Source organism: Alterluteimonas muca (genome assembly GCF_021191595.1).
Lineage (GTDB): Bacteria > Pseudomonadota > Gammaproteobacteria > Xanthomonadales > Xanthomonadaceae > Luteimonas > Luteimonas muca.
Window position 1 is genome coordinate 115343 of the sequence record NZ_JAIWPS010000006.1, and the last position, 57263, is coordinate 172605.

Below are 57263 nucleotides of genomic sequence, written 5' to 3' on the forward strand. Positions count from 1 at the left end.
GGTCCGCGACCTCATCGACCTCGCGCTGCAGCTCGAAGACCTCACCCGCAACGCCGGCAAGCACGCCGGCGGCGTGGTGATCGCGCCCTCGCCGCTGTCCGACTTCTGCCCGCTGTTCGCCGAACACGACGAGGGTGGGCGCGGTCGCAATCCGGTCACCCAGTTCGACAAGGACGACGTCGAAGCCGTGGGCCTGGTGAAGTTCGACTTCCTCGGCCTGCGCACGCTCACGATCATCGACTGGGCGGTGAAGGCGATCAACGCACGGCGTGCCACGGGTGGCGAGGCGCCGCTCGACATCGCCGCGCTGCCGCTCGACGACCGTGCGTCCTACGAACTGTTCGCGCGCGGCGACACGGTGGCGGTGTTCCAGTTCGAATCGCGTGGCATGCGCGAGCTGTTGAAGCGCGCCAAACCCGACACCTTCGAGGACATCATCGCGCTGGCCGCGCTGTTCCGCCCCGGCCCGCTGGGCTCGGGGATGGACCGCGACTGGGTCGACCGCAAGCACGGCAATGCCGAGGTCACCTATCCGCATCCGTTGCTGGAGCCGGTGCTCAAGCCGACCTACGGCGTGATCGTCTACCAGGAACAGGTGATGCAGATCGCCCAGGTCCTGGCGGGTTATTCGCTGGGTGGCGCCGACCTGCTGCGTCGCGCGATGGGCAAGAAGAAGCCCGAGGAGATGGCCAAGGAGCGCGCCAAGTTCGAGGCGGGGGCCGAGGAAAACGGCGTCGACCCCAAGGTCGCCACCGGCATCTTCGACCTGATGGAGAAGTTCGCCGAGTACGGCTTCAACAAGTCGCACTCCGCGGCGTATGCACTCGTCGCCTACCAGACCGCATGGCTGAAGGTGCATTACCCGGCCGAGTTCATGGCCGCGGTGCTGTCGTCGGACATGGACAACACCGACAAGGTCGTCGGCTTCCTCGACGAGGCGCGTGCGCTGAAACTCGAGGTGCTGCCGCCCGACGTCAATGCCTCGGCGTACATGTTCGAGGCGACCGACCCCGCCACCATCCGCTACGGCCTGGGCGCGGTGAAGGGCGTCGGGCGCGGCGCCTGCGAGGCGATCGCCGCGCAGCGCACCTCCGGCGGGCCCTTCGCGGACCTGCTCGATTTCTGCCGCCGCTGCGAAGGCGCGCGGCTCAACCGGCGCACGCTCGAAGCCCTCATCCAGGCCGGTGCACTGGATGCACTGGGCAGCAACCGTGCCTCGCTGATGCTGCAGCTGCCGGAGGTGCTCAAGGCCTGCGACCAGCTCGCCCGCGAGCGCGCCGCCGGCCAGGTGTCGCTGTTCGGCGGGCCGTCCGAATCCGCACCGATCCATATCGAGCTGCCGGAGACCAGCGAATGGCCGCTGGCGCAGCTGCTGGCCGGAGAGCGCGAGACCCTGGGGCTGTTCCTCAGTGGTCACCCGATGGACCCGTACCGCACCGAGCTGCGCGACCTGCTCGGCCACCACCTCGGCGAGCTGGATGCGGTGTGGGCGGCGCGGCCGGACTCCGGTCGTGGTGGCTGGCGCCCCGAGGTCAACACGATCGTCGCCGGCCTGGTGGTGGGCATGCGCAAGCGTGGCGACACCCAGGCCTTCGTGCAGCTGGAGGACGGCCACGGGCGGCTGGAATGCGCATTCTTCGCCGAAGCCTGGCAGGAGTTCGCCCCGCTGCTGACCCGCGACCGCATCCTGATCGTCGAGGGTGGCCTGCGCGAGGACGAGTTCAGCGGCGGCTTCGCGCTGCGCGCGCGCCGCGCCTGGGACTACCTGCAGCTGTGCCCGCAGATTGCGAAGCGCGTCGCGCTGCGGCTGGACCTGCGCATGCCCGGCCTGCTGCACGACGTCGAACGCCTGCTCGATGCACACCGCCCCGGCGAGACCCCGCTGCGCTACGACCTCACCGTGCCCGCGGGCGCGGCCGGCACCCTGGAGGTCAACGGCGCGCGCTCGGTGCGGGTGGATGCGGACCTGATCGGCGCGCTACGCGCGCGTGACGGCGTGCACGTGCGGGTGGCGATGTCGCGCCCATGGGCAGCGTCCTGATGCGCTGACCGGGCCTGGTTCACCGCCTCGGCATCGCGCGCCGCGTCGGAGGCGCTTTCGGTCATCGGGAACCGCAGCCAGTCACTCGTCCCGTCCGCGCGCGTCGTCCGCGCGCGCGGCGGCCCGATGCGGATCGAGCAGCGGCTGCACCCGCTCGCTCCAGAACCGGCGCACCGCCTGGGCGAGCGCCTCGCGTCCCGAATCGTTGACGATCACTTCGTCGGCGATTTCACGACGCTCCGCGTCCGTCGCCTGGGCGTCCACCCGCTCCCAGGCCTGCTTCCTGGACATGCCGCGCTCGCTGACCAGCCTCGCCACCCGCACCTCGGCAGGCGCCTCCACCACGAGCACGAGGTCGAGCCCGGCCCGTGGCTCGTCGGTTTCGGCCAGCAACGGCACGTCGGCCACTACCACCGCGTCGGGGCCGGCCTCCGCGGCGCAGCGCATGATCTCGGCGCGTACCCGCGGATGGATGATCCGGTTGAGCCTGGCCCGGGCGGTGTCGTTGCCGGACACGAGCTTGCCCAGGGCGTAGCGGTTCAGTTCCCCGTCTTCGGTGATGACGTCCTCGCCGAAGACCTCGGCGATTTCCCGCAGCGCCTGGCTGCCGGGCACGATGACGCGGCCGACCAGTTCGTCGGCACTGATCACCACCGCGCCCAGCGCACGGAAATCGCGGGCGGCGAGTGACCGGCCCGAGCCGATACCGCCGGTCAGCCCGATGGTCAGCAGCGCCGCGCCTTCCCGGGCCCGTCGCGACTGCCGCGTCTGTGGCTGGTAGGCGTCGTATTCCGGTTCGGTTCCAGGCTCGTACTCCGGCCGGATCACGTACTCGGCCATGTCGTGCTCGTCCTCCCGTGCGCGCCGCTGGTACTCCTCCACCGGCAGCACCTTCTTCCACTGGCGCGTGCGCATCGGCTTGACCGCACCGGCATCCTCGCGCAACGCCTGCACGAGCAACAGGCACAGGCCCACCACCAGCATCAGCACCGGGGCCCCGATGACGATGATGACCTCCTGCAATGCCGCGAGCCCGTGTTCGCCCGAGGTCACCAGGATCACGGTGCAGACCAGGCCCACCGACAGGGCCCAGATCACGCGCTGGCGTTTGGGCCCCACGTCTTCGTAACCGGAAGCCAGGTTGTCGAGCACCAGCGCCCCGGAGTCGAGGGACGTGATGAAAAAGATGGTGATCACCAGCAGCGCCAGCACCGCCGTGAACCCGAAGAACGGGAAGGACTGCAGGAACTGGAACAGCGCGGCTTCCACATTCCCGTTCGCCACGATGGTTTCGGTCAGGGTGCCGGCCGTCGCGGGCGCCCGTTCGATGCGGAAGGCACTGAAGCCGAAGGTGCCCATCCAGATGACCACGAAGGCCGTCGGCAGGCACAGCGATGCAAGGACGAAGGCCCGGATCGAGCGGCCGCGCGAAATGCGCGCGATGAACAGCCCGACGAAGGGCGACCAGGTGACGGTCCATGCGTAGTAGAAAACGGTCCAGTCGCCAGACCATCGCCCATTGCCGAAGGAATCGTTGAAGAAGGAAAGCATGGGCAGATGGGACACATACGCCCCCGCCGATTCCACGATGCCGCGGATGGTGTCCATGCTGGCGCCCCACATCAGCACGAACACCAGCAACGCGACCATCAGGACGATGTTCAGGTAGGAAAGCCGCTTGATGCCCTTGTCCAGGCCGGCCAGCGCCGAGACCAGTGCGAGCGCGGTGATGACGGCGATGATGCCGGCCTGCAGCCATCCGTTCATGGGAATGCCCATGACGTAGTTCATGCCGGCGTTGATCTGCATCGCGCCCAGGCCGACCGACACCGCCAGCCCGAAGACGGTCGCCACCACGCAGATGATGTCCACCGCCCTCCCCCACGGCCCGTGGATTCCCTCCCCGAGCAGCGGCTGCAGCGCTGACGACACGCGCGGGGGCAGCCGGCGCTTGTAGGTGAAGTAGCCGAAGCACAGCCCCGGAATCACCAGCAGGGCCCACATGTGGATGCCGAAATGGAAGTTGGCGATGGCCAGTGCCTGCAGGGCGGCTGTGTCGGTCCCCGGCACGGTCCCGTAGAGCGGCGGGTTGGCGTAGTGGCTCATGGGCTCCGCCACGCCCCAGAACATCAGAACGGCCCCCACCCCCGCCGCGAAAAGCATGCCGAACCAGGCCACACCGGAATATTCCGGCTCCGCATCGTCGTCACCGAGCTTCACCCGCCCGTAGCGGCTGGCCGCCAGCCCGAAAGCGAACACCACCAGTCCGGTCGTGCCGAGCGTATACAGCCAGCCGAGCTCGTAGCGCAGGTAGCCCGACACCACGCCGAAGCCGCTCTGCACGGGGCCCGGGAACAAGGACATCGCCGCGGCGAAGGCGAAGATGACCAGCACGGAGACGAAAAACGTCACCGGGCCGGTCCGCAGGCCGAGAAGATCATGCAGCCGGGTCAGCATCGGGCCCTCCATCGGGTCGGCAAAGGGTCCGGACCATCCGGCAGGCGGTACGCAGGGTGATGCGGTCGTCGATCTCGAAAAACCCCTGTTTGCGACCTCGTCGAGGCCGATACCCCGGCGGTACGGAGGCTGGCAACGGCACCAGAAGCCGCGTCACGTACGGGTGACGGTGTCTGCCCATCGCGGTGGTCGTTCGCATTGACGACACGCCGGGGTACGGTGCCGTGGCAGGCGGTCGGATAGACTCTCCCGATTGTTTCCGGGCCCCGGTATCAGATGAACCCGAACTACCTCGACTTCGAGCAGCCCATCGCCGACCTCGAAGCCAAGATCCAGGAACTGCGCCAGGCCAGTGCCGGCCCCGCGGTCAATGTGGACAGCGAAGTGCACGCACTGCAGGAAAAGCTGCGTCGGCGCACCGCACAGATCTTCCGCGACCTGACCCCATGGCAGGTCTCGCAGCTGGCCCGGCATCCTGCCCGGCCCTACACCCACGACTACATCCGCCATATCTGCGACGAGTTCCAGGAACTCGCCGGCGACCGCGCCTATGCCGACGACCTCGCCATCGTCGGCGGCCTGGGCCGCATCAACGGTCGCAGCGTGATGATCATCGGCCACCAGAAAGGCCGTGACACCAAGTCCAAGGTACGCCGCAACTTCGGCATGCCGCGCCCGGAGGGTTACCGCAAGGCGCTGCGGCTGATGAAGATGGCCGAGCGCTTCGGCCTGCCACTGCTGACCTTCATCGACACCCCGGGCGCCTATCCCGGCATCGGTGCCGAGGAACGCGGGCAGTCCGAAGCGATCGCCCGCAACCTGATGGAGATGGCGGAGCTGAAGACGCCGATCATCTGCACGGTGATCGGCGAAGGCGGCTCCGGCGGCGCGCTCGCCATCGGCGTCGGCGACCGCACGCTGATGTTCGAGTACAGCACCTATTCGGTGATCTCCCCCGAAGGCTGTGCATCGATCCTGTGGAAGGACGCCGGCAAGGCGCGCGACGCCGCCGAGCAACTGGGTCTGACCGCGCGCCGCCTGCACGGGCTGGGCCTGGTGGACAAGGTGATCCGCGAACCGATCGGCGGCGCGCACCGCAATCCGCGCCAGACCGCGATCCGCCTGAAGTCGGTGCTGCTCAACGAGCTCGACGCCCTCGAGGCGCTGCCGCTGCCCGACCTCCTGCAGCGCCGCTACGAGCGCCTGCGGGGCTACGGGGCGTACGAGGCGGCCTGAGGAGCGCCGCGCACGCCGGGAAAACGATCAGCACGACACGGAGGTTCGAAATGGCTGGCACCCTGCGCGCAAGCCGGACAACCGTGCGGCCTAAACTCGTTGTGCCACTCGTTGCGGCACTCTTCGTGTCGCCGGCCTTTGCAGGCGATCCGGTAACCCCACCTGGTGAGGCAACGATTTACCGGGAGGCCGCACTTGCAGACTGCGAACGCGTCGGTACCCGCCCGATGCTTCCCGGACTCGTCGATCTGGCCGTGCTTGGCGCGATCGATGAGATAAGCAACGTCGTGACCGGACCTGACGCTGTCGCGGCCGCGCAGCCGATCCTGGACCAGCTCGCCGAGCAGTTTGGTGACCTGGATGCACTCCCGTCGCTTGAATTGCAATTGCTGCTCGCGGTACTTGCTGAAGCCGCCGGCGATACGGCGCGACACGCTGACCGGCGCGCCTATGCAACGGCGTTGCTTGAGATGATGATCGAAGGACGCGACGGCGCGTCCCCTGCCCGCGCCTTCCGGACATGCCTGGCTTCCAACGAGTACGTGCTGGCCCGTCATGTGCTGGGCGTGCGCGAGGTGCGGCGCCAGTCGGTCGTGCAACACGATGGCCGTTCCTACGACCGGCTCGACGTACGCATGAACAATGGGCGGAAGCGGTCGTTCTACTTCGACGTCACCGATATTCTCCGCGCTGGGCCCTGCCAGAACCCCTGACGCCCCTCACCACGCCCGGGCGTACTGCACCGGCACCGGGAGATCGGCGCCCAGTTCGCGTGCGGCGTGTTGCGGGAAGTAGGGGTCGCGCAGCAGTTCGCGGCCCAGCAGTACGATGTCGGCCTCTCCGCTGGTCAGCACGTCCTCGGCCTGCGAGGCGCTGGTGATCAGCCCGACCGCACCGGTGGGAATGTCGCTGGCGCGGCGGATCTCACCCGCGAACGGCACCTGGTAGCCCGGGCCAACCTCGATCCGCTGCCAGGGCACCAGCCCGCCGCTGGACACATCGACCAGGTCGACGCCCACGTCGTGCAACTGGCTGCACAGCGCGATGCTCTGCCCGACATCCCAGCCGCCGTCGGCCCAGTCGGTGGCCGAGATCCTCAGCCACAGCGGCAGGCGCTCCGGCCACACCTCGCGCACCGCGGCGATCACTTCCAGCGTCAGCCGGATCCGCCGCTCGAAGCCCCCACCCCAGGCATCGTCGCGATGATTGGTCAGCGGCGAGAGGAACTGGTGCAGCAGGTAACCATGCGCGGCGTGGATCTCGACCAGCTCGAAGCCCGCATCCAGCGCGCGCCGCGCGGCGGCACGGAAGTCGTCGATGACCCTGCCGATGCCTGCGGCATCCATCGCTACGGGCTCCGGATAGCCGGCGTCGTACGCGCCCCCGGACGGCGCCACCACCTGCCAGCCACCGTCCTCCGGCCGGACTCCCAGGCGGCCCAACCATGGCACCTGCGTACTGGCCTTGCGGCCGGCGTGCGCGAGCTGCACCGCAGGCACCGCGCCCTGCGCGCGCACGAACGCCGCCATTGGCGCCCATGCCTGCGCCTGCGCGTCGTTCCACAGCCCGGTATCGGCCGGAGAGATGCGCCCCTCCGGCGACACCGCAGTGGCCTCGGCCATTACCACGCCCGCACCCCCGACCGCGCGGCTGCCCAGGTGGACGAGATGCCATGCATCCGGCACGCCGTCAGTGGCGCTGTACTGGCACATCGGCGAGACCGCGATGCGGTTGCGCATGACGATGGAACGTTGGGCGAGCGGTGCGAACAACCGGGTCATCGAGGACTCCCGCATGAGGACAGCGCACTCTAGGCGAAGCCGGTTGACCGCAAGGTGCGCATCGCGGATCGCAGCGTCGCGCGCGTGGCACCATGCGCGAATGTCCGCGTCCACCGTCGACCTGCCACTGTGGATCCCGCCTAGCGCCGCCGCGCCGGTCGTGGTCGGTTTCAGCGGCGGGCTCGATTCCACCGTGCTGCTGCACCGCCTTGCCGGCGATCCCGACGCGCGCGCGCGCGGCCTGCGTGCAGTGCATGTGCACCACGGCCTGCAGGCAGCCGCCGACGACTGGGCCGCGCATGCGCAGCACGTCTGCGCGGCGCTCGACGTACCGCTGGAGATCCACCGCGCCCACGTGCAGCCCGATGAGGGGCGCGGTCTCGAGGCGGCCGCGCGTAGCGCACGTTACGCCGCGTTCGCGGCGCAGCTGCAGCCCGGCGACATCCTCGCGCTGGCCCACCATCTGGATGACCAGGCGGAAACCTTCCTGCTGCGCGCGCTGCGGGCGTCCGGCGTGGAGGGGCTGGCGGCCATGCGCCCGTGGCGCGCACATGGCGCGGGCTGGCTGTGGCGCCCGTTGCTGGCGACGCCACGTGCGCACGTGTTGCAGGTCGCACGCACCCGTGGGCTGGCGTGGATCGAGGACACCAGCAATGCCGCGCTCGACCCCGACCGCAACTTCCTGCGCCATGCGGTGCTGCCCCGGCTGCGCGAACGCTGGCCGCATGCCACCGGAAGCCTCGCCCGCAGCGCGGGCATCGCGGCGCAGGCCTGCGACCTGTTGGCCGTTGACGATGCCGCAGCGATGGCCACTGCACGCGACGCTGTTCCAGCGGTGTTGCGCCTGGATGCCCTGCGCGGGCTGCCGTCGGCGCGCCGTGCCCGCGTGCTGCGGCACTGGATCGCGACGCTCGGGCTGCCGCCGCTGCCGGCCGAAGGCGTGGCGCAGATCGAACGGATGCTCGCCGGTGGTGCGCGCGATGGCGATGCCTGTTTCGACTACGCCGGCACGCGGGTGCAGCGCTGGCGCGACCTGTTGCACGCCGCGCCGCTGCAGACGCCGCTGTGCGCGGAGCTCGATCTCGAATGGGATGGCGCCGCGCCGCTGGCACTGCCCGATGGCGGCAGGCTGCAGCTCGAGGCCGGGGGCCCAACCCGCTTCGATGTGCCGTTGCGGGTGCATGCGCGCCGCGGCGGCGAGCGCATCCGGCTGCCCGGGCGGGACCATCACCACAGCCTGAAACAGATACTGCAGATGCTCGACGTGCCGCGCTGGGAACGCGCGCAGCTGCCGCTGCTGTCCACGCCTGGTGGCGAACTCCTCGCCGCCGGCGACCGCGTGGTAGCGGCCGCGCTGGACGCGTGGCTGCAGGCACGCAACGCACGCCTGCACTGGACGCCGCCGGCGCGCCGCTGACCCCCGTAGGCCAGCCCGCGGTCACGAAGCGGCGGCCGATTCGGCCTAGAATGCGCGCATGGCACGCAAGCAGACTTCCGACCCCGCCCTCCCCGCCGACGGCGCCGACAGCACCTCGCCGGTGAGCGATTTCGAGCAGTCGCTCGAACAGCTCGAAGCGCTGGTGGAGCGCATGGAGGACGGTGAACTCAGCCTCGAGGATTCACTGGCCGCCTACGAACGCGGCGTGGGCCTGTATCGCCGTTGCCAGCAGGCACTGGAACAGGCCGAACTGCGCGTGCGCCTGTTGAGCGACCCCGGCCAGCCCGGCAATGGCGAACCGTTTCCCGCCGCCGGCGACGATGTCTGAGACGCCCGCGGCCGTTTCCGGCCGTTTCGATGCCTGGCGCCAGCGTGCCGACGATGCCATCGGCAGCGCGCTGGACCCGCTTGCCGGTAGCGAGCCGCGCCTGCTGGCGTCGATGCGCCACGCCACCCTGCTCGGCGGCAAGCGCATGCGTCCGCTGCTGGTGTACGCCACCGGCACCGCGTTCGGCGTCGCCGAAGACGCACTGGACCCGGCGGCGGCCGCGGTCGAACTGATCCACGCCTATTCGCTGGTCCACGACGACCTGCCCTCGATGGACGACGACGCCCTGCGGCGCGGCCAGCCGACCGTGCACGTGGCGTTCGACGAGGGCACCGCGGTGCTGTGCGGCGATGCATTGCAGTCGCTGGCGTTCGCGGTGCTCGCCGATGCCCCGCAGCCCGCAGCCGCGCGGGTGGCGATGTTGCGCGAACTCGCGGTGGCGGCAGGTGCCGGCGGCATGTGTGGTGGCCAGGCGCGCGATCTCGCTGCGACCGGTAACGGCGTGCCCGATATCGATGCACTCGAACGCCTGCATGCGATGAAGACCGGCGCGCTGCTGCGTGCCGCGGTGCGGCTGGGTGCGCTTGCTGCGGATGTGGACGCGCAGACCGCCGCACGACTGGACACGTTTGCCGATGCGCTGGGGCTTGCCTTCCAGATCCGCGACGACCTGCTCGATGTCGAGTCCGACAGCAGCACCCTCGGCAAGACCGCCGGCAAGGATGCGGCGCAGGACAAGGCCACGTTCCCGGCGCTGATCGGCGTCGACGCCTCGCGCGCCCGCCTGCAGTCACTGGCGACGACGATGGACGCGGCGCTGGCCCCGTTCGGCGAGCGTGCGTCGGCGCTGGCGGCACTTGGCCACCACGCGATCACCCGCAGCCACTGACTGGCCCGCAGGGACGCCAGTTGCGTTCGCCCGGCGAGCCCGGTCAGTCCAGCAGGCGGATGGTCAGCGGATAGCGGTACTCCTCGCCGTTCCACGCCCTGACCGCGGCGATGATGCTGCACACCAGCCACATCAGCGCGATCGCGACGATCACCATCAGCAGCGCCAGACCGGCCGGCAGGGTCAGGATCACGCCCAGCCCCAGGGTCAGCACGGTCAACCCGACCAGCGCCGCGGCGATGCCGCAGGCCACCGCGGCATAGATCAGCATGCTGAGGTTGAAGTTGACCGCCTCGCGCGCGTGGCGCGCGATGAATGGCGAGTCGTCGCGCTTGAGCAGCCAGATCGCCCCGGCCCCGACCACCCCGGCAACGCCAACCAGCCAGCTGGTCATCAATGCCAGCACCAGGGCGGTGAGGTGCGCGGCCATGGCCCAGCCGCGCTCACTGGAGGTGGTGATGGATTGGACATGTGCCATGACGGTCTCCTGCCGGGCGCGGACATCGCGCCCCGGTAACCATCATGGGACCGCCTGCAACGCGGTCCAACCCAACCGACGACCTATGCGCGCAGGCGCGCGCTGCGTCATTTCACCAGGCGGATCGCGAACGGATAGCGGTACGCCACGCCGTCGTTTGCCTTGATCGCGGCGATGATGATGAAGACCAGCGACACCAGCGCGACGATCACCATCAGCGGCACGGTCAGCAGGAAGCCGATGCCGAAAGTGAAGATGCCGACCAGGAACAGCACCAGCATGATCGCGGCGACGGTGATGTTGAAATTCAGCGCTTCCTTCGCCTGGTCGCCGACGAACGGCATGGTCTCGCGCTTCATCAGCCAGATCACCAGCGGCCCGAGGAAGCAGCCCACGCCCCCTGCCCAGCCGGCGGTGACGAGCCCGCCCAGCAACGCGGACAGGTGGGCGAACATCGCCCATTGGCGCTGATCCGCGGCGATGCCGCTGGTGCTGACGGGCGTGGGTGCGTCGTGGTCGTACGGTGCGTTCATGTCGTTCCCCAGGCGCGCGGGTGCAGTGCCCGCGCGACGGCGCCAACCACGCGGGCGACGGAGAGGTGCTCCGTCCGACAGCCTAACGTCATTCGCCGCCGGCGACGGTCATCCGGTCCAGCAGGATCGGCCCGGTGCCGATATGCGAGCGCGGATCACGGTCGCTGCCGACCGCGCGGATGTCGCGGAACATGTCGCGCAGGTTGCCGGCGATGGTGATGCCGTCGACCGCGTGCACGATCACGCCGTTCTCCACCCAGAAGCCTGCCGCACCGCGCGAATAGTCGCCGGTCACGTTGTTGACGCCCTGGCCCATCAGCTCGGTGACCAGCAGGCCACGTTCCATGTCGCGCAGCATCGAGGCCAGGTTGCCGGCATTGGCGGCCACCTCGAGGTTGTGCACGCCGCCGGCATTGCCGGTGGTCACGAGGCCGAGCTTGCGCGCGGAATAGCTGCCGAGGACGTAGCGCTGCAGCACGCCGGCCTCGACCAGCGCCGACTCGCGCGTGGCCACGCCCTCGTCGTCGAATGACGTCGAGCGCAGGCCGCGGGGCAGGAACGGGCGCTCGTGGATTGCGAACCAGTCGGGGAACAACTGCTCACCGAGGCTGTCGAGCAGGAAGCTCGCACGCCGGTACAGCGCGCCGCCCGACACCGCACCCAGCAGATGGCCGACGAGCGAACGCGCCATCTCGGTCGAGAACAGCACCGGCATCGTGCCGGTCGGGATCGGCCGTGGATCCAGCCGCGCCAGCGCGCGCCGCGCGGCCTCGCGCCCCACTGCTGCAGGTGCCTGCAGGTCGTCGCGTGCGAGCGCGAACGTGTACCAGCCGTCGCGCTGCATGGCTTCGCCTTCGCCGGCGATCAGCGCACAACCGAGGCTGTGATGGGTTTCGCGGCTGCTGCCGATGAACCCGTGCGAGTTGGCATACACCGAGACCGCCGCGCCACTGCCCACCGAGGCACCGTCGGAATTGCCGATCCGGGGATCGGCATCGCGCCCGGCCTGCTCGCAGGCCAGTGCCAGTTCAACGGCTTCGTCCGCGTCCAGCGCCCAGGGGTGCCAGCTGTCGAACTCGCGCAGGGAGGTGGCCATCAGCGCCGGGTCGGCGAGCCCGGCGGCCGGGTCCTCCTCGGTGTAGCGCGCGATCGCACAGGCCTGCTCGACGGTGGCGACCAGGCTGTCGTCGCGCAGGTCGGCGGTGCTGGCGCTGCCCTTGCGCTGGCCGAAGTAGACGGTCAGTGCCACGCCGCGGTCGCGGGTGGCCTCGACCGTCTCCACCTCGCCCAGGCGCACGCCGACGTTGAGGCCCTGCTCTTCCGAACACGACACCTCGGCCTGGCTGGCGCCGCGCGCACGGCACAGGTCGAGTGCACGCCGCGCCACGTCCTCGAGGGCGGCAATGCGCGACTGGCTGTCGTCGGCGGCGTGTTTCGGGGAAGTCACTGCGTCCAATGGATTATCCTTTGATGATTGACGTCCGCCGCGCCGCCGCGCCCGCGCGGGCGACCCGGGGATCCACCCCGCCCTGCACACAGGACCGACGATGCGCGGACGCGACGACGAAACCGGCGAATTCCTCTCGCCCAGCCGCAGCCAGCAACGGCGCGATGCACTGGAAGTGCTGGAACTGGGCGAACGACTGGTGGGCATGACTCCGGCGCAGCTGGAAAAACTTCCGCTGCCCGACCACCTGCTGCCGCATATCCGCGACGCGCAGCGCATCACCTCGCACATCGCGCGCAAGCGCCAGCTGGCGTTCCTGGCCAAGCAGATGCGCCGCGAGGATGATGAAACCCTTGAAGCCATCCGCGATGCGATGGATGCCGGCGGCGAGGCCGCGCGACAGGAAACCGCGCTGCTGCACCGTGCAGAAACCTGGCGCGACCGGCTGCTGGAGGGCGGCGACACCGCGCTCGCCGACCTGCTGGCCGAGCATCCCGATGCCGACCGTCAGCAGCTGCGCACACTGATCCGCAACGCCGCGCAGGAACGGGCGAAGAACAGGCCGCCGCACGCCTATCGCGAACTGTTCCGGCTGCTGCGCGATGTGCTGGCTGCAGACACGACGCAGGACGGGGCGGAGCTTCCAGCCGCGGAATGACGCGGGTGTGCGCGGATCAAACGCAGGACGGCGCCCGCCTTCATCGCCCCGATCCGCGCTGACCCGCGCTGATCCGTGGCAGCACACCGCAGTCACGCCTGCGTGCCACCCACCGTCAGGCCGTCGATCAGCAGCGACGGCTGGCCCACGCCGACCGGCACGCTCTGCCCGTCCTTGCCGCACACGCCCACGCCGTCGTCGAGCGCGAGGTCGTGGCCGATGCGGCTGACCTTGCGCATGGTCTCCGGGCCGTTGCCGATGAGCGTCGCGCCCTTGACCGGCGCGGTGATGCGCCCGTCCTCGATCAGATAGGCCTCGGTGGCCGAGAACACGTACTTGCCGCTGGTGATGTCGACCTGGCCGCCGCCGAAGTTGACCGCGTACAGGCCCTTCTTCACCGAGCGGATCATGTCTTCCGGGTCGTCGTTGCCGGCGAGCATGTAGGTGTTGGTCATGCGCGGCATCACCAGATGCGCGAACGACTCGCGACGCCCGTTGCCCGTCGGCGCCACGCCCATCAGCCGCGCGTTGTGGGTGTCCTGCATGTAACCGGCGAGCACGCCGTCCTCGATCAGCGTGGTGCAGCGCGTCGGGGTGCCCTCGTCGTCGACATTGAGCGAGCCGCGGCGGCCCTCCAGTGTGCCGTCGTCGACGATGGTCACCCCCGGCGCCGCCACCCGCTGGCCGATGCGCCCGGCGTAGGTGCTGGTGCCCTTGCGGTTGAAGTCGCCTTCCAGGCCATGGCCCACCGCCTCGTGCAGCAGCACGCCCGGCCAGCCGTTGCCCAGCACCACCGGCATCACGCCCGCGGGGGCGTCGACCGCCTCGAGGTTGACCAGCGCCTGGCGCAAGGCCTCGCGGGCGAAGTGCTCGGGGCGGCCGTCGGCCAGCAGTTCCCCGTAGCCGTAACGCCCGCCGTAGCCGGCATAGCCGGATTCGCGGCGGCCATCCTGTTCCACCAGCACCTGCACGTTGAGGCGCACCAGCGGGCGCACGTCGCCGGCGATCACGCCATCCGAGCGTGCCACCAGCATGGTGTCGACGGTGCCCGACAGGCTCACCATCACCTGGCGCACGCACGGATCGGCGGCGCGCAGCAGCCGGTCGATGCGACGCAGCGCCTCCACCTTGTCCGCGTTGTCGAGGCTGTCGACGGGATCGAGCGCCGGATACAGCGGTGCGCGGCTGCGGGCCGGCAGGGTCACGCGTTGCGGCGCGACCGCACGGCCGTCGCGCGAGATCGCGCGTGCCGAGCCGGCGGCCACCAGCAACGCCTGCGCATCGATGTCGTCGGAATAGGCGAAGCCGGTCTTCTCGCCGGAAATCGCGCGCACGCCCACGCCCTGTTCGATCGAGTGGGCACCGTCCTTGACGATGCCGTCCTCCATGCTCCAGCTCTCGCGCCGCGAGTGCTGGAAATAGAGGTCGCCGAAATCGACGCCGGGGCCCAGGAGGGCCGAGAACGCCTGGTCGAGCTGGTGGGTATCGAGGCCTGCGGGAGCGAGCAGGCGGGACTGGGCAAGCGCAATCGGGGAATCGGTCATCGGCAAAGGATGGGGGCGCGGATGCGCAGGGGCAACCGCGGTGGTGGCATGGACCGTGCCGTCACTCCGCGGGCGCGCCCGCGTCCGGCGGTGGCTGCGCACCGGTTTCCGCGCGATGTGGCTCGCGTCGGATCACCTCGACCTGCGGATCGCTCCACGGCCCGGTGACGTGGTAGGTGGAGGCGCCGATCTCGCCCAGCGGCCGGCGCAGCACCGAACCCGCCGCGGCACCGACCGCCGCGCCGATCGGCCCGCCCGCCAGTGCCCCGACCGCGGTCAGCAGGTTGCCCGAACGCGGGTGCACGTCGATGGTCTGGTCGTAGGTCTGCGCGCGCAGGTCGGCGCTGCCCCCGATGCGGATCTCCGCCGCCGGCCCATCCAGCGCCAGTCCCTGGGCACGCGCACGGCCGTCGGCAAAATGCACTTCTCCGCCGATGCGGTTGAAGGCGAAGCCACGCTCGAAGAAATCGCGGAAGTCCAGGGTCAGGCGACGCGGCAGTTCCGCCACGCTGAGCAGGCCCAGCACCCGCCCGGCGCCGGGTTCGACATCGGCCAGTTGCCCGTCCTTGACCAGCAGCGACAGCCGGCCTTCCAGCGCCTCGACGCGGAAACCGGTCGGGCTGCCGGGCCAGGCGGCCGCGAAGCCGATGCGGCCATTACCGCCACGCAGCCGTTCGCCCTGGCCGAGGCCGGCCAGCAGGGCGCCGTAATCCTGGCTGTCGATATCGAGCTGCACGCGGGTGCGCTGGGCGCTGCCGCGGCCGCGCCATTCGCCGGTGGCGTCGATCGCCTGCCCCGGCGCGCGCACCTGCAGGCGCTCGAGCTGCAGCCCATCGGCCACCGGGCGGGTGCGCAGGCTGGCCTCGCCCAGGCGGGCGTCGCCCAGGCGCAGGTCGGCGACGTCGATCTGCAGTGCCGGCAGGCGCGCGGGATCGCTGCTGTCGTCGGCCGGAGCGGCTCCGCGCGCGCGCGCGGCGGCGCCCGCGACGGGCGGCGTGCGCTGCCAGTGGACGCGCTCGAAACGACCGATCACCGGGCCCCGGCCATCCGGCAGCTGCAGCGAACCGGCCAGCGCCGGCCCCTCGAAACCGAGCGCGGTGCCGCCCGCGGCCGGTGCCGCGCGGATGCGGGTATCCGGGAAGCTCCCGCCCATCAGGCTCAGGCGGTCCACCGCGAGGTCGATGCGCCGCAGCGGCATGCTGCCACCCTCGCCATCGCCATCGCCCTCCCCGCCTGCGCCCCCGAGCAGCCCCAGCCAGTCCATCACCGCGAATTCGGCGGTGCGGCCACCAAGCACCACCCCCGACGCCGGAGGCGCGGTGGCCGCAGCGCCGCCCAGGGCGATCGCAAGGCCGGTGGCATCGCCATCCACGCGTGCGCGCAGGGCCATGCGCTGGCCCAGGCGCACCGCCAGTTCGTTGCCGCCGTCGAGCGGCAGTTCGACGCGCACTTCGGCAGCCAGGGCCGCCCCGGCAGGCTTCGCAAGCGGCGCCGGCAGGTCGAGGGTGGTGCCACGCAGGTCGGAGCGCAGCACCAGGCTGGGCGGGGCATCGTCGCCACCGGTATCGCGCGGCACCTCGACCCCTACCGTCCATGCCGACCGTCCGCGGGCGCGCGGGTGCAGCCACTCCAGCGCCTGGACACGATCGATCAGCGTGCCGATGCCGACCACCGCCCCGAGTTCGCCCTCGAAAGCCAGCCGCGGATCGCGTGCATGTCCCTCGCCAGCGGCGAGGCGCAGGTGCGCGGTACGGCCGTCCATCTGCGCCTGCAGCGCGGGGGCGGCGAAGCCGTGCTGGTCGTAGCGCAGGCGTCCGCGCAGCTGGTCGAGCTGCAGGCCCCACGCCTGCTCGGCCACGCGCACGCCGTCGAACTGCACCGCACCGTCGATCAGCGGCGCCTCGCCGAAGTCGAGCTCCATCGCGAAGCGCGCGTTGGCCGGCCCCGCCGCGCGCAGCCCGTCCAGGGTCGGCGACAGGCCGGCGTACAGCGGGGTCTGCCGCAGCATCGCGAACATCGCGGCGATATCACCGCCCGACTCCGCGCTGACGCGCAGTGGCGCCTGGCTGAAATCGGCGATGCCCGCCTCCAGCTGCGCCACGTCCACGCCCGCCAGTGCGCCGCGTCCGCGCAGGTCGAAGCCATTGGCGATGAAACGCACCCGGCCGTCGAGCCGTTCGACGGCGGGCCACTCCGGCTGGAAGCGCACCTGCGCATCCACCAGCTCCGCCTCGGCGTGGAACAGCCCCGGCACGGGGCGGCCTGCCGTGGCGCGGAACGGCCAGTCATCCAGGTCACCCGAAACCACCGCGCGGCCGTTGCGTACCCGTCCGCCGACGAGCGCTGCATCCAGCCAGCCGATGGTGGCCTCCGACATCACATGGCGCACCCAGAAGCGCCGTGCCACCGGAATCTCCGCCTCGTCGACGTGGGCGGCGATATCGATCGTCGGCCGCCCGCTGCCCGCCGCGAAGCCGAGCCCCCCGCGCACATGGGCGCCATAGCCGTCGCCGGCGATCCGCAGGCCGGGCGTCTGCACCTGCCAGCCGGCCGGGTCGCGCCACGCGGCGATGGTGCCGTCGAGGCTGAAGTCATGCGGCTCGCCGAAGCCTGCCGGCCAGTCCAGCCGCCAGCGCGTGGCGGGGTCCGGTTCGAAGGCGAACCCCGCGGCGTCGCCACGCAGGCGCCCGCTCGCACGCAGCAGGCCCGGCCGCTCGCCGACCGGCGCGAAGCCCGCGTCCTCGATGCGCGCCTGCACGCGCATGTGGCCTTCGTCGTCGCGTACGAGCGCCACGTCATGCAGCACCGCACGCGGTGCCGCCTCGCGAAGCCAACCGCGCAGTTCCGGCGACAGCCGGTCCGACAGCGGCAGCAGCGCGAGCAGCGGCCCGGCATCAATGCGGTCGGCGGCAAACGCCAGCATCGCGCCCGACCCCAGCACCGCCCCGTCGAGCGACTGGGTGGCGCCATGGGCGGTCAGCCGCAGGCGACCGGCGTCCAGCCGCCAGCCGGCATCGCCGACCTGCCACTGCACGTCGGCATCGAGCCGTTCGAAGCGCGCCTCGTCGCTCTCACCGCTGACCGCCTGCAGGGCGACATCCTCGAGCTCCGCGCGGGCGCGCATCGCCACCACCCTGCGCCCGGACAGGGTCGCCCAGGCATCGGCATCGCCATGGCCATCGACCACCGCCACCCCGGCGTAGCGCAGCAGCGGCGACCAGCCGTCGAGATCCGCCCGGGCGATGCCCAGCCAGGCGCGGCCGTCGCCGCTCCCGCGCGCTAGGTCCAGCACCGCCCGGACCGGGGCATCGGCCTCCACCCGCCAGGCATTCGCCGCAGCGCGCACGCGGTCGCCCGAGACCCGCAGCCGCAGGTCGATCCGTGGCACATGGGTGTGGATGCCGAGCCCCGGCGCGACGATATCGAGGCTGCCATCGCGCAGCACCACCTCGCCGATGCGCTCGAGTCCGGCGAACGGGTCGCTGTCGCCGGCGGCCTGCCCGGGCAGGCCCCTGACATGCCAGCTGCCGTCATCGTGCCGCTCGAGCTGCAGGTGCAGGTCGCGCAGGCGGAGCTCGGTCAGCGAGCGCCCCGGCAGCCAACCAGTATACGGCATGACCAGGATCTCCGCCGTGCCGATCGCAACCGGCGCGTCCACCTCGCCGATGCGCAGCCCGGTGACCTGCAGCAGCGGCCCGCGTCGGGTCCAGGTGGTGTCGAGCGAATCGAAGCCGACCGGTCGTCCCGCACGCTCACCCAGCCATGCGGCGACGCGATCCGGGTGGCGCTCGGCCAGCGGCAGCAGCAGCTGCGAGGCGATGCCGCCGGCGAGCGCGACGACCACCAGCACCAGCGCAAGCAGGTACCAGGTCCAGCGGCCGGCACGGCGCGCATGGCGGCGCACCGGGCTCACGCCGGCCGCCACCCGTCAGGCTGGCGCAGGGCCTGCGACGCGGGTACCTGCATGCAGGCGCGGACGGACGCCGCGCACCACTCGATGGACCTGTGCCATGGCCGACCAGCGCCCGCACGCGCGGCGCCGCGACGCCGCCCGGGCACGACAGTGGCGGGGTCAGAGCAGCACGACATCGAACTGTTCCTGCAGGTACTGCTCGTCGGCCTGGAAGCGGATCGACTTGCCGAGGAACTCCTCCAGTTCGGCCACCGCGGTGGATTCCTCGTCGGTGATGCGCGCGACCACCTTCGGCGACGCGATCACCAGCAGGCGTGCGGACTCGAACTGGCGCACCGCGCGCACGATCTCGCGGAAGACCTCGTAGGTCACCGTCTCGGTGGTCTTGAGCATGCCGCGCCCGCCGCAGGTCTGGCAGGTCTCCGACAGCTGCCGCTCGAGGCTGTCGACGGTGCGCTTGCGGGTCATCTCCACCAGCCCCAGCGGCGAGAAGTCGTACACGGTGGTCTTGGCGTGGTCGCGCAGCAGCGATTTCTCCAGCGTGCGCAGCACCTGCCGCCGGTGCTCGGGATCCACCATGTCGATGAAGTCGATGATGATGATCCCGCCGAGGTTGCGCAGCCGCAGCTGCCGCGCAACGGCCTGCGCCGCTTCCAGGTTCGTCCGGTAGACGGTTTCCTCGAGGTTGCGCTGGCCCAGGAACGAGCCGGTGTTGACGTCGACGGTGGTCATCGCCTCGGTCTGGTCGATGACCAGGTAACCGCCCGACTTCAGCGGCACCTGCTTGTCGAGCGCGCGCTGGATCTCGTCCTCGACGCCGTACAGGTCGAAGATCGGCCGCGCGCCGGCGTAGTGCTCGATGCGCTCGGCCAGCGGGCCGCCGTCACCGTCGGCCAGCGCCGGCATGTACTGCGCGGCGAACGCGCGCACCCGCTCGTAGGTCTCGCGCGAATCCACCCGCACCTTGTCGACGTCGCGCCGCATCAGGTCGCGCACGGCACGCATCGGCAGGGTGAGGTCCTCGTAGACGCAGGTGCCCACGCGTGCCGACGCCGCGGCCTCGCCGACCAGTGCCCATGCGCGGGCGAGGTAGGCGATGTCGTCGGCGAGCGCTTCCTCCGCCTGGCCCTCGGCATTGGTGCGCACGATGTAGCCGTACGGCCCGCTGCTCTGGGCGAGGTCGGACACCAGCGTCTTCAGCCGGCGCCGCTCGCCATCGTCCTCGATGCGCGCGGAAATGCCGACCACGCTCGACTGCGGCAGCAGCACGAGATACCGCGAGGGAATGCTGATCTGGGTGGTGACCCGCGCACCCTTGGTGCCGATCGGTTCCTTGACCACCTGCACCACCACGTCCTGGCCGTCGCGCAGCAGCTCGGCGATCGGCGGCACCGTGGCGGGCACCGGCAGCGCCCCGGCCTCGGCGTCCATCTCCGGCGCCGGCAGCGAGCGCATCACGTCGCTTGCGTGCAGGAACGCGGCGCGCTCCAGGCCGATGTCGACGAACGCCGCCTGCATGCCCGGCATCACCCGCTGCACGCGGCCCTTGTAGATATTGCCGACCACGCCGCGGCTGGCCCCGCGTTCGATGTGCAGCTCCTGCAGCATGCCGTTCTCGACCACCGCCACGCGGGTCTCGCGCGGGGTGACGTTGACCAGGATTTCCTCCGACATACCGACCTATCCCTTGGCAGACGCGCGTGCGCGCAAGCCGACGATCATCGCAGTTCCGCCGGCCTTCATCGCATCAACCCGGCCGCACGCAGCAACCCGGCCGTCGCGTGCAGCGGCAGGCCCATCACCGCCGAATAGCTGCCCGCCAGATGGGTGACGAAACGCTCGGCTCCGCCCTGGATCGCATAGGCGCCCGCCTTGCCCATCGGTTCGCCGGTGGCCACATAGGCGGCGATCGCGTGCTCGTCGAGAGCGTCGAAGGTCACCGTGGTGCTGACCAGCACCTCGTCGATGCCCGCCGCGGAGCGCAGTGCCACCGCGGTCAGCACCTCATGGCTGCGCCCGGCGAGGCTGCGCAGCATCGATGCGGCATCGTGGTCGTCGACCGGCTTGCCGTAGACGCGGTCGTCGAGCACGACTTCGGTGTCGGAGGCGAGCACCGCGGAGGTCCCCGCCGGCGCTGCCGCCCAGCCGGCCCCGGCCTTGTCACGGGCGACCCGGCGTACGTAGGCCTCCGGCGTCTCGCCCGGGGCGCGCACTTCGGGAATGTCGATATCCAGGACCGCGAACGGGACACCCAGGCGCCCCAGCAGCTCACGGCGCCGGGGCGATTTCGAGGCAAGCAGCAGCATGCGCACAGGATACCCGCGCGACCCCGGCGCACCGCTGGCGCGCCGCCGTCAACCCCATTCAGGCTCACGGCCCGTTCACTGGAGCGGCTCGACCCTTTCGGTCACATCCGGAGACCCCAATGACACTTCGCCCGCTCGCCACCGCCCTGGTGGCAGCCCTCGCCCTCGCAACCCTGGCGACCAGCATGCCCACCCGTGCCCAGACCCCGTCGGCTCCGGCCGCGCCGCAGGTGGCCAGCGACAGCACCCTGCTGTCGGTCAGCGCCCGCGCCGAGGCCAGCCGCACCCCCGACGTCGCCACCCTGTCCGCCGGCGTGGTGACCAGCGCCGCCGACGCAAATGCCGCGCTGCGCGCCAACGCCGAACAGATGAACCGGGTCATGCGCGCGATCCGCGCCGCCGGCATCCAGGAGCGCGACGTGCAGACCTCCGGGCTCAACATCCATCCGCAGTACCGGCATGTCGACAACGAATCCCCGGTCATCACCGGTTACCAGGCCAGCAACACCGTCAACCTGAAGCTGCGCGATGTCGCGCGCATCGGCGATGTGCTGGATGCGCTGGTGGCCAACGGCGCCAACCAGGTCAACGGCCCCAGCTTCGAGATCGACCAGCCCGAGGCGGTCTACGACGAGGCGCGCCGCAAGGCCCTGGAGCTGGCGCGCACCCGCGCCTCGATGTATGCGGACACGCTCGGCCTGCGCGTGCGGCGGATTGTCAGTATCAGCGAGGGCGGCGGCTTCATGCAGCCGATGCCGATGATGCGCATGGCGGCGATGGATGCGCGCGCGGAAAGCAGCCCGGTCTCGCCCGGTGAAACCACCCTGTCCGCGTCGCTCGACGTGGTCTTCGAACTCGGCCGTTGAGGAGGCACCCATGAGCCCGGACCATCCGCACGACAGCAGCCCCCGCAAGGACACCCCGGCAGGTAACGACGCCGACAAACCCGGCTATGCCGAGCGCACCCCGCGTGACGGTGACGACGCACGCAACGTCGGCAAGCCACGCGGCCAGGACCCCGACCACTGCGGCCTCGGCCGCAAGCCGGAAGACACGCCGGACACCGCCGCCGACGAGGGCTGAGCAGCGCTACGCGCGGTGGTAGGGGTGGTTGGCCAGCATCGCCGCCGCGCGGTAGAGCTGCTCGGCAGCCACCAGCCGCACCAGCATGTGCGGCAGGGTCAGTGGCCCCAGCGACCAGCGCTCGTCGGCACGCGCCAGCACTTCCGGCGCGTGCCCTTCCGGGCCACCGATCAGTACCGCGAGGTCGCGGCCCTGCCCGCGCCAGTGCTCCAGGCGACGCGCCAGGTCTTCGGATGAGTGCGCCCGACCCTCGACATCCAGCGCCACCACATGCGCCTGCCGCGGCAGTGCCGCCAGCACGCGCGCGCCCTCGTCCTGCCGCGCACGCACGGCGTCGCGGCCCTTGCCGCGCAGGCCGGGCTCGATCTCCACCAGATCCAGCGGCAGCCAGTACGACAGCCGCTTGCGGTATTCGGCGAACCCGTCCGCGACCCAGCCCGGGGCGCGCTCGCCCACGGCGACCAGGCGCGCCTTCACCGCGCAATCAGCCCGCGGCGGCGCCGGTGTCGGGTGGCTGGTCGCCGACCGTCCACAGACGCTCGATGGCGTAGAACTCGCGCACCCGCGGCAGCATGACGTGCACGACGACGTCGCCGAGGTCCACCAGCACCCATTCGGCTTCGCGCTCGCCTTCCACGCCCAGCGGCTGGACGTCGAGCTTCTTGGCGAAGCGCACGACCTCGTCGGCGATGGATTTCACGTGGCGACTGGAGGTGCCCGAAGCCACCACCATGTAGTCGCAGACGCTCGACTTGCCGCGGACGTCGAGCTCGACGACGTCGCGCGCCTTCAGTTCTTCGGTGGCCGCGCGTACCTGCTCGAGCAGGACATCGACGGACGGCGGCGGGACGGGAAGACGGGTCTTGATGACTTGGGCAGGGCTGGTCAAAGCGATGGACTCTGGGATTTGCGCCGGATTATAACGGCGCACCGCCGTCGCCACCGTGTGCATACAGGCCGTCGGTCGTGATCCGTGCAGCCACCGCCGGCGGCACCATCGCCTGCCAGGGCTCGCCACGGGCGATCCGGCGGCGCACCTCGGTTGCCGATTCCGGACTCAGCGGCTGGCGCAGCCGCAGCACCCGCCCCGCGGGCGTGGCCCGGAGGTCGCCGGGGTCCGCGGTCCAGCGGTCCGCGACGGCGTCGGCCAGCGCAGCCGGCAGATCCCGGTCGAGCGGATCGCACGCGCGCTCGGCGACCACGAGATGCGCGAGCGCGAACAGCGCCTGCCACTCCTTCCACTGCGGCAGGCCACGGAAGCCGTCGGCCCCCAGCAGCAACGCGACCGGCCTCAGCGGCGCGGTCTCCCGCAGCGCGCGGAGGGTGTCGACGGTCCAGCTGCGTCCGGGGCGCTGCAGTTCACGGCGGTCCACCTGCAACCCCGATTCCCCGGCCAGCGCCAGGTCCAGCATCGCGGCGCGGGTCGCCGCATCGGCACCGGGTGCGGCGCGGTGTGGCGGATCGGCAGCCGGCATCAGGTGGACGGGCACGCCGAGCATGTCGCGTGCGGCACGCGCCACCGCGAGATGTCCGTTGTGGACCGGGTCGAAGGTGCCGCCGTAGAGCACCAGCAGGGTCGCCGGCTCCTCCTGCGCGCGCTTGGTGGCGTCCGCGAGGGTCATCGACCCGGCAGGCACTTTCGCCGCGGATCGACGCGGATCGACATGGGTGTCCGACATCTCGGGGCCAGCGCGCCGGACACCCGCCCACGCAGGCGTCCCGCCAACGCTCCGGCTCCCGGATACGCGCTCATCGGCGCCGGGCCGCAGCCACATCGGGCAGTGCGCGCGTCATGCGAGCAGGGACGCGGCGCGGGGCTCGGCCACCGCCACCAGCAGGCGCTCCAGCGCCTGCCAGGCATCGCCGGGCGCTCGCCCCTTGGCGATGCGGTCGATGCGCCCGGCGGCGGCCAGGAACTGGTCCCAGCGCGGTGCGGGATGCCGCTGCAGGGCGCGGGTGTAGACCGCCTGCTTCGAGTCCCACACCCGCTGCGCGCGGAACTCCGCATTGAGGTTGCCGCCGCGCGCCTGCACCCGCGCAAGTGCCGCCGCGCGCTGCAGTTCCATCACCACCATGCCCATCAGCGCCGGCACCGCCTCGCCTTCGGCGCGCAGGCCGGCGAGCATGCGCACCGCCTGCGCGGTCTGGCCGGACAGCGCCGCATCCACCAGCCGGAACACGTCGAAGCGCGCCGCATCGGCGACCAGGTCGTCCATCCGTGCGCTGTCGAGCGTCGTGCCCTCGGCCAGCAGGACCAGCTTGTCGATCTCCTGCGCGGCCGCCAGCAGGTTGCCCTCGACCCGGTCCGCCAGCCGCTGCACGGCATCGCGGTCGGCGCTGACCCCGCGGCTGCGCAGGCGGCGTTCGATCCAGTCCGGCATCTCGTGCGGCTTGACGCCCCACGCCACCGCGATCTGCCCGACCCGGCCGATCGCCTCGCTCCACTTGCCGCCGTGCTGGCGGCTCCATTCGCCGCCGGTCACCAGCAGCAGGATGTCGTCGGGCGGGGCCTCGCAGAATTCGCTGATCACCTTCGCGCCATCCTTGCCGGGCCTGGTGGTCGGCAGCCGGATCTCGACCACCCGGCGTGCGGCGAACAGGCTGGGCGCGCGCAGGGTGGCCTCGAGCGCGTTCCAGTCGATGTCGCGGCCTTCGGGCTCGAAGACCTCGCGTTCGGCGTAGCCCTGCTCGCGCGCGCGGATGCGCACCGCGTCGGCGGCTTCGAGCACGCGCAGCGTTTCCGGACCCGCGATCAGGTAGACCGGACGCAGCGGCCCCTGCCCGAGCTGGGCGACGAGACGTTCCGGGGTCAGCTCCATCGCCCGCCCGGCCCTACGGCTGCCGCGAGGCCCCGTCGATGCGGCGCACGATCGAGGCAACCATCTCGCGGCGCATCTCGCGGCCGAGGAGTTCGCGCTCGCTCTCGGTGCCGATCAGCTCGGTCGGGCCCGAGGTGTAGTCGCGCGCGAGTTCGATCGCCTGCTGCGGCACCAGGTCGGCACCGTCGGCACCGCGCAGGCGGAACACCACCGCGTAGCGCAGCGAGTACTCCTGCGCGCGCCCGAACTGGTCGACCGACAGCGGGGTCTCCGCCCAGCGCTCGGACAGCACGCCGAGCGTCGCCACGTCGGCGGTGGCCGGCGGCACGATGTCGGCACCGGCCTGGCGCAGTGCCAGTTCGAGGCCGTCACGCAGTGGGCTGTACGGGTCCTGGGTCACCACCCGGACCGCGCCGAGGTCCGGCGGCAGGCTCAGCGCACTGCGCAGGTGGAAACCACAGGCGCCGAGCAGCAGGGTCGAAAGCAGGACGAGCGGGAGGAATCTGCGCATGGCCGGAGTCTGTGTGGGGCGGGAGCGGGAATCGGGGAGCAGCGTGAGCAGGCCGGTGGTCAGCCGGCGACGATGTTCACGATCTTGCCGGGAACGATGATGATCCTGCGCACCTGCATGCCGTCGAGAAAGCGCGACACGCCGGGTTCGTCGAGCGCCGCGGCCTCGATCGCGGGGCGCTCGGCGTCCACTGCGACCTCGATCGTGGCGCGCAGCTTGCCGTTGACCTGCACCGCCAGGGTCACCGCGTCGCGCGCCAGCGCCTGCGGGTCGGCCACCGGGAAGCCGTGGTCCTCCAGCAGCGTCTGCGGGTGGCCCAGCAGCTGCCACAGCGCGTGGCTGGCATGCGGCGTGATCGGGTTGAGCATCAGCACCATCGCCTCGAAGACTTCCTGGCGCAGCGCGCGCGCGCTGGCGCCGTCCTCGTTGAACTTTGCAACGTGGTTGAGCAGCTCGATCACCGCGGCGATCGCGGTGTTGAAGTTGTGGCGGCGGCCATAGTCGTCGCCGACCTTCTGGATGGTCTCGTGCAGCTGGCGGCGCAGGGTCTTCTGCGCCGGGGTGAGCTGCGATGCATCCAGCGCCGGCGCCAGGCCGGCGGCGGCATGTCGCTCCACCTGGCTCCACAGGCGGCGCAGGAAGCGCGACATTCCCTCGACGCCCGCCTCGTTCCACTCCAGCGACAGCGTCGGCGGCGCGGCGAACATCGAGAACAGCCGCACGGTATCGGCACCGTAGCGGTCGACCATCGCGCGCGGGTCGACGCCGTTGTTCTTCGACTTCGACATCTTCTCGACCCCGCCGATCGACACCGGCTGGCCGTCGGCCTTCAGGCGCGCGCCGGTGATGCGGCCGCGCTCGTCGCGCTCGACATCCACGTCGGCGGGGTTGATCCAGTCCTTCGAGCCGCCGGCGTTGTCGCGGTAGTAGGTTTCCGCGATCACCATGCCCTGCGTGAGCAGGTTCACCGCGGGTTCGTCGCTGTCCACCAGGCCCTGGTCGCGCAACAGCTTGTGGTAGAAGCGGAAATACAGCAGGTGCAGGATCGCGTGCTCGACGCCACCGATGTACTGGTCGACCGGCGTCCAGTACTTCGCGCGCGCATCGACCATGTCGGCGGCGCCCGGCGAGGTGTAGCGCGCGTAGTACCAGCTCGACTCCATGAAGGTGTCGAAGGTGTCGGTCTCGCGCTCGGCGGCCGCCCCGCACTGCGGGCAGGTGGTCCTGCGCCACTCCGGATCGGCCTTGATCGGCGACTGCACGCCGGAGAACGCCACGTCCTCGGGTAGCAGCACCGGCAGCTGGTCCTCGGGCACCGGCACCGCACCGCAGGCCTGGCAGTAGATCACCGGGATCGGGCAGCCCCAGTAGCGCTGGCGGCTGACGCCCCAGTCGCGCAAGCGGAAATTGACCTTGCGGCGACCGCTGCCGTCCGCTTCGAGGCGCGCGGCCAGTGCGGCGAACGCGGCGTCGTAGTCCATTCCGTTGTATTCGCCGGAATTGATCAGCGTGCCGCGCTCGGTATACGCGCCCTGCTGCTCGATGGCGTCGAGGTACTCGCGCACCACCCGCACCGCGACCGAGGTGTCGTAGGCATCGACCGAGCCGCCGGCCAGCGCGGCCTGGAACGGATCGGCATCCACCGCCACGTCGCCGACCACTTCATCCAGCGCATCGCGCACAGCGGCCGGCACGATCACCGGGCGCACCGGCAGCCCGTAGGCGCGGGCGAATTCCCAGTCGCGCTGGTCGTGCGCGGGCACCGCCATGACCGCCCCGGTGCCGTAGCCCATCAGCACGAAATTCGCCACGTAGATCGGCACGTCCTCGCCGGTGAGCGGGTGGATCGCCCACTGCCCGGTGGCCATGCCGCGCTTTTCCTGCGTCTCGATCTCGGCCTCGGACACGCCACCGCGCTTGAGTTCGGCGATGAAGGCCGCGAGTTCCGGGTTCGCCGCCGCGGCCTTCTGCGCCAGCGGATGTTCGCCGGCGATCGAGATGAAGGTGACGCCCATCAGCGTGTCGGGCCGCGTGGTGTAGACCATCAGCGGCTCGGCCTCGCCATCGACGCGGAAGCCGATTTCCAGGCCCTCGCTGCGGCCGATCCAGTTGCGCTGCATGGTCTTGACCGGATCCGGCCAGCCCGGCAGCGCGTCGAGGCCGTCGAGCAGTTCCTGCGCGTAGTCGGTGATCTTGAGGAACCACTGCGGGATCTCGCGCTTCTCCACCAGCGCGCCGGAACGCCAGCCACGGCCGTCGACGACCTGCTCGTTGGCCAGCACGGTCTGGTCGACCGGATCCCAGTTCACCACCGCGTTGCGGCGGTAGGCCAGGCCCTTCTTCATCAGGCGCACGAACATGCGCTGTTCGTGCACGTAGTAGTCCGGCTGGCAGGTGGCGAACTCGCGCGACCAGTCGAGCGCGTAGCCCAGCGACTTCAGCTGCCCGCGCATGTGCTCGATATTGGCGTAGGTCCACTTCGCCGGCGCCGTGCTGTTCCTGATCGCGGCGTTCTCGGCCGGCAGGCCGAACGCGTCCCAGCCCATCGGCTGCAGCACGTTCCTGCCGGTCATGCGCTGGTAGCGGCTGATGACGTCGCCGATCGTGTAGTTGCGCACGTGGCCCATGTGCAGCGCCCCCGACGGGTACGGCAGCATCGACAGGCAGTAGTACTTCGGCCGGCTGTCATCCTCGCGGACCTCGAAGGCCCGGGTGCTGTCCCAGTACTGCTGGGCGGCGGCTTCGACGGCCGCGGGGTCGTACGGACGGGACTCGGACTGGGCTTCGGACACGGCAGGAAGGGACATTGCGGGGAGCCCGCAAGCCTACCCTACGCCCCCCGGCACCGCCACGAAGGCGCCGCGGCGGCCCGGGCCGGGGCGGATCGTCCATCTGGCTAGACTATGCCGATGTCCGTACCCCCCTCCCGCACCCGACGCCTGCGCATCCCCGCGGTGGCGATCGCATTGGTGCTGCTGCTGGGCGCGGGCATCGCCGCGGTGATGGGTGTGCGCAGCTTCCAGGCCGCCGGCAACTCGCTCGAACACAGCTATCGGGTGATCAACCTGATCGAGGCCACCGATGCGGCCGTGCGCGCGGCAGAGGCGAACGCGCGCGGATTCCGCAACACCAGCGTGGCCGAGTACCGCCCGCAGGCCTTCGCGGCAATGGCACGGGCCGACCGGCTCGGTGACCAGCTCGTGGAACTGACCGCCGACAACCCGCAGCAGCAGGCGCGCGCGCGCACGCTCGCCGGAGCGATCGCCAGCCACATGGCGGCGATGCAGGTGCTGCTCGACGTCGAGTCGCTCGACGCCACCGACGCCGACGTGCGCCGACGCGATGCGGGGGTGAACCTGCGCCGCGTCGCGGAACTCACCGCGCTCAGCCAGGAAATGCACGCCGTCGAACAGATGCTGCTGCAGCAGCGGCGCGAGCGCAGCGAACGCGAGGCGACGACCCTGGTGCTCTTCATCGTGCTGGCGATGACGATCGCCCTGATCCTGCTGGGCATGCTGCTGGTCGGCCTGGCGCGCGAGAACAGGCGCAGCCGGCAGCTCGAGCGCGAGGCCCGGCATGCGGTGTCGGAACTGCAGCATGCGCTGGTGTTGCGCGACACCCTGGCCGAACAGCGGCGCACGCAGAGCGTCTACGCGGGGCTGCTGCAGAGCTGCCAGAGCCGCGAGGAACTGATGTCACTGACCATGCGCACGGTGCAGGACCTGGTACCCGGCTCCAGCGGCCGCTGCTACCTGTCCAGGACCTCGCAGAACTTCCTCGAGAGCGCGGCCAGCTTCGGCAACCAGGTGATCAGCAGCGGCGACGTGATCATGCACGAGCAGTGCTGGGCGTTGCGCCGCGGCCAGCCGCACTACACCCGCGGCCGCAGCGGCGGCCTGCGCTGCGAACATATCGACCCCGATACGCCGGTCGAGGGCGTCTCCAGCCTGTGCGTGCCGCTGGTCGCCCAGGGCGCGTCGCTCGGCCTGCTGCACGTCAGTGGCCGCACCAGCGACGGTGTCGAGGACAACGACGCCCCCATCATCATCGCGATCGCCGAGCAGATGGGCATGGCGATCGCCAACCTGCAGCTGCGCGAAACGCTGCGCCTGCAGTCGATCGCGACCCCCTCACCGGCCTGTTCAACCGCCGCTATCTGGAGGAGAACCTGGTCCGCGAGATGCTGCGCTGCGAACGCCGGCGCCTGCCGCTGTCGCTGATGATGATCGACATCGACCACTTCAAGCGCTTCAACGACCGGCACGGCCACGCCGCGGGCGACGCGGTGCTCGCGCATGTCGGACGCATCCTGCAGTCGCTGGTGCGCGCCGAGGACCTCGCATGCCGCTATGGCGGCGAGGAATTCACCATCGTGCTGCCGGAAACCGATGCCGCGTCCGCGATCCTGCGCGGCAAGGAGATCTGCCGGGCGATGTCATCGTTGACCATCCGCCACATGGACAGGCCGCTGGGGCCGGTCACCATGTCCATCGGTATCGCCACCGCGCCCCACGACAGCGCCGACGCCGGCCTGCTGCTGGAAATCGCCGATGCCGCGCTGTACCGCGCCAAGGCCCAAGGCCGCGACCGGGTGCTGCACGCCTCAGCGCAGGCCTGAAACGCGCCGCCCGCGGAGCGACCACGCCAGCCAGCCGCCGAACCAGGCAAGCGCGGCCAGCCGCTGGCTCAATGCCGCAGGCCACGGCCAGTGCGGCAGCAACGCCAGCAGCACCAGCAGGGTCGCGATGGTCCAGTCCAGCCGGCGCCCTCGACGATCGCCGGACCCGAGCAGCGCCAGCCCGCTCGCGGCGGCCAGCCACCAGCACGTCCATGCCGCGGCGTGCAGGTATCCCGCGGGCCCGTCGAGTTCGCGCAGGTCGAGCGCGAATACGCCCTGCGCGGCCCAGGCGGTACCGGCCACCAGCAACAGCCGTGCGCCGATCCGGGCGACCCAGCCTGCGGCCGGCGCCAACGCGTTGTAGCGCCAGAGCGCCAGCAGGCATGCCAGCACGCCCGGCAGCACGAAGGCCAGCGCGTTGTACGCGGCTGCGCGGGGCACCCCGCGCGCTCCCGGCAGGGCCAGCGGATGACCGGTCTGCGATAGCCCCGGCCACCACAGCGTCCCGGTCACGATGGCCGCAGCCACCAGCAGCAGGGCCAGCGCCGCGCAGGCGGTGGGCAGCCGTGGGGGGATCATCGGACGACGGTCGGAAGGCATGCGAAAACACCGGTGATCTGCGGGAATGCCGGCCAAACCCGGGTCGCACTTGGATTCCGCCGGCAACGGCACCATTGTCCTTGGCCCGGATCGCCAGGAACAGCCGCATGACCGCACAGCCCGCCCACGTCTTCGACGCCACCGTCGCCAACTTCGAAACCGATGTGCTGCAGAAGTCGATGGAGGTCCCGGTCCTGCTCGATTTCTGGGCGGAATGGTGCGGTCCGTGCAAAACGCTCGGCCCGGTGCTGGAAAAACTGGCGGCCGAGTACAACGGCGCATTCCTGCTGGCCAAGGTGGACGTGGACCGCGAACAGCAGATCGCCGCGGCATTCCAGATCCGCTCGGTGCCTACCGTGTTCCTGCTGGTCGGCGGGCAGCCGGTCGACGGCTTTCCCGGTGCGGTGCCGGAAGGCCAGCTGCGCGAGCTCCTTGCCCGCCACGGCATCCAGCCGGCCGCGGCAGTGGAGGCACCGGGTGCGGAGGCGCCGCTCGATCCGGCAGCGGAGGTCGCCCGCCTGCGCGAGGCGGCTGCCGCCGAGCCCGACAAGGATGAGCTGCGCCTCGACCTTGCCCTGGCACTGCTGCGCACCGGCGAGACCGACGAGGCCCGGCGGCTGCTCGATTCGCTGCCGGCCGCGCTGGCCACCGACGACCGCAGCGTGCAGGCGCGTGCGCGGCTGGGCTTTGCCGCGCTGCTGAACGGTGCACCGTCGCGTGCCGAACTCGAGCAGGCGATCGCCGCGGACCCTGCGGACCTCCGCGCGCACCACCTGCTCGGCGTGCGCGAGATCGTCGAAGGCAATCCGGAGGCCGGCCTGCAGCACTTCATCGAGATGCTGCGCCTGGACCGCGACTACGACGACGGCCTGCCGCGCCGCAGCCTGATCGACGCCTTCCGCGTGGTCGAGGACGCCGAACTGGTGGGCCGCTACCGCCGCCGCATGGCTTCGCTGCTGTTCTGACCGACGCGCGGCGCCGGTGACGGGCCGCAACCGTACTTGCGCGTATGGCAGAATGTCGCGCCCTGCCCTTCCGTGACGAGATGACGGCCGATCGACTGCGCCTGCTGATGAACCTGTGGCCGCCGTTCCTGTGCACGGGGATCCGCGTCGAACACATCGCACGCGACTGGCGCAGCGCCCGGGTGGCGCTGCGCATGCGGCCGTGGAACCGCAACTACGTGGGCACCCATTTCGGCGGAAGCCTGTTCGCAATGACCGATCCGTTCTGGATGCTTCTGGTCAAGGAAGCGATCGGCCGCGATCACTACGTCTGGGACCGCGCCGGCGGGATCGAATTCCTCAAGCCCGGCCGCGGCACCGTGCGCGCGCAGTTCGTGCTCGACGAGGCCACGCTCGCCACCATGCACGCGCAGACCGCCGGCGGCGACAAGTACCTGCACTGGTTCTCGACCGACGTCGTGGATGCGGACGGCGACGTGGTCGCACGCGTGCGCAAGCAGATCTATGTACGCCGCAAGAAGGACCGCCGCCAGGCGTGACCCGCACGATGCGGCATGTGCCTGCGCCGGATCTCCGCTGCAACCGCGGGTGGCGGCGACCGCACGCCACGCGATTCACCACAACCATGGCCGGCGTGGCTATGCTGCGGGCCTGACAGGGGGCGGCATGCAGGACCGGTCCACATTCCACGACGCGGCAACGCCGTTGCCGGAGGTTGCCGGCTACCGGGTGCTGCGCAGGATTGCCGACGGCGGCATGTCGACCGTGTATCTCGCGCGGCAGGAATCGCTGGGCCGCGACGTCGCCATCAAGGTGATGCGCCCGGAGGCCCTCGGCGACGAGGTCAGCCGCCGCCGCTTCGAGAACGAGGCGCGAACGATCGGCCGCCTCGACCATCCGCACATCGTCGGCATCCACCAGATCGGCCGCACCGCCGACGACCGCCCGTTCTTCGTGATGCCGCACATGACCCGCGGCCACCTCGGCCAGCGCGACCTGGCCGGGGACGAGGCACGCATCCGCGAGATCCTGCGCGCGCTGCTGTCGGCGCTGGCCTATGCGCATGCGCGCGGGGTGATCCACCGCGACGTCAAGGCCGAGAACGTGCTGTTCGACGACGCCGACCGCCCGCTGCTCGCCGATTTCGGCATCGCCCTGCGCCGCGGCTATGGCAGTCGCGTCACCAGTGCCGGGCTCGCGCTGGGCAGCACCGCCTACATGGCACCGGAGCAGGCGCGCGGCGAGGAGGTCGACCATCGCGCCGACCTCTACGCCATGGGCGTACTGACCTGGGAGATGCTCACCGGCAGGCTGCCGTTCGAGGCGCAGGACGCGCTGTCGATGGCGGTGATGCATGCGCAGGATCCGATCCCGCGGCTGCCACCGCACCTGCGTCACTGGCAGAAGTTCATCGACCGTTCGATGGCGAAGTATCCGCTCAAGCGTTACCACGACGCGGGCGACATGCTGCTTGCACTGGAACGCATCCCGCGCGGGCCGCAACGCAGCTTCTCGCCGCGTGATGCCGCGGCGGCCGGCGCGGCACGCATGCGCGAACTGCCGCGCGGGGCGTGGATCGTGCTCGCGTTGCTGCTGGCGGCAGGCCTCGGCTTCGGCCTGCGCCATGGCGACGACAGCGCGCGTGGTTTCTTCCGTGCATCGCAACCGCAACCGGCGACCGACAGTGTGGCCCCGGGTGACGCCGCAGTGATCGAGAATCCCGACGATGCCCTGCTGCGCGCGGCACCGGAGTCCGAAGCCAGCACCCTGATGGAGGACGCGCGACGCCAGCTGCAGCAACGACGGCTGGTGTCGCCCGCCGGCGACAACGCCTACGACAGCCTGGTTGCCGCCGCGCGTATCGCGCCAGACCATCTCGAGCTGCCGCAACTGTCCGCGCAGCTCGTGCGAGCGCTCGCCAACGACGCGCTGCGCGCGACGAAGAATGGCAACGATGCCGACGCGCGTGCGCAGTTCGAGCGCATCGCCACGCTGGTGCAGGCGACGGGACCTGCGGGCGACGATCTCACCAACGAACTGCAGCGTGACGTCACCGCCGCGCTCACCACACGCATCGAGGCGGCTGCCAGACGCTTCGATCGTGATGCCGCGCGCAGGGCCGTCGCGCTGGCCGCGCCCGCCAACCTCGACACCGCCGCGCGCGAACGCCTGCGCCGCCAGGCCGAGGCGGTGCCGGCGGTGGGCGGCGTGCTGACGGGCGATCCGGCACGGATGACGGTGGTGCGCAGCGGCGACGGCGCCTATGCGCTGACCCGCCGCCATATCAGCCGCAGCGACTACGCGCGCTTCGCCGAGGCCACCGGCCGCCCTGCAACCCTCTGCCGCGAGCGGGCCTCGGTGTTGCGGGTGATCGCGCGCCGTGACTGGACCGATCCCGGCTTCGAACAGGGCACGGCCGACCCGGTGGTCTGCGTCTCCTGGGAGGACGCGCAGGCGTTCGCGCAGTGGCTGGGCGCGCGCAACGGCCACCGTTACCGCCTCCCCACCACCGTGGAAGCGTCCGGCAGTGCAGCCGCAGCGGGTTCGCGCGCGGTGGCGGAATGGCTGCTCGACTGCGAGGGCGACTGCGTACGGCGCAAGGTGCGTGGCAGCAGCTGGCGACGCGACGAGGACAGCCGCGCACGCGACGGCGGGCGCGGCTACGACGACGTCGGCTTCCGCCTCGTCCGCGAGCCCTGAGCGCGGTTGCCAACGCGGTAAGCGTCCGCGCAGCCGCTAGACTTCGCGCATGTCCGAATCCATCCCGTTCCACCGCCGCCTGCAGCGGTGGTTCATTGCCGGCCTGCTCACCCTGCTGCCGATCTGGCTGACCTGGGTGGTGGTGAAGTTCGTCTTCGTGCTGTTGAGCGACATCAGCCTGCCGTGGGTGGCGCCGGTGTCGATGCGCATCGCGGCGTGGTTTCCCGACGAGGCCGGCTGGGCCAGCGCGCTGTGGGTACAGAACGCCATCGCATCGATGGCGACGCTGCTGGCGATCCTGGTGGTGGGCTGGCTGACCCGCCGCGTGGTGGGCCAGAGCCTGCTGCGCGTGTTCGAACGGTTCGTGGCCCGGGTGCCCCTGGCCGGCATCATCTACGGCAGTTCGCGCAAGCTGCTCGACATCCTGCAGACCAAGCCGGGCACCACCCAGCGGGTGGTGCTGATCGACTTCCCGCACGACCAGATGAAATCCATCGGCCTGGTGACCCGGGTGATGCGCGAAGCCGGCACCGGCCGCGAGCTGGCGGCGGTCTACGTGCCGACCACGCCCAATCCCACGTCGGGCTATCTCGAGGTCGTGCCGGTCGAAAAGCTCACCCCCACCGACTGGACGGTCGACCAGGCGATGAGCTTCATCATTTCAGGCGGCGCGACGGCGCCGGACACGATCCCGTTCTCGGCACCGGCGTCGCCCACGCCAACGCCTGCCACCGACGCCCACTGAACGTGGCAGGCCAGGTGCCAATGCAAACGGGCGCCGAAGCGCCCGTTGCAGGTTGATCACACCGGGCCGTTACCCCTGCATCACTGGCCCATGCCGGCGCGCAGCTGCGTGATCAGCTGGGTCGGCGCATCACCCGAAGCCGGCACGCCACGCGGGTCCACTGCGGAGATGTACGCACCGTCGCCGGTCATCGCCACGCGCACGAGGAAGCTGGTGCCCTGGTAGCTGATGTCGTAGGTGCCGAGCAGCTGAGCGCTGCTGGCGATGGTGACGCCATCGATGGTGTTGAGCACTTCGCCCACGCGGGTGAAGATCTGGTCGCGTTCACCGGTCACGCTGAAGCCGGTGGCGCTGGCCACCGGTGCGCGCTGGGTGCCGATCTCGGAGCGGCTGACCGACTGCGTCGCTTCCGGCACCAGCATCGCGCCGTCGGTGCGCGGGCGGTCGAGTTCCGGCGGCACTTCCAGCGGGCGGGTTTCCGGGGCCTGCGCATACATCGCGTTTTCCTTGCGGAACCAGTTGCAACCGGAAGTGCCCAGTACCGCGATGGCCAGGCCGGCAAGAACGGCGGTACGAAGGCGGGTATCGGAACGGGACATCGGGGTCTCCTGCAGGTCAGGACGCGAGTGTATCGCGGCTGGAGCGTTCCAGCGCCTGCGCGAGCTCGAGCGCGCGATCGGCCGCGGCCGCGTGCGCGGGCGACAGCGTGGTCAGCGGCAGGCGCAGGCCGTGGCCGATGCCCATCCGCGCCAGCACCGCCTTGACCGGAATCGGGTTGGGCTCGACGCCTGCGAAGGCGTAGAGCGTCTGCAGCTGCGCGTCGAGTGCGTCCGCCTGTGTCCGGTCGCCGCCGGTGGCCAGATCGCACAGGCGCCGGAACGCCGCTGGCACCATGTTCGACACCACCGAGATCACGCCGTCGGCCCCGGCCAGCATGGCCCGTGCCGCCGTCGGGTCATCACCGCTCAGCACCACGAACCCGTCGCCACGCAGTGCAAGCAGCGCCTGCATGCGTTCGGGGGTGGACACCGCCTCCTTGATCCCGACGATCGCCGGATGCCCGGCGAGTTCGGCAACCGTTTCCGGCAGCATGTCGCAGCCGGTGCGCGGCGGCACGTTGTAAAGCAGCACCGGCAGTGCGCCATCGTCGGCGACCGCGCGGAAATGGGCCAGCAAACCGGCCTGGGTGGGACGTACATAGGCGGGGGTCACCACCAGCGCGGCGTCGGCGCCCAGATCGGCCGCGCGCCGGGTCTGCTCGATCGTGCGTGCGGTGGCCGGGTTGCCGGTGCCGACGATGACCGGCACCCGGCCGGCCACCAGCTGTACCGCGGTGCGCACCAGCAGGTCGAACTCGGGGTGGTAGAGCGCCGCCGCCTCGCCGGTGGATCCGGCCACGACGAACCCCTGGGTGCCGCCATCGAGCTGTTGCGCGAGCAGCCGCTTCCAGGCGTCGAGGTCGAGTTCGCCGGTGGCGGTGAAGGGGGTTGCCAGCGCGGTGATGCTGCCTGTCGGTCGCAAGGTCAGGTGATCCGGTTGTGCGGGCAAAACCCGCGGAAAAGCACGGCATCGCGCCGCGAAGATCGACGATGTTACTTGCGGCCCGGAAGCAGCGGCAAGTATGCTGGCCGCGGCGTCCGGAGCCTTTCCGGACCGCCCCACCCGACTGCCGCGGATGCCGCCTTGACCGATCCAGATCCCGCCTCCCGGCCTGCGCCGAACGAGAACCACCTGCTGATCAACGCCTATACGACGCACCCCAACTCGCCGCTGCTTGCGGTGAGCCGGCGGATCGCCGACAGCGGCTGCAACATGGTCGACGCGCGACTGTCCACGGTGGGCCGCGACGTCTCGGTGACGGCACTGGCCACCGGTTCCTGGGATGCGGTAGCCAAGCTCGAGGCGATGCTGTCGCGGCTGGACCGCGACGAGGGCCTGAAGCTGGTCTGGTACCGCACCGGCCCGAAGCCGATGCAGTCCAACCTGCTGCCGTACGTGGTGGAGGTCATCGCCGCCGACAAGCCCGGCATCCTGTTCCAGCTGGCGGACTTTTTCGACCGCCAGGGCATCACCATCGAAAGCCTGCACTCCTCGCGCTACCGTGCGATGCAGACCGGCGCGGACATGTTCTCCGCGCAGGTCACCATCGGGGTGCCGGCGGACATGCACATCGCCGCGCTGCGCGACGACTTCCTCGAATTCTGCGACCACCTGAACCTGGACGCGATCATGGACCCGATGAAGTTCTGACGACGGCATGGACACGCTCGACGGATACCGGATGAAGCCTGGCGACACGCTCGACCGCACCACCCTCGACCTGCCGCTGGCGTTGTCGGGCGGCACCCATGCGACCCTGGGCGACTACGCCGGTCGCTGGCTGGTGATCTATTTCTACCCGAAGGACTCGACGCCCGGTTGCACCACAGAGGGCCTCGACTTCAACGCGCTGCTGCCACAGTTCGAGGCGCTCGACGCGAGCGTCCTCGGCGTGTCGCGTGACTCGGTAAGATCGCACGACAACTTCTGCGCGAAACAGGGCTTCCGCTTCCCACTGGTCAGCGACCCCGACGAGGCGTTGTGCCGCGCGTTCGACGTGATCCGCGAGAAGAACATGTACGGGCGCAAGGTGCTCGGCATCGAGCGCAGCACCTTCCTGGTCGATCCCGGTGGCCGCCTCCACACGGCCTGGCGCAAGGTACGCGTGCCAGGCCATGCGCAGGCGGTACTCGACGCCCTGCAGGCGGCCCGCTCCCAGTGATTCCCCACGCATCGGCCACGTGTCACCGCCCCGCTACGCGGGCCGCGGTGGCCTGCGGCCGTGCGCGTTCCACACCCCTCCCTCCATACGGACACCGTCGATGATGATGACCAAGGGCAAGCGGATCTACGTGCTCGACACCAACGTGCTGATGCACGACCCGACCGCCCTGTTCCGCTTCGAGGAACACGACGTGTACCTGCCGATGCAGGTCATCGAGGAGCTCGACAACGGCAAGAAGGGCACCTCCGAGGCGAGCCGCAACGCGCGCCAGGTCAGCCGCTTCATCAACGAGCTGATCGAGGAACAGGGCGCCGACCGCATCGCATCCGGGCTCACCCTCAACCGCCCGGGCGCGGTGCAGCTGCGCGGCATCGCCAGCAGCGGCTGCCTGCGCTTCCAGACCACGGTGCCCAGCGAGGACAGGGCGTCGTTCGGTGCCGTCGCGCCGGACAACCGTATCCTCGGCGCGATCCTGCAGCTGCGCCGGGACACCCCGGAAGTCCCGGTGGTGTTCATCTCCAAGGACATCAACCTGCGGATCAAGGCGGCGATCGCCGGCATCCCCAGCGAGGATTACGAGAACGACCGCGCGCTCGACGATTTCAGCCTGCTCTACACCGGCGCCACAGCGTTGCCCGAGGACTTCTGGCAGCGCCACGGCAAGGATCTGAAGTCGTGGACCGACCGCGGCCGCACCTGGTACGAGGTGCGCATGGACGAGGATGACGACTGGCATCCGAACCAGTTCCTCTACCTGCCCGGCGACGAGGACGCCGAATTCCGCGTCACCCGCGTGGAAGGCGACCGTGCGGTGCTGCAGATCGTCGACGACTTCCGCACCAGCCAGCACGGCGTGTGGGGCATCACCGCGCGCAACCGCGAGCAGAACTTCGCGCTCAACGCGCTGATGGACCCCGACATCGACTTCGTCACCCTGCTCGGCACCGCCGGCACCGGCAAGACCCTGCTGGCACTGGCCGCGGGCCTCGCGCAGGTGATGGACCAGCAGCGCTACCGCGAGATCATCATGACCCGCGCGACGGTCTCGGTCGGCGAGGACATCGGCTTCCTGCCCGGCACCGAGGAGGAGAAGATGACGCCGTGGATGGGCGCGCTCACCGACAACCTCGAAGTGCTCACCCACAACCAGGAAGGCGGCAGCTGGGGCCGCCAGGCCACCAATGACCTGCTCGCCAGCCGCATCAAGATCCGTTCGATGAACTTCATGCGCGGGCGCACCTTCCTGTCGCGCTGGCTGATCCTCGATGAGGCGCAGAACCTGACGCCCAAGCAGATGAAGACGCTGATCACCCGCGCAGGCCCCGGCACCAAGATCGTGTGCCTGGGCAATGTCGAGCAGATCGACACGCCCTACCTCACCGAGACCACGTCGGGCCTCACCTACGCGGTCGATCGCTTCAAGGCCTGGGCGCACAGCGCGCACATCACCCTGCGCCGCGGCGAGCGCTCGCGTCTGGCGGACTACGCGTCGGAGGTGCTGTAGCGCTCGAAGGGCCGAAGCGCCCTCAGCGCCACCGCACCCCGACCCGCCCCGGTGGCGCAAAGGAGTCGCTGCGTGCCGTTGCCCAGAACGTGCGGAACACCGCGTGCTCCGGTTCGCCGTCCAGCAGTTCGCCGGGCTGGAGGAAGCGGTAGAGCGCCGACAGCGAGCTGATCTGCGTCGGCGACACCCGCCGCAGGATGTGTTCCGGGCAGATCTCGGCCGGATGCGACAGGCCAGCGGCCGACACCAGGTCGCGCAGCGCGCGCAGGGTGTTCTCGTGGTAGCGCTGCACGCGCAGCGCCTTGTCGGCGACGTCGAGCTGTTTCCAGCGCGCCGGGTCCTGGGTGGCCACGCCGGTCGGGCACTGGTCGTTGTGACAGCTCAGCGCCTGGATGCAGCCCAGCGAGAACATGAAACCGCGCCCGGAGTTGCACCAGTCCGCACCCATGGCCAGCGTGCGTGCGATGTCGAAGGCGCTGACCACCCGCCCCGCGGCGGCGATCCGCACGCGGTTGCGCAGGCCGATGCCGACCAGGGTGTTGTGCACCAGCATCAGCCCCTCGTGCATCGGCACGCCGACGTGGTCGATGAACTCCGCGGGCGCGGCGCCGGTCCCGCCCTCGGCGCCGTCGACGACGATGAAATCCGGCACGATCCCGGTCTCGAGCATCGCCTTGGCGATGCCGAACCATTCCCATGGATGCCCGATCGCAAGCTTGAAACCGGTGGGCTTGCCGCCCGACAGTTCGCGCAGCCGGGCGATGAACTCCAGCAGCCCCACCGGCGTATCGAACGCGGAATGATGCGAGGGCGATATGCAGTCCACGCCCTCCAGCACGCCGCGCGCCTCGGCGATCTCGCGCGTCACCTTGGTGCCCGGCAGCAGCCCGCCCTTGCCGGGCTTGGCGCCCTGCGACAGCTTGAGCTCGATCATCCTGACCTGGGGATCCTGCGCGTTGGCCGCGAACCGCTTCGGATCGAACAACCCCGATGCATTGCGGCAGCCGAAGTAGCCGGAGCCGATCTGCCAGACCAGGTCGCCACCGTGCACGCGGTGATGGCGCGAGATCGAGCCCTCGCCGGTGTCGTGGCAGAAGCCGCCCGCCTTCGCCCCGGCGTTGAGCGCGAGGATCGCATTGGCCGACAACGCACCGAAACTCATCCCCGAAATGTTGAACACGCTGGCCGAATACGGTTGCGCGCAGTCGGGCCCCACTTCCACGCGGAAGTCGTGCTCCTCCAGGTGCAGCGGTCGCAGCGAATGGTTGATCCACTCGAAGTCCACCGCGTACACGCTGTGTTGCGAACCGAACGGACGTACGTCGCTGACCGACTTCGAGCGCTGGTAGACCAGCGCGCGCTGCTGGCGCGAGAACGGCACTTCGGCGGTGTCGCCCTCGATGAAGTACTGCCGCATCTCCGGGCCGATCGATTCCAGCCCGTAACGGAAATGTGCAAGCAACGGGTAGTTGCGGCGCAGGGTGCTGCGCTTCTGCAGCACATCCACGGTGCCGATGGTCGCAAGCACCGCGCCGATGGCCGCACCCCACCACCACTGCGGCCACACCATGCCCAGGCCGACGCCTGCAATGGTCAACGCGATCGTCGACCACCACAGGAGATAGCGGCCGATGCCGGAAGAGATCGAGATAGCCATGGGCGCAGTCTAACGGCGTCGATGTCATCGCCCTGCAGTCGCGACTGTCGTTGGCGCCGCAGCACCGGCACGGCGCCTGGCGCTAGAGCCGCCCGTCCACCAGTTCGCGCGGCCACACCGACTTGACGTCGAACACCACCGCATCGGGCCTTCCCAGCGCGCGCACGGCGTCGGGCGACCAGTCGCGGAACAACGCATGCGCGACCGCGAGCACGATGGCGTCGTAGCCGCCGGGCTCCGGCGTGGCGACCGGTTCGATGCCGTGCATGCGGCGCGCCTCGTCGGCATCGGCCCAGGGGTCGTGCACGTCGACGTCGGCGCCGGCCGTGCGCAGTCCGTCGACCACGTCCATGACGCGGCTGTTGCGCAGGTCCGGGCAGTCCTCCTTGAAGGTCAGGCCCAGCACCAGCACCCGCGCGCCGGCTGCGGGCACGCCACGCTGTCCAAGCAGCCCGACCACCCGCAGCGCCACGTGCGCACCGACGCGGTTGTTGATGCCGCGTGCGGCAAGGATGAGTTCCGGGTGGTAGCCCACCGATTCCGACTTGTGTGTGAGGTAGTACGGGTCGACGCCGATGCAGTGCCCGCCCACTAGGCCCGGGCGGAACGGCAGGAAGTTCCACTTGGTGCCGGCGGCTTCGAGCACGTCGAGCGTGTCGATGCCGAGGCGGTCGAACATCATCGCCAGTTCGTTGATCAGGCCGATGTTGACGTCGCGCTGGATGTTCTCCACCACCTTCGCCGCCTCGGCCACCCGCAACGACGGTGCGCGATGGGTGCCTGCGGTCACGATGCCGGCATACAACGCATCCACCACCGCGGCGACCTCGGGCGTCGAACCCGCAGTCACCTTGGGGATGTCCGCCAGTCGCCGCCTGCGGTCACCCGGGTTGATGCGCTCCGGGCTGTAGCCGCAGAAGAAGTCGACGTTGAAGCGCAGTCCCGAGCCCGCCTCGAGGATCGGCACGCAGATCTCCTCGGTGGTGCCCGGGTAGACGGTCGACTCGTAGATCACCAGGTCGCCGGGCGCGATGAGCTTCGACAGCAGCGCGCTCGCATCCTGCAGCGGGCGCAGGTCCGGCCGCTGCAGCGCGTCGATCGGCGTCGGCACGGTGACGATATAGACGTTGCGATCGCCGAGATCGCCGGGGTTCGCGGTATAGCGCAGGTGCACCGCGTCCGCGAGTTCGTCGGCCTGCGTTTCACGCGTTCGGTCGAACCCCGCACGCAGTTCGTCGACGCGCTGCATATCGATGTCGAAGCCGACGGTGTCGTGGCTGCGCCCGAATGCCGCCGCCAGCGGCAGGCCCACGTACCCGAGGCCGATGATGCCGATGCGGGCCTGGGTGGGATCGGGCGGTGCGGTCAAGGGATCGCCTCTTGGAGGATGGTGCCCGGACCGGGAATCGAACCCGGAAAGCCTCGCGGCTGGCGGATTTTAAGTCCGCTGCGTCTACCAGTTTCGCCATCCGGGCAGGCGCGCATAGGGTGCCTGAGCGCGACCGGCAGCGGAAGCGCGCGATGCAGGACTCGATACCGCTTCGATGCGAAGGGTCGCACGCGTCCGCTACATCCGCTAAATCCGCGGCATCCCCAGCAGCATCCGCCCGATGACGACCATCCGCAGCGGTGCAGGACGTCTCGCCCATGCGCGAATCCCACAACGCAGAAGACCCGCTTGCGCGGGTCTCTGCGGCGACTTCGCGCTGCGTGTTGCGCAGCGCTGGAAGCGGGGCTGACGGCCTTGGCCGGCGCCTGTTGATCTGGAGGCCTGGGTCGGAATTGAACCGGCGTACGCGGATTTGCAGTCCGCTGCATAACCACTCTGCCACCAGGCCGGTGACGCGGTGCGAAGTCTAGCGGAAAAAACCGGTGTGCTTCGCGGATAAAACAAGACCCCGCAAGCGGGGTCCTGTGGAAACTGGAGCGGGAAAAGGGGCTCGAACCCTCGACCTCAACCTTGGCAAGGTTGCGCTCTACCAACTGAGCTATTCCCGCGGTGGAGACGAAATTCTAACCTGACTTCGGGTGGTGTCAACACCTTTCTGTTCGCTTTCCATCAGTACCGGCCACGCTGCGCGCAGATACAACATGCCCGACCACAGCGTCAACAACGCGGCTGCCGCGAGTAGCCAGTCACCGACGTGGAAGATCACTTCTCCCATCCACGGCGTGGCCCGCGCGGGGCGATCCGGGGTGACCGAATACAGCAGGCACAGCAGCGCCACCATCTGCACCGCTGTCTTGAACTTGCCGATCGCGGCGACGCGTACGGTGGCGCGCTGGCCGAGTTCGGCCATCCACTCGCGCAGCGCGGAAACCGCGATCTCGCGACCCACGATCACCGCCGCCCAGAACGCCATCCACGGCGTCGGGTGACCCTGCACGATCAGGAACAGCGCCACCGCCACCATCAGCTTGTCGGCCACCGGGTCGAGGAAGGCACCGAACGCCGACGACTGGTGGTAGCGCCGCGCGATCCAGCCATCCAGCCAGTCGGTGATCGCCGCCACCCCGAAGATCGCCGCGGACGCGAAGTTGGTCCATTTGAACGGCAGATAGAAGACCACCACCAGCAGCGGGATCATCAGGATCCGCAGCAGGGTGAGCCAGGTGGGGATGGTGAGCTTCATTCGGTCAGGTCGCGGAATCGGTGCCGTGCAGGCTGTCGTAGATGCGTCGCGCCAGCGCGGCGTTGACGCCCTCGACTTGCGCGATCTCCTCGGCACCGGCGGCCCTGAGGCCGGCGAGTCCGCCGAAATGCCGCAACAGGTTAGCGCGTCTGCGTGGTCCGATGCCGGGAATGTCCTCCAGTCGGCTCACGCTGCGTGCCTTCTGCCGGCGCCCGCGGTGCCCGGTGATCGCGAAACGGTGCGCTTCGTCGCGCACCTGCTGGACCAGCTGCAGGCCCGCGGATTCCGGCCCGGGCTTCAGTTCGCGGCCGTCGGGGAGCAGCAACGTCTCGTGGCCGGCCTTGCGCGCCTCGCCCTTGGCCACGCCGACCAGCAGCACGCCGTCCGGATTGCCGGCGCTGCGCGTGGGGATGCCGAGCAACTGCAGTACGTCGCGTGCCTGCGCCACCTGGCCGGCGCCGCCGTCGATCAGCAGCACATCCGGGAGCACCGCTTCGCGGGCTTCCCTGGCCGGCTCACCATCCGCTGCAGCTTCCGGCGTGGCGAGCGCGGCGGCTGCGCGTCGGAAGCGCCGGGTCAGCGCCTGGTGCATGGCGGCGTAGTCGTCGCCGGGCACCACGCCGGTGATGTTGTAGCGGCGGTACTGCGAGCGCACCGGACCCTCGCCGTCGAACACCACGCACGACGCCACGGTGGCCTCGCCCATGGTGTGGCTGATGTCGAAGCACTCGATGCGCCGTGGTGCCGCGTCCAGCCCCAGCAGTTCGCGCAGGGCGTCCAGCCGCGCCTGTTGCGCCGACTGGCTGTCGATGCGCGCGGCCAGCGACAGCGCCGCATTGCGCCGCACCAGTTCCACGTAACCGGCGCGCTCGCTGCGCACGCTGGTCTTGATCTGCACGCGCCGCCCGGCATTGATCGAGAACGCCTCCTGCAACAGCGCGACATCCTCGATCGCGCGATCGAGCACGATCTCGCGCGGCGGTGGCTGCTCGGCGTAGTACTGCGAGACGAACGCGGCCAGCACCTCGGCGGGATCCTCGCTGCCGGCAGTGCGCGGGAAGAACGCGCGGGTACCGAGATTGCGGCCATCGCGGAACGCCAGCAGCATCACGCAGGCCTGGCTGCCCTGCATCGTGCAGGCCAGCACGTCGAGGTCGGCGATGCTGCCATCGACGTACTGGCGCGCCTGCAGCCCGCGGATGGTGGCGATGAGGTCGCGCAACGCCGCGGCGCGTTCGAACTCCAGCGCTTCAGACGCCTGCTCCATCGCCTGTGCGAGTTCCTCGTTGAGTTCGCTGCTGCGGCCGTCGAGGAACAGGCTGGCGCGATGCACGGCCTGGGCGTAGTCCCGGGGATCCACGAGATCCACGCAGGGCGCGCTGCAGCGGCCGATCTGGTACTGCAGGCACGGCCGCGAACGGTTGCGGAACACGCTGTCCTCGCAACTGCGCAGGCGGAACAGCTTGTGCATGACGTTGAGCGTCTCGCGCACGCTGCTGGCGCTCGGGTATGGCCCGAAGTAGCGCCCGGGCATCGAGCGCGGACCGCGGTGGAACGCCAGCCGCGGCCACTCGTCGCCGGTGAGCAACACGTAGGGGTAGCTCTTGTCGTCGCGCAGCATCACGTTGTAACGCGGCTTGAGCGACTTGATCAGCTGGTTTTCCAGCAGCAGCGCTTCCGCCTCGGTACGCGTGGCGGTGACCTCGATGGCCGCGATCTGCGACACCATCGACATGATCCGCGTCGGCTTCGGCGTCGCGCTGAAGTAGTTGGCCACGCGCTTGCGCAGCGACGCCGCCTTGCCCACGTACAGCACCGCGCCGTCGGCGGCGAGCATGCGGTAGACCCCGGGCGCGGTGCTCAGCGTGCTGACGAACGCCTTGCCGTCGAAGCTCCCGGCGCCATCGCCGCGGTTCCTGCCCGGGCTCATGGGCCGCCCACGGGCATCATTCGCCAATGGGCACGTGGCTCATCGTGCCGTCGCGCGTGTCCAGCCGCAGTACGGCATGCGCATCGGTATCGGCGATCCACACCACGCCATCGGCCACCGCCAGCCCGGAGGGGCCATGCAGCGGCCGCGGCAGTTCGAACGTTCCCAGCTCGCCACCGCCCAGGCGCAGCGTGCGCAGCACGTCGTTGCCGCTGTCGGCGATCCACAGGCGAGGCGAGTCGGGGTCGAGCGCCAGCGCCTGCGGCTGCTGCAGGCGCGCATCCACGCGCTGCCCGTCGGCGCGGCCGAACTCCCACGCGCCCTGCCCCAACAGCGTCTGCACCTGGCGGGTGCGCACGTTCACGCTGCGGATCGCGGACCCGGCGGCATCGGTGACGTACACCGCCTGCTGTACCGCGGTCAGGCCGACGGGCTCGGCGAAGGCGGCCGCCTCGCCGGTGCCGTCGACGACGTCGAGCGCACCGGAACCCGCCAGCAGCGAAAGTTCGCGCTGACCGAGGTCGAGATCCCAGATGCGGTTGTCACCGGCGCAGGCCACGTACAGGTGCCCGCCGGCCAGCGCCACCGCGCGCGGCTGGTCGAGGATCACCGCGCGCGGATCGCTGACGATTCCCGGCTCCGCGGTGCCCGGGCGCCCGGCCCCGAGCACGGTATCGACATCGCCGGTGCGCAGCTGGATGCGCCGCACCGCGTGGTTGCCGCTGTCGGCGATATACAGGGTGTCACGCTCGATGGCGATGCCGTGCGGGCGGTTGAACGCCGCCAGCTCCATCGGGCCATCGATGAAGCCCGGGCCGCCGCTGCCGAACTGGCGCAGCACGCGCCCGCCCTGGTCGCACTCGAGTACGCGGTGGTGGTTGCTGTCGGCCACGTAGAGATAACCGCCCGACAGCGCGATGCCCACCGGGAAGCGCAGCGGCAGTCCCGGCTCGCCGCCGCGACGCAGTTCGATCGGCCGGGTGCTGCGCGAACGCGGCACCAGCCCGGCGATCAGCTGGCTCACGCGCATGTCCAGTTCACGGATCGGCCCTTCGCCGACCACGCGGTCGCGGATGCGCCCGTCGCCGTCGATCAGCACCACCGTCGGCCACGCCTCGATGCCGAACTGCTGCCACGCGACCCAGTCGGCGTCGTGCGCCAGCGGGAACTCGAACTTCTGCCGGCGCAGCCGCCGCCCGGCGCGGCGTGCATCGCGCTCGTGCTCGAACTTCGGCACGTGGATCGCCACCACGTTGAGGCGCTCGCCGTGGCGCGCATGCAGGTGCGCGAGGTCGTTGAGGCGCTGGGTGGACCACGCCGAGCCGGCGTTGATGAAGGCCAGCGCACAGACCTTGCCGCGCAGCTGCGCCATGCGCACCGGCTCGGTGGTGTTGAGCCAGTCGAGGCTGGCCGGAAACTCGGGGGCGAGCGTGTGTTCCATGGGCCGTCCGGAAGCCGCAATCGCGGGATTATGCGTCATCGCCGTGATGCGGGGCCTGCAGCCGGCGCACCGCGCCGCGAGCGGCGGCCTCGACCACCTGCCACACATCCTCGAAGTGGTCGTCGCCGCCGGTGTAGGGGTCGGGAATGGCGCCATCGCCGGTCATCACCCCGGCCCAGTCGGTGAGCAGGGCGATGCCCGCGGTGGCGTTCGCGGGTTTCCGCGCACGCACGTCGGCGAGGTTCTGCAGGTCGGCGCACAGCAGCCAGTCGAAACGGGTGTAATCGGCGGTGGCCAGCTGGCGCCCGCGCAGACCCGAGAGGTCGACGCCATGGCGGGCGGCGGTGGCGATGGCGCGGGGGTCGGGCGGATTGCCGACATGCCAGTCGCTGGTGCCGGCGGAATCCACCTCCACGTGGTCCAGCCCGGCCCCGGCCAGCTGCCGGCGTAGCGCGCCCTCGGCCATCGGCGAACGGCAGATATTGCCCAGGCAGACGACCAGCAGACGCGTGGGCTCAGGCATTGCGGTGCTCCTGCAGGCGCGCTTCGGCACGCGCTAGGTCTTCGGGGGTGTCGATCCCGGGCGGGAACGGCGACGGCGCCAGGCCGACAGCGATGCGGTGCCCGCTTTCGAGCACGCGCAGCTGCTCGAGCGCCTCCACCTGCTCCAGCACCGCCGGCGGCATCGCCGCGAACGCGCGCAGGAAGCCGGCGCGATAGCCGTAGATGCCGATGTGGCGCAGCCAGGTGTGGCCGGCAGGCAGACGGTCGCGCGCCTGCGCAAAAGCGTCGCGTGGCCACGGCACGGGTGCACGGCTGAAATACAGCGCATCACCGTTCGCGGCGCGCACCAGCTTGACGGCGTTGGGATCGAACAGCGTCTCGACATCCTCGACCGGTGCCGCCAGCGTGCTCATCGGCGCGCCGCTCGATGCCACCAGCGCCGCCACGGCGCGGATGCCATCGGCGGGCGCGAACGGTTCGTCGCCCTGCAGGTTGACCACGATGGTGTCATCGCTCCACCCCGCGATCTCCGCGCACTCGGCGAGACGGTCGGTGCCGGAGGCATGGTCGCTGCGGGTCATCGCCACGTGCACCGGGGTGGACGCGAGTGCCTCGGCGATGCGCGGGTCGTCGGTGGCCACCCAGACGTCACGTGCGCCGGCGGCCAGCGCACGCCGGGCCACGTGCAGCACCACTGGTTCGCCGCCCAGCGGTTGCAGCGGCTTGCCCGGCAGACGGGTGGATGCGTGGCGGGCCGGAATGGCCACGACAAAGTCTGGAGTCATCCGGCGATGATGCCACGCATGGCGTGCGGCTCAGCCCGGACCGGTACGCAACGCCCGCAGGCGATCGAGCAGCGCCACCCAGAACGCCTCGGGGAGCCCGGCATCGACCGGCACGCTGTAGTGGCGGTCGCCGGCGAGCGCCGCGCACTTCACCGCGTCCTTCTCGGTCATCAGCACCGGCAGGTCGCTGCCGAACTGCAGGTCCCCGGCGCGGTAGCGGTGATGGTCGGGGAACGCATGCGGCACCACGCCGATCCCGCGCGCGCGCAGCCCGGCGAAGAAACGCTCGGGATCGCCGATGCCGGCCACCGCGTGCACGCGCTTGCCGACGAAGGCATCCAGCGACAGCGGGCGGCCGCCCAGCAGCGGCAACGCGCGCGTGGACTGCAGGCGCATCGGCCATTCGCCGAAGCCGGTGCTTTCGGATCCCGATTCACCCGGCACCGCGGTCCCGCGATTGACCACGCGGAACGCGACGCCGCCCGCGCGTTCCGCCGGCTCGCGCAGTGGGCCGGCAGGAATCAGCAGGCCATTGCCGTAGCGGCGGCGGCCATCGATCACCTCGATCTCGAGATCGCGGCGCAGCCGGTAGTGCTGCAGGCCGTCGTCGCACACCACCACGTCGCAGCCGGCGGCCACCAGCGCACGGGCGGCGGCCGCGCGGTCGCGGTCCACCCGGACACGCACGCCGGTGCGGCGGGCCACCAGCAACGGTTCGTCACCGGCCAGCGCCACCGGCGTGTCGGCGGTGACCCACAGTGCGTCCTCGGCACGGTCGCGGCCGTAGCCGCGGCTGGCCACGCCGGGCGTCCAGCCGGCATCGCGCAGGCGCTCGACCAGCGCGATCGCCAGCGGCGTCTTGCCGCTGCCACCGGCAATCAGGTTGCCGATGACGATGACCGGCGCATCCGCACCCAGGCGCCGGCGCAGGCCGCGCGCATACAACCCGCGGCGCACCGCCACGGCACTACCGTAGACGCCCGCGAGCAGGCGCGACCACAGCGGTGGGGCGGCGCCGTCGAACCACCAGCGCGGCGGGGTGCGGGTGCGACCGCTCATGCGTCGCCGTCGCGGAACTGCATCCGGTGCAGGTGCGCATACAGGCCGCCCTGCGCGAGCAGCTCGGCATGCGTGCCCTGCTCCACCAGCCGGCCGTGGTCGAGCACCAGCACCTGGTCGGCGTGTTCGATGGTGGACAGCCGGTGCGCGATGACCAGCGTGGTGCGGTCGGGCATCAGGCGGTCGAGCGCGACCTGCACCAGGCGTTCGGATTCGGTATCGAGCGCGGCGGTGGCCTCGTCGAGGATCAGGATCGGTGCATCGCGCAGGATCGCGCGCGCGATCGCCAGGCGCTGGCGCTGGCCGCCCGACAGCCGCGAGCCGTTCTCGCCGATCGCGGTATCCATCTTCTGCGGCAGGCGTTCGATGAACTCCCAGGCGTTGGCGCTTTCCGCCGCGGCGCGCAGCGCCTCGGGCGAGGCATCGGCGGCGTAGGCGATGTTCGCCGCGACCGAATCATCGAACAGCATCACCCGCTGCCCGACCAAGGCGATCTGCCGGCGCAGGTCGGCCAGCCGGTACTCGTCCAGCGGCACGCCATCGAGGATGATGCGCCCGCTGGTGGGCTCGTAGAAACGCGGCACCAGGCGCACGAGGCTGGTCTTGCCGCTGCCGGAGCGGCCGACGATGGCGGTCACCGTGCCCGGGCGCGCGGTGAAGCTGATGTCCTCCAGCGCGACATGCCCGGCGTCGCGCTCGTAGCGCAGGCCGACGCCCTCGAAGCGCAGCTCGCCGCGCGCGCGTTCCAGCGGGCGACCGCCGACATCGCGCTCCTCGTCGGCGTCGAGGATGGCGAAGATGCGCTCGGCAGCCGCCACGCCGCGGCCGATCACGCTCTGCACGTTGGTGATGCGCCGCAACGACGGGATGATGCCCATCATCGCTGTCATCAGCTGCACGAATTCGCCCGGCGACAGCGCCTGTTCCAACGCCTCGCGGGTGGCCACCCAGATGATCGCCGCCAGTGCGCATGCGGCGAAGATCTGCACCAGCCCGGAAGCGATCGCGCGGGTGGTCTCCACCTTCATGTTGAGCCGCAGCACGCGGTTGGTCAGCGTGGAATAGCGGTCCTGCTCGAAGCGCTGCGCGCCGTACACCTTGACGTCCTGCTGCGCGGCCAGCGACTGCTCCGCACTCTGCGCGAGATCGCCCATGCCGGTCTGGATGCCGGAACTGATGCGCCGGTAGCGGCGGCCGACCACCCACACCAGCACGCCGATCAGCGGCACCACCACGATCATCGCCATGGTCACCTTGACGCTGGTCCACAGCATCAGGCCGAGCAGGAAGATGATGGTGAGGCCATCGGCCACCAGCACCTTGAGCGCGTCGGTGCTGGCCTGGGCGACCTGCTCGGTATCGAAGTTGAGGCGGCTGACCATCGCCGGCACCGCCTCGTCGTCGAAGCGCGCGCTCGGCAGGCGCAGGTACTTGCCCAATACCAGCTCGCGCATGTCACGCACCACGCTGCGGCCGGTGCGTGCCATGCCGTAGTCGGACGCGAAGGTGGCCACGCCACGCATCAGGAACAGGCCGACGATCGCCAACGGCAGCCAGATCGCGGCCCAGGGTTGCGGATTGACGAAGCCGTCGTCGGTCAACGGGCCCATCAGGTACACGAAGGCACCACCGGCAACCGCCTCGATGACCATGCCGATCATCGCCATCACCAGCAGCGGCCAGTAGCGGCCGGCGTGGCCGAGCAGGCGGCGATAGATCGGCCAGGCGGCTGGCGGCTTGGGTTGCTGCTGGGTCATCGGATACGGCTCAACGCGTCGCCGCGTCGGGCGCGGTGGCGATCGAAATCTGTCGGAAACCAAGCTGGCCCAGCGCGTCCATCGCCGTCACCACGGCCTGGTGGGGGGTGCGTGCATCGGCGCGCAGCAGCACCGGCCGCTGGCGGTCGTCGCCGGCGACTTCCGCGATGGTGCGCTTGAGCGATTCGACGTCGGTGCGCAGGGCCTCGCGGTCGTCGACGAAATAGCGGCCGTCGGCATTGACCAGCACGCTCAGCGACTGCGTCTGCGCCTGGGTGTCCTCGGCATCGGCGCGCGGCAGTTCCAGCTTCATCACCGAACGCGCGTCGAAGGTGGTGGTGATCACGAAGAAGATGATCAGCACCAGGATCACGTCGATCAGCGGCACCAGGTTGAGCTCGGGCTCGTCGCGGGCGCGACGGTCGCGGATGCGCATGGCTCAGCCCTGCACGGCCAGCGCCGGGTCGCCCACCGCGGGCGCCACCGGCGCACCGGCGGTTGCGGGGCGGCGGCTGCGCGGGTCGATCGTGTCCATCAGGCGGATCGCCTCGCTCTCCATCTCGACGATGTAGCCGTCGATGCGGGCGCGGAAATGGCGGTGGAACATCAGCGCCGGGATCGCCACGATCATCCCGGCCGCCGCGCACACCAGCGCCTTGCCGATGCCGCCGGCCAGCTGGTTCACGTCGCCGACGCCGTGGTCCATCACCCCCATGAACATCTGGATCATGCCGACCACGGTGCCGAACAGGCCCAGCAGCGGGCCCGCGGCGGCAATCGTGCCAAGCGCATTCAGATAGCGCTCCATGCGGTGGACAAGATGGCGGCCGGTGTCCTCGATACGCTCGCGGATCTCCTCGCGGCTGCGGTTGCGCACGTCGAGCGCGGCGGCCAGCAGCGCGCCCAGCGGCGAGGTCTGGCGCAGCGACTCGATATGGGTCGCATCCAGTCGTCCACGTGCAGCCCAGGCGCGGACCTCGTCGCCCAGGCCCGGCGGAAGCACCGCCTTGCGACGCAGCGCCCAGCACCGCTCGACCACGATCGCCAGCGCCACCGCCGACAGCAGCAACAGCGGAATCATCGGCCAGCCGCCGGCCTTGACCAGTTCAAGCACGTCGTATTCCCCGGGCCGCAGCGGCCGTCCACGAAAACCGGGCGCTAGGATAGCGTAGCCACCGTGGGGCGCAGCGGCGGCAGGCCGGATGGCGCGCACTCCCGCGGGGTCACCGACGGCCAGCGCCTGGCGACGACCCCATCGCGCAGGTCGATGCGATGGACGCGCAGGCCCCCGGTCTACTCGCCGTTCGCCATGCGTGCCTGGCGGCGGGCCGCATCCCACAGCCGTGGATGGCTGGCGCGGCGTTCCGCGACCGAGACGCCCCGCGCATCCAGCCGGACCCGCAGCGCCCCGCCTGCCGCGGTGTCGTGGACGCCCGCGCCGGCCGCTTCCCAGCGCCCGACCGCGTCGGCCTGCGGATGCCCGAAGCGGTTGCCGTGGCCGGTCGACACCAGCGCATGCCGGGCGCCGGTGGCGGCAACGAACAGCGGATCGGACGATTTCCCGCTGCCATGGTGCGCAGCCAGCACCACCTCTGCACGCACCCCGGCCGGATCCGCGCGCGCCAGCTCGCGTTCGACGACCGCACCGATATCGCCGGCCAACAGCACCGCCCCGTGCGCGGTGTCGATCCGCAGCACGCAGCTGGCCTCGTTGCGGAAATCGGGAAAGTGCAGCGGCGGATGCAGGAAGCGGAAGCCGACGCCATCCACCGCCCAGCTGCTTCCTGCGAGGCACGGCGCCGCACCCTCGAGACCGGCATGTTCGGGCGCGAACAATGGCGCTGCCGGAAACTTGCGCCGCACCGCCGCCAGCCCGCCGGCATGGTCGAGATCGGCATGGCTGGCCACCAGCGCGTGCACGCGGCGCACGCCCAGCGCATGCAGGGCCGGCAGCACCACGCGTTCGCCAGCGTCGTAGCCATCGGGAACCGCCGGCCCCATGTCGTACAGCAGCGCGTGGTGGCGGGTGCGCACCAGCACCGACAGGCCCTGCCCGACATCGAGCACCGTGATGTCGGCGGCCCCGTGCCCGGGCAATTGGCGATCGGGCCACAGCAGCGGCAGCCACAACAGCGCCGCCAGCGGCTTGCCGGGCACACCCCGCGGCAGCAGCAGCCAGAACGCCGCCAGCACCGCCAGCGGCAACGCGAACCAGCGCGCCTCCGGCAGCCACCACAGCGAGGCGCCGCTGGCCGCCAGCCGCTCGAACAGCGGCCAGCTCAGATCGAAGCACCACGCGGCCAGCCGCCAGGTGCCGGCGCCCCAGCCCGCGTGCACGGCATCGAGTGCCGTGCCGAGCAGCGACAGCGGCACCACCACCAGGCTCCACCATGGAATGGCGACCAGGTTGGCGACCGGCCCGGCCAGCGATGCCTGCCCGAACAGGATCACCGTCAGCGGCAGCAGGCCGAGCGTGGCCACCCACTGCGCGCGCAGGAAGCTGGCCAGCACCGGCTTGCCCTGCGCATCCGGCAGACACCAGACCAGCCAGGCCACGCCGGCGAAGCTGAGCCAGAAGCCGGCAGTGAGCAGCGACAGCGGATCGACCACCACCACCGCGATGCCGGCCAGTGCGAGCGCATCGGCCACGCCCAGCGGGCGCCGCCACAGGCGCGCGGCCATCGCGACGCCGATCATCAGCACCGTGCGCACCGTGGGCAGCGCCCAGCCGGCGACCGCCGCATAGAACAGCGCCGCGGAAAACGCTGCCAGCACCGCCGCATGCGGCCGTGGCAAGAGCCGGCCCAGCGGAGGCCACAGCTTCCATACCCCTGCGGCCAGCAGCGCGAAGAAACCCGCGACCAGACCGACATGGAAGCCGGAAATGGCGATCAGGTGGGTCAGGCCGGTGGCGCGCAGCGTTTCCCAGTCGATCTCGTCGAGCCCGCGCGTATCGCCCAGCGCCAGCGCACGCACGTAGCGCGACGACGCACTGGGCACCGCGGCCCCGATCCGCTGCGCCACCTGTTCGCGCCAGCGGTCGATGCCCTGCCCGGCGCGCAGCGGCACCGCCGGCTCGCGGTCGCGGACGTATCCCACCGCGGCGATGCGGCGTGCAAAGGCGTGCTTCTCGCTGTCGTACCAGCCGGGATTGCGCAGTCCACGCGGCGCACGTACGCGCGCCGTGAAGGCCCACCGACTGCCGGCTTCCAGCGCATGCCGGCCGGTGGAAGTGCCATCGCGGTCGTCATACCAGGCCAGCCGCAACAGGCGCCCCTGCAGCGCATCGGGCATCGCGTCGCCGCGACCGACGCGGAACAGGAAGCGGGTGCGGTCGACGTCGTGCTCGGGAAGTCCCACCACCCGCCCGAAGAGCGGCACGTCGGCACGCTCGAGCTCCGCCGGCAACTGCAGCGCGAGCGCGAACACCGCGTGCAGGCCGGCCAGGGACGCACCGCAGGCAAACGCACCGCCGACGCGCCATGCACCGCCGCGCCACCAGCCGTAGAGCCCGACAACCGCCACCACACACCACCAGGGCCATGCCGGCAAGGCTGGCAGCAGCAATGTGCCAAGGGCCCCTGCGACCAGCGCCGTGGCCACCGCGGCCCCCAACGGATGCACGTGCGCAGTGCTCACGCGGGCACCGTGTCGAGCGGACTGCGCACGCCGCGACCACCGCGGTTGAGCACATGCGTATAGATCTGTGTGGTCGATACATCCTTGTGCCCCAGCAGTTCCTGGATGGTGCGCAGGTCATAGCCCGCTTCCAGCAGATGGGTCGCGAAGGAATGCCGCAGCGTGTGACAGGTGGCCGGCTTCACCAGCCCGGCATTGCATACCGCCAGCCGGAAGGCACGCTGCAGCCCTTTCTCATCGCGGTGATGGCGCCTGGTGATACCGCTGCGCGGATCGATACTGCGCGCGCCCGACGGGAATACATACTGCCAACCGGGTTCACGGGCCGCGGTCGGAAACTTCACGGCGAGCGCGGAAGGCAGCCAGACCGCACCATATCCCGCGTCGAGATCACGGCGATGGATCCGCCGCACCTCCTCCAGTTGCGCCTGCAACGGCGCGAACAACGCCCCGGGCAGCATCGTGCGGCGATCCCGCCCGCCCTTGCCACCCCGCACTGTGATCTCGCCGCGGGAAAAGTCGACGTCCTTCACCCGCAGCCGCACACACTCCATCAGCCGCAGGCCGCTGCCATACAGCAGCGAAGCCATCAGCCAGTGCACGCCCGACATTTCTCCGAGCACGGCCGCGCACTCCTCGCGCGACAGCACCACCGGCAGCCGGCGCGGTTTCTTCGCGCGACGGATGTCCTCCATCCACGGCAGGTCCTGCCCGAGCACTTCGCGGTAAAGGAACAGCAGTGCCGCAAGGGCCTGGTTCTGGGTGGAAGGCGCGACATTTCCACATACCGCAAGCGAGGTCAGAAACGCTTCCACCTCGCGCCCGCCAAGTTCGCGCGGATGCCGCCTGCCGTTGGCGCGAATGAACCGCACGGCCCACCCCACATAGGCATCCTCCGTCCTGCGGGCAAGCCCGAGCCGTCGGATCCGCCCCCGCATCCGCTCCAGCAGCCCGCCCGGACGGCTCTCACCGGCGCTGACTCCATCACTCGTTGTTCCCCGATCCGTGGGGTGGTAGCGTCCCATCGACCTTCCTGGTCAGCGGCATCCAGCACCAAGATTACGCACCAGGATTAGGCACCCACATCCGACGCAAGCCGTTGTGGTTGTAGGAAAATCCCGGATGCGGGACGGGGAAAACAACGGGTTACGGGGCGACGTTACACCCCGACTTGTCTTCGAATAGGTGTTAGGCCACACAGCACGTTACGGGGAATGCCATGGAAAGAGCACAACTTAGTCGCATCCTGCTGGGAGCATCCATCCTGTACGTGGTGGCGTTCTACTTCACCGGTGCCGCAATAAAGCCCGGCTATTCGCAGCTGTCGAATTTCGTAAGCGAGTACAACGCTACTGGCACACCGTGGGCGGGGACCCTTACGTATTCGGGCTACGTTGCCACTGCCGCTTTATTGTCAGCCTTCATGGTGGCGGCTGCGCCGATTGCCCAGGTTTCGGGCGCGAGTCGTGTCGGCTTCTGGCTCCTTTGGTCGCTCCCGTTTTCTTTCCTTCTTGGGGCTATAGCCCCTTGCGACCCCGGCTGTCCTCTTGAGGGATCAACGAGCCAAAACCTGCACAATGCTATGGCGGTCGTTGCCTACTTCGGCATGGGTGCTGGCGTCGCGCTTGTCTCTTTAGCCGCTGGATTTCGGCGGTTCAAGCTACGCCGCGCCTTCTTGTTCCTCACGGGCATCGCATTCCCAGTGTTATTCCTGACCATGGTGGAGCCGGATGTCGCACCGTGGAGAGGACTGATCCAACGGCTTCTCGATGTCGCATTAGCAGCTTCCCTAGTGCTGATGTCCGTCACTGTCTTCCGCACAGGCCGGCGGGCACCGCAGGGTGTGGCCTAACAATTCGTCCAAGCCGACGCCGCTTCGCGGCGCGGCTTAACTCTGGTGTTAGCCGCAAGGGGTATCTATGCGACTGATTGGACAGCTAGCCGTTACGCGATGTCCGCACTGTGGCGTGGATAGTCCGTCACTAAGGCTCGTCCACAACATGCAGACGAAAGCATTCGATGCCTCCAACCCTCGGCACTGGGGAGTCTATGTCTGCAGTCGTTGTGGTGGAGCCGTTCTAGCGTTCTCCGGTGCGCTGAATGAGCGGGTCATAGGTATCTTTCCTCCCATGGCAGGGATCGATGAGGCAGTACCGGGCACCGCTCGTGAGTATTTGCTTCAAGCAATGAACTCTCGACACGCTCCGGCAGGGGCAGTCATGCTCGCCGCGAGTTCAGTCGATGCAATGCTCAAGTCAAAGGGTTACACCGCGGGCAGCCTCTACACTCGCATAGACCAGGCAGCAACTGACCACATCATTACCAGTGACATGGCTGCTTGGGCGCACGAGGTGCGTCTGGAGGCTAATGGCCAGCGACACGCGGATGACAACGCCGCTCTTCCAACCAGCGCTGATGCAGAGCGCGTCATCGATTTCGTACGTGCTCTAGCCGAGCTCATGTTCGTCCTGCCCGCGAGAGTGGAGCGTGGCAGGTCTAC

At 70.2% G+C, this 57263-nt stretch carries 51 protein-coding genes and 3 tRNA genes (2 of these 54 running past the window's edge); 20 read left to right on the plus strand and 34 right to left on the minus strand.

What is annotated here, in order from left to right; translation table 11 throughout:
• Positions 1-2041 carry the 3' portion of a DNA polymerase III subunit alpha gene (gene dnaE / locus LDO11_RS09790; protein WP_232141377.1) on the plus strand. 1484 nt of this gene lie to the left of the window's left edge, so 2041 of the gene's 3525 nt are visible here — the last part of the coding sequence; its start codon lies off the left edge, out of view; the stop codon is at positions 2039-2041.
• A gap of 81 nt (positions 2042-2122) precedes the next feature.
• Here dnaE and coaE read toward each other — a convergent pair whose 3' ends face one another.
• Positions 2123-4498 carry a dephospho-CoA kinase gene (coaE, locus tag LDO11_RS09795; RefSeq protein WP_232141378.1) on the minus strand — a complete coding sequence of 792 codons (2376 nt, stop codon included), beginning with the start codon at positions 4496-4498 and terminating at the stop codon, positions 2123-2125.
• Between the two features lie 276 nt (positions 4499-4774).
• Between coaE and LDO11_RS09800 the strand changes: the two genes are divergently transcribed.
• Together LDO11_RS09800 and LDO11_RS09805 are read left to right on the plus strand one after the other, a co-directional pair.
• Positions 4775-5734, plus strand: a complete 960-nt coding sequence (locus LDO11_RS09800) for an acetyl-CoA carboxylase carboxyltransferase subunit alpha (RefSeq protein ID WP_232141379.1) — start codon at positions 4775-4777, stop codon at positions 5732-5734.
• A 50-nt stretch (positions 5735-5784) separates the two neighbouring features.
• Positions 5785-6447: a DUF4919 domain-containing protein gene (locus tag LDO11_RS09805; protein WP_232141380.1), complete on the plus strand. Its 663-nt coding sequence runs from the start codon at positions 5785-5787 to the stop codon at positions 6445-6447.
• A gap of 6 nt (positions 6448-6453) precedes the next feature.
• Here LDO11_RS09805 and LDO11_RS09810 read toward each other — a convergent pair whose 3' ends face one another.
• Positions 6454-7515, minus strand: coding sequence for an NADH:flavin oxidoreductase/NADH oxidase (locus LDO11_RS09810; RefSeq protein ID WP_232141381.1), 1062 nt, complete (start codon positions 7513-7515; stop codon positions 6454-6456).
• A 100-nt stretch (positions 7516-7615) separates the two neighbouring features.
• Between LDO11_RS09810 and tilS the strand changes: the two genes are divergently transcribed.
• From tilS to LDO11_RS09825, 3 genes are read left to right on the plus strand one after another with little or no spacing between them, the layout of a single operon-like run.
• A complete protein-coding gene (gene tilS, locus LDO11_RS09815) occupies positions 7616-8932 on the plus strand; it encodes a tRNA lysidine(34) synthetase TilS (RefSeq protein ID WP_232141382.1) in 1317 nt (438 codons plus the stop codon).
• 58 nt (positions 8933-8990) lie between these two features.
• Positions 8991-9281: an exodeoxyribonuclease VII small subunit gene (locus tag LDO11_RS09820; RefSeq protein WP_129135564.1), complete on the plus strand. Its 291-nt coding sequence runs from the start codon at positions 8991-8993 to the stop codon at positions 9279-9281.
• A complete protein-coding gene (locus LDO11_RS09825) occupies positions 9274-10170 on the plus strand; it encodes a polyprenyl synthetase family protein (protein WP_232141383.1) in 897 nt (298 codons plus the stop codon). The genes LDO11_RS09820 and LDO11_RS09825 overlap by 8 nt, the downstream gene beginning before the upstream one ends.
• A 43-nt stretch (positions 10171-10213) precedes the next feature.
• Here LDO11_RS09825 and LDO11_RS09830 read toward each other — a convergent pair whose 3' ends face one another.
• The 3 genes from LDO11_RS09830 to pmbA form a co-directional block, all read right to left on the minus strand.
• On the minus strand, positions 10214-10648 hold the full coding sequence (locus tag LDO11_RS09830; protein ID WP_232141384.1) for a DUF4870 domain-containing protein: 435 nt from the start codon (positions 10646-10648) through the stop codon (positions 10214-10216).
• A 107-nt stretch (positions 10649-10755) separates the two neighbouring features.
• Positions 10756-11181: a DUF4870 domain-containing protein gene (locus LDO11_RS09835; protein ID WP_255683403.1), complete on the minus strand. Its 426-nt coding sequence runs from the start codon at positions 11179-11181 to the stop codon at positions 10756-10758.
• Positions 11182-11269: 88 nt separating this feature from the next.
• Positions 11270-12637, minus strand: a complete 1368-nt coding sequence (gene pmbA, locus LDO11_RS09840) for a metalloprotease PmbA (RefSeq protein ID WP_232141385.1) — start codon at positions 12635-12637, stop codon at positions 11270-11272.
• Positions 12638-12728: 91 nt separating this feature from the next.
• On the opposite strand from pmbA, the gene yjgA reads away from it, so the two are divergent.
• Positions 12729-13286 carry a ribosome biogenesis factor YjgA gene (yjgA, locus tag LDO11_RS09845; protein ID WP_232141386.1) on the plus strand — a complete coding sequence of 186 codons (558 nt, stop codon included), beginning with the start codon at positions 12729-12731 and terminating at the stop codon, positions 13284-13286.
• Positions 13287-13378: 92 nt separating this feature from the next.
• Here the strand turns inward: yjgA and tldD are convergent, their stop codons facing one another.
• The 4 genes from tldD to LDO11_RS09865 form a co-directional block, all read right to left on the minus strand.
• Positions 13379-14830 (minus strand): metalloprotease TldD, encoded by a 1452-nt coding sequence (gene tldD, locus LDO11_RS09850; protein WP_232141387.1) that lies wholly within the window; start codon positions 14828-14830, stop codon positions 13379-13381.
• A gap of 61 nt (positions 14831-14891) precedes the next feature.
• Positions 14892-18743, minus strand: a complete 3852-nt coding sequence (locus tag LDO11_RS09855) for a YhdP family protein (RefSeq protein WP_232141388.1) — start codon at positions 18741-18743, stop codon at positions 14892-14894.
• Positions 18744-18902: 159 nt separating this feature from the next.
• A complete protein-coding gene (gene rng, locus LDO11_RS09860; RefSeq protein ID WP_129135557.1) occupies positions 18903-20417 on the minus strand; it encodes a ribonuclease G in 1515 nt (504 codons plus the stop codon).
• A gap of 65 nt (positions 20418-20482) precedes the next feature.
• Positions 20483-21049, minus strand: a complete 567-nt coding sequence (locus LDO11_RS09865) for a Maf family protein (RefSeq protein WP_232141389.1) — start codon at positions 21047-21049, stop codon at positions 20483-20485.
• A gap of 119 nt (positions 21050-21168) precedes the next feature.
• On the opposite strand from LDO11_RS09865, the gene LDO11_RS09870 reads away from it, so the two are divergent.
• Positions 21169-21915 (plus strand): SIMPL domain-containing protein, encoded by a 747-nt coding sequence (locus tag LDO11_RS09870; protein ID WP_232141390.1) that lies wholly within the window; start codon positions 21169-21171, stop codon positions 21913-21915.
• Positions 21916-21925: 10 nt separating this feature from the next.
• Positions 21926-22132 carry a hypothetical protein gene (locus tag LDO11_RS09875; RefSeq protein ID WP_232141391.1) on the plus strand — a complete coding sequence of 69 codons (207 nt, stop codon included), beginning with the start codon at positions 21926-21928 and terminating at the stop codon, positions 22130-22132.
• A 6-nt stretch (positions 22133-22138) separates the two neighbouring features.
• Here the strand turns inward: LDO11_RS09875 and rlmH are convergent, their stop codons facing one another.
• From rlmH to leuS, 6 genes are all read right to left on the minus strand, one after another.
• Positions 22139-22609 (minus strand): 23S rRNA (pseudouridine(1915)-N(3))-methyltransferase RlmH, encoded by a 471-nt coding sequence (rlmH, locus tag LDO11_RS09880; RefSeq protein ID WP_232141392.1) that lies wholly within the window; start codon positions 22607-22609, stop codon positions 22139-22141.
• A 7-nt stretch (positions 22610-22616) separates the two neighbouring features.
• On the minus strand, positions 22617-23021 hold the full coding sequence (gene rsfS, locus LDO11_RS09885; RefSeq protein ID WP_232141393.1) for a ribosome silencing factor: 405 nt from the start codon (positions 23019-23021) through the stop codon (positions 22617-22619).
• Between the two features lie 28 nt (positions 23022-23049).
• Positions 23050-23754: a nicotinate-nucleotide adenylyltransferase gene (nadD, locus tag LDO11_RS09890; RefSeq protein ID WP_232141433.1), complete on the minus strand. Its 705-nt coding sequence runs from the start codon at positions 23752-23754 to the stop codon at positions 23050-23052.
• 168 nt (positions 23755-23922) lie between these two features.
• On the minus strand, positions 23923-24951 hold the full coding sequence (holA, locus tag LDO11_RS09895; protein ID WP_232141394.1) for a DNA polymerase III subunit delta: 1029 nt from the start codon (positions 24949-24951) through the stop codon (positions 23923-23925).
• A gap of 13 nt (positions 24952-24964) precedes the next feature.
• On the minus strand, positions 24965-25462 hold the full coding sequence (locus tag LDO11_RS09900) for an LPS-assembly lipoprotein LptE (RefSeq protein ID WP_232141395.1): 498 nt from the start codon (positions 25460-25462) through the stop codon (positions 24965-24967).
• A 59-nt stretch (positions 25463-25521) separates the two neighbouring features.
• On the minus strand, positions 25522-28269 hold the full coding sequence (leuS, locus tag LDO11_RS09905) for a leucine--tRNA ligase (RefSeq protein ID WP_232141396.1): 2748 nt from the start codon (positions 28267-28269) through the stop codon (positions 25522-25524).
• Between the two features lie 102 nt (positions 28270-28371).
• On the opposite strand from leuS, the gene LDO11_RS09910 reads away from it, so the two are divergent.
• Together LDO11_RS09910 and LDO11_RS09915 are read left to right on the plus strand one after the other, a co-directional pair.
• Positions 28372-29682, plus strand: a complete 1311-nt coding sequence (locus LDO11_RS09910; RefSeq protein ID WP_232141397.1) for a CHASE3 domain-containing protein — start codon at positions 28372-28374, stop codon at positions 29680-29682.
• The gene (locus LDO11_RS09915; RefSeq protein WP_232141434.1) at positions 29631-30080 is read left to right on the plus strand and encodes a GGDEF domain-containing protein; all 450 of its coding nucleotides are present in this window, start codon (positions 29631-29633) and stop codon (positions 30078-30080) included. The genes LDO11_RS09910 and LDO11_RS09915 overlap by 52 nt, the downstream gene beginning before the upstream one ends.
• On the opposite strand, the gene LDO11_RS09920 is transcribed toward LDO11_RS09915, so the two are convergent.
• Positions 30066-30680, minus strand: a complete 615-nt coding sequence (locus LDO11_RS09920; protein ID WP_232141398.1) for a DUF998 domain-containing protein — start codon at positions 30678-30680, stop codon at positions 30066-30068. The two genes, LDO11_RS09915 and LDO11_RS09920, sit on opposite strands and share 15 nt — an antisense overlap.
• 107 nt (positions 30681-30787) lie before the next feature.
• Here LDO11_RS09920 and trxA point away from each other — a divergent pair, with 107 nt between their 5' ends.
• The 4 genes from trxA (at position 30788) to LDO11_RS09940 (ending at position 35090) form a co-directional block, all read left to right on the plus strand.
• A complete protein-coding gene (trxA, locus tag LDO11_RS09925; RefSeq protein ID WP_232141399.1) occupies positions 30788-31645 on the plus strand; it encodes a thioredoxin in 858 nt (285 codons plus the stop codon).
• Between the two features lie 80 nt (positions 31646-31725).
• The gene (locus LDO11_RS09930; RefSeq protein WP_129135544.1) at positions 31726-32184 is read left to right on the plus strand and encodes a DUF4442 domain-containing protein; all 459 of its coding nucleotides are present in this window, start codon (positions 31726-31728) and stop codon (positions 32182-32184) included.
• A 127-nt stretch (positions 32185-32311) separates the two neighbouring features.
• The gene (locus LDO11_RS09935; protein WP_232141400.1) at positions 32312-34345 is read left to right on the plus strand and encodes a bifunctional serine/threonine-protein kinase/formylglycine-generating enzyme family protein; all 2034 of its coding nucleotides are present in this window, start codon (positions 32312-32314) and stop codon (positions 34343-34345) included.
• Positions 34346-34394: 49 nt separating this feature from the next.
• Positions 34395-35090 carry a DUF502 domain-containing protein gene (locus LDO11_RS09940; RefSeq protein ID WP_232141401.1) on the plus strand — a complete coding sequence of 232 codons (696 nt, stop codon included), beginning with the start codon at positions 34395-34397 and terminating at the stop codon, positions 35088-35090.
• A gap of 80 nt (positions 35091-35170) precedes the next feature.
• Here LDO11_RS09940 and LDO11_RS09945 read toward each other — a convergent pair whose 3' ends face one another.
• Positions 35171-35689: a hypothetical protein gene (locus LDO11_RS09945; protein ID WP_232141402.1), complete on the minus strand. Its 519-nt coding sequence runs from the start codon at positions 35687-35689 to the stop codon at positions 35171-35173.
• 16 nt (positions 35690-35705) lie between these two features.
• A complete protein-coding gene (gene dapA, locus LDO11_RS09950) occupies positions 35706-36611 on the minus strand; it encodes a 4-hydroxy-tetrahydrodipicolinate synthase (protein ID WP_232141403.1) in 906 nt (301 codons plus the stop codon).
• 162 nt (positions 36612-36773) lie between these two features.
• On the opposite strand from dapA, the gene LDO11_RS09955 reads away from it, so the two are divergent.
• The 3 genes from LDO11_RS09955 to LDO11_RS09965 all read left to right on the plus strand — a co-directional run bounded on the left by LDO11_RS09955 (position 36774) and on the right by LDO11_RS09965 (position 39358).
• The gene (locus LDO11_RS09955) at positions 36774-37340 is read left to right on the plus strand and encodes a glycine cleavage system transcriptional repressor (RefSeq protein WP_129135539.1); all 567 of its coding nucleotides are present in this window, start codon (positions 36774-36776) and stop codon (positions 37338-37340) included.
• A gap of 31 nt (positions 37341-37371) precedes the next feature.
• Positions 37372-37851 (plus strand): peroxiredoxin, encoded by a 480-nt coding sequence (locus LDO11_RS09960; RefSeq protein WP_232141435.1) that lies wholly within the window; start codon positions 37372-37374, stop codon positions 37849-37851.
• Positions 37852-37957: 106 nt separating this feature from the next.
• Positions 37958-39358 carry a PhoH family protein gene (locus LDO11_RS09965; RefSeq protein ID WP_232141436.1) on the plus strand — a complete coding sequence of 467 codons (1401 nt, stop codon included), beginning with the start codon at positions 37958-37960 and terminating at the stop codon, positions 39356-39358.
• Between the two features lie 22 nt (positions 39359-39380).
• On the opposite strand, the gene LDO11_RS09970 is transcribed toward LDO11_RS09965, so the two are convergent.
• The 16 genes from LDO11_RS09970 to LDO11_RS10045 form a co-directional block, all read right to left on the minus strand.
• Positions 39381-41015 carry an FMN-binding glutamate synthase family protein gene (locus LDO11_RS09970; protein WP_232141404.1) on the minus strand — a complete coding sequence of 545 codons (1635 nt, stop codon included), beginning with the start codon at positions 41013-41015 and terminating at the stop codon, positions 39381-39383.
• An 82-nt stretch (positions 41016-41097) separates the two neighbouring features.
• Positions 41098-42384 (minus strand): nucleotide sugar dehydrogenase, encoded by a 1287-nt coding sequence (locus LDO11_RS09975; RefSeq protein WP_232141405.1) that lies wholly within the window; start codon positions 42382-42384, stop codon positions 41098-41100.
• A 19-nt stretch (positions 42385-42403) separates the two neighbouring features.
• Positions 42404-42490: transfer RNA gene (locus LDO11_RS09980), tRNA-Leu, on the minus strand.
• 289 nt (positions 42491-42779) lie between these two features.
• Positions 42780-42853, minus strand: a tRNA-Cys gene (locus LDO11_RS09985).
• An 84-nt stretch (positions 42854-42937) separates the two neighbouring features.
• Positions 42938-43013, minus strand: a tRNA-Gly gene (locus tag LDO11_RS09990).
• The gene (pgsA, locus tag LDO11_RS09995) at positions 43004-43648 is read right to left on the minus strand and encodes a CDP-diacylglycerol--glycerol-3-phosphate 3-phosphatidyltransferase (RefSeq protein ID WP_232141406.1); all 645 of its coding nucleotides are present in this window, start codon (positions 43646-43648) and stop codon (positions 43004-43006) included. Before pgsA ends, LDO11_RS09990 begins: the two co-directional genes overlap by 10 nt.
• 4 nt (positions 43649-43652) lie before the next feature.
• On the minus strand, positions 43653-45578 hold the full coding sequence (gene uvrC / locus LDO11_RS10000) for an excinuclease ABC subunit UvrC (RefSeq protein WP_232141407.1): 1926 nt from the start codon (positions 45576-45578) through the stop codon (positions 43653-43655).
• A 16-nt stretch (positions 45579-45594) separates the two neighbouring features.
• Positions 45595-47019 carry a redoxin domain-containing protein gene (locus tag LDO11_RS10005; RefSeq protein ID WP_232141408.1) on the minus strand — a complete coding sequence of 475 codons (1425 nt, stop codon included), beginning with the start codon at positions 47017-47019 and terminating at the stop codon, positions 45595-45597.
• A gap of 28 nt (positions 47020-47047) precedes the next feature.
• Positions 47048-47542: a low molecular weight protein-tyrosine-phosphatase gene (locus LDO11_RS10010; protein ID WP_232141409.1), complete on the minus strand. Its 495-nt coding sequence runs from the start codon at positions 47540-47542 to the stop codon at positions 47048-47050.
• A complete protein-coding gene (gene kdsB, locus LDO11_RS10015) occupies positions 47535-48308 on the minus strand; it encodes a 3-deoxy-manno-octulosonate cytidylyltransferase (protein WP_232141410.1) in 774 nt (257 codons plus the stop codon). The genes LDO11_RS10010 and kdsB overlap by 8 nt, the downstream gene beginning before the upstream one ends.
• 30 nt (positions 48309-48338) lie before the next feature.
• Positions 48339-49367 (minus strand): tetraacyldisaccharide 4'-kinase, encoded by a 1029-nt coding sequence (gene lpxK, locus LDO11_RS10020; protein ID WP_232141411.1) that lies wholly within the window; start codon positions 49365-49367, stop codon positions 48339-48341.
• Positions 49364-51124, minus strand: coding sequence for a lipid A export permease/ATP-binding protein MsbA (msbA, locus tag LDO11_RS10025; RefSeq protein WP_232141412.1), 1761 nt, complete (start codon positions 51122-51124; stop codon positions 49364-49366). The genes lpxK and msbA overlap by 4 nt, the downstream gene beginning before the upstream one ends.
• Before the next feature lie 10 nt (positions 51125-51134).
• Positions 51135-51560 carry an ExbD/TolR family protein gene (locus tag LDO11_RS10030; protein WP_232141413.1) on the minus strand — a complete coding sequence of 142 codons (426 nt, stop codon included), beginning with the start codon at positions 51558-51560 and terminating at the stop codon, positions 51135-51137.
• A gap of 3 nt (positions 51561-51563) precedes the next feature.
• A complete protein-coding gene (locus LDO11_RS10035; protein ID WP_232141414.1) occupies positions 51564-52238 on the minus strand; it encodes a MotA/TolQ/ExbB proton channel family protein in 675 nt (224 codons plus the stop codon).
• 179 nt (positions 52239-52417) lie between these two features.
• Complete coding sequence (locus LDO11_RS10040) at positions 52418-54763, minus strand: DNA internalization-related competence protein ComEC/Rec2 (RefSeq protein ID WP_232141415.1); 2346 nt, start codon at positions 54761-54763, stop codon at positions 52418-52420.
• Complete coding sequence (locus LDO11_RS10045) at positions 54760-55701, minus strand: integron integrase (protein ID WP_129137225.1); 942 nt, start codon at positions 55699-55701, stop codon at positions 54760-54762. Before LDO11_RS10045 ends, LDO11_RS10040 begins: the two co-directional genes overlap by 4 nt.
• A 281-nt stretch (positions 55702-55982) precedes the next feature.
• Between LDO11_RS10045 and LDO11_RS10050 the strand changes: the two genes are divergently transcribed.
• Both LDO11_RS10050 and LDO11_RS15935 read left to right on the plus strand, forming a co-directional pair.
• Positions 55983-56615 (plus strand): DUF998 domain-containing protein, encoded by a 633-nt coding sequence (locus LDO11_RS10050; protein ID WP_232141416.1) that lies wholly within the window; start codon positions 55983-55985, stop codon positions 56613-56615.
• A 334-nt stretch (positions 56616-56949) separates the two neighbouring features.
• Positions 56950-57263, plus strand: partial view of a DUF4145 domain-containing protein gene (locus LDO11_RS15935; protein WP_435574630.1) — the 5' portion only. It continues 13 nt past the right edge of the window; 314 of the gene's 327 nt are visible here — the first part of the coding sequence; the start codon lies at positions 56950-56952; its stop codon lies off the right edge, out of view.

Excerpts from the sequence above, each read along its gene's own strand:
- coaE (WP_232141378.1), bottom strand. The coding sequence starts at position 4,498 with ATGCTGACCCGGCTGCATGATCTTCTCGGCCTGCGGACCGGCCCGGTG.
- LDO11_RS09800 (WP_232141379.1), top strand. The coding sequence starts at position 4,775 with ATGAACCCGAACTACCTCGACTTCGAGCAGCCCATCGCCGACCTCGAA.
- LDO11_RS09805 (WP_232141380.1), top strand. The coding sequence starts at position 5,785 with ATGGCTGGCACCCTGCGCGCAAGCCGGACAACCGTGCGGCCTAAACTC.
- LDO11_RS09810 (WP_232141381.1), bottom strand. The coding sequence starts at position 7,515 with ATGACCCGGTTGTTCGCACCGCTCGCCCAACGTTCCATCGTCATGCGC.
- tilS (WP_232141382.1), top strand. The coding sequence starts at position 7,616 with ATGTCCGCGTCCACCGTCGACCTGCCACTGTGGATCCCGCCTAGCGCC.
- LDO11_RS09820 (WP_129135564.1), top strand. The coding sequence starts at position 8,991 with ATGGCACGCAAGCAGACTTCCGACCCCGCCCTCCCCGCCGACGGCGCC.
- LDO11_RS09825 (WP_232141383.1), top strand. The coding sequence starts at position 9,274 with ATGTCTGAGACGCCCGCGGCCGTTTCCGGCCGTTTCGATGCCTGGCGC.
- LDO11_RS09830 (WP_232141384.1), bottom strand. The coding sequence starts at position 10,648 with ATGGCACATGTCCAATCCATCACCACCTCCAGTGAGCGCGGCTGGGCC.
- LDO11_RS09835 (WP_255683403.1), bottom strand. The coding sequence starts at position 11,181 with ATGAACGCACCGTACGACCACGACGCACCCACGCCCGTCAGCACCAGC.
- yjgA (WP_232141386.1), top strand. The coding sequence starts at position 12,729 with ATGCGCGGACGCGACGACGAAACCGGCGAATTCCTCTCGCCCAGCCGC.
- tldD (WP_232141387.1), bottom strand. The coding sequence starts at position 14,830 with ATGACCGATTCCCCGATTGCGCTTGCCCAGTCCCGCCTGCTCGCTCCC.
- rng (WP_129135557.1), bottom strand. The coding sequence starts at position 20,417 with ATGTCGGAGGAAATCCTGGTCAACGTCACCCCGCGCGAGACCCGCGTG.
- LDO11_RS09865 (WP_232141389.1), bottom strand. The coding sequence starts at position 21,049 with ATGCTGCTGCTTGCCTCGAAATCGCCCCGGCGCCGTGAGCTGCTGGGG.
- LDO11_RS09870 (WP_232141390.1), top strand. The coding sequence starts at position 21,169 with ATGACACTTCGCCCGCTCGCCACCGCCCTGGTGGCAGCCCTCGCCCTC.
- LDO11_RS09875 (WP_232141391.1), top strand. The coding sequence starts at position 21,926 with ATGAGCCCGGACCATCCGCACGACAGCAGCCCCCGCAAGGACACCCCG.
- nadD (WP_232141433.1), bottom strand. The coding sequence starts at position 23,754 with ATGACCCTCGCGGACGCCACCAAGCGCGCGCAGGAGGAGCCGGCGACC.
- holA (WP_232141394.1), bottom strand. The coding sequence starts at position 24,951 with ATGGAGCTGACCCCGGAACGTCTCGTCGCCCAGCTCGGGCAGGGGCCG.
- LDO11_RS09900 (WP_232141395.1), bottom strand. The coding sequence starts at position 25,462 with ATGCGCAGATTCCTCCCGCTCGTCCTGCTTTCGACCCTGCTGCTCGGC.
- leuS (WP_232141396.1), bottom strand. The coding sequence starts at position 28,269 with ATGTCCCTTCCTGCCGTGTCCGAAGCCCAGTCCGAGTCCCGTCCGTAC.
- LDO11_RS09910 (WP_232141397.1), top strand. The coding sequence starts at position 28,372 with ATGTCCGTACCCCCCTCCCGCACCCGACGCCTGCGCATCCCCGCGGTG.
- LDO11_RS09920 (WP_232141398.1), bottom strand. The coding sequence starts at position 30,680 with ATGCCTTCCGACCGTCGTCCGATGATCCCCCCACGGCTGCCCACCGCC.
- trxA (WP_232141399.1), top strand. The coding sequence starts at position 30,788 with ATGACCGCACAGCCCGCCCACGTCTTCGACGCCACCGTCGCCAACTTC.
- LDO11_RS09930 (WP_129135544.1), top strand. The coding sequence starts at position 31,726 with ATGACGGCCGATCGACTGCGCCTGCTGATGAACCTGTGGCCGCCGTTC.
- LDO11_RS09935 (WP_232141400.1), top strand. The coding sequence starts at position 32,312 with ATGCAGGACCGGTCCACATTCCACGACGCGGCAACGCCGTTGCCGGAG.
- LDO11_RS09940 (WP_232141401.1), top strand. The coding sequence starts at position 34,395 with ATGTCCGAATCCATCCCGTTCCACCGCCGCCTGCAGCGGTGGTTCATT.
- LDO11_RS09945 (WP_232141402.1), bottom strand. The coding sequence starts at position 35,689 with ATGTCCCGTTCCGATACCCGCCTTCGTACCGCCGTTCTTGCCGGCCTG.
- LDO11_RS09960 (WP_232141435.1), top strand. The coding sequence starts at position 37,372 with ATGAAGCCTGGCGACACGCTCGACCGCACCACCCTCGACCTGCCGCTG.
- LDO11_RS09965 (WP_232141436.1), top strand. The coding sequence starts at position 37,958 with ATGACCAAGGGCAAGCGGATCTACGTGCTCGACACCAACGTGCTGATG.
- LDO11_RS09970 (WP_232141404.1), bottom strand. The coding sequence starts at position 41,015 with ATGGCTATCTCGATCTCTTCCGGCATCGGCCGCTATCTCCTGTGGTGG.
- pgsA (WP_232141406.1), bottom strand. The coding sequence starts at position 43,648 with ATGAAGCTCACCATCCCCACCTGGCTCACCCTGCTGCGGATCCTGATG.
- uvrC (WP_232141407.1), bottom strand. The coding sequence starts at position 45,578 with ATGAGCCCGGGCAGGAACCGCGGCGATGGCGCCGGGAGCTTCGACGGC.
- LDO11_RS10005 (WP_232141408.1), bottom strand. The coding sequence starts at position 47,019 with ATGGAACACACGCTCGCCCCCGAGTTTCCGGCCAGCCTCGACTGGCTC.
- LDO11_RS10010 (WP_232141409.1), bottom strand. The coding sequence starts at position 47,542 with ATGCCTGAGCCCACGCGTCTGCTGGTCGTCTGCCTGGGCAATATCTGC.
- kdsB (WP_232141410.1), bottom strand. The coding sequence starts at position 48,308 with ATGACTCCAGACTTTGTCGTGGCCATTCCGGCCCGCCACGCATCCACC.
- lpxK (WP_232141411.1), bottom strand. The coding sequence starts at position 49,367 with ATGAGCGGTCGCACCCGCACCCCGCCGCGCTGGTGGTTCGACGGCGCC.
- msbA (WP_232141412.1), bottom strand. The coding sequence starts at position 51,124 with ATGACCCAGCAGCAACCCAAGCCGCCAGCCGCCTGGCCGATCTATCGC.
- LDO11_RS10030 (WP_232141413.1), bottom strand. The coding sequence starts at position 51,560 with ATGCGCATCCGCGACCGTCGCGCCCGCGACGAGCCCGAGCTCAACCTG.
- LDO11_RS10045 (WP_129137225.1), bottom strand. The coding sequence starts at position 55,701 with ATGCGGGGGCGGATCCGACGGCTCGGGCTTGCCCGCAGGACGGAGGAT.
- LDO11_RS10050 (WP_232141416.1), top strand. The coding sequence starts at position 55,983 with ATGGAAAGAGCACAACTTAGTCGCATCCTGCTGGGAGCATCCATCCTG.